The sequence below is a fragment of the Algibacter pacificus genome (genome assembly GCF_008033385.1).
In the GTDB taxonomy this organism is placed as follows: domain Bacteria; phylum Bacteroidota; class Bacteroidia; order Flavobacteriales; family Flavobacteriaceae; genus Algibacter; species Algibacter pacificus.
In genome coordinates this window covers 1-57,671 of record NZ_VOGY01000012.1, presented here as the reverse complement: position 1 = coordinate 57,671, position 57,671 = coordinate 1, and the positions used below count along the sequence as shown (strand labels likewise).

Genomic DNA, 57,671 nt, shown 5'->3' with positions numbered 1-57,671 from the left:
AAATAGAATAATTCCGTAGGTAAAATCGATAAGTGTTGCCGATCTAAGGTCTACCGTATTGGTTTTAGACTTAACAATACCTTGAATGGCTCCACCTTTTTTTGCAATAATAAAAGCGAGCATCCCTAAAATAATTATTAATGAAAAGCCTAATTGCCATAATTCAAGTTGTCTTGGTAAATAAACATAGATGTTGGCAAAATCTTGGATGAGCCATTGCGACCAAAGAAAACCGGTTGAGCACCATTGCAAAGCCGTCCAAATTTTATTTTCTCTATCTGTTATTGGGTTTTCTATAAATTTTTTCTCAAGTATTTTAGATATGGCTAAATATAAAATAATGGCCGCTACAAAGGAAACAGCGTATCCTGAAACGGATTTAAGTATCATATCGCTTAAATTCTTTTGGTTAAAAAATGTAAGAATTAAAAACGATGTACTTACCGGAATTCCGGTACGTGTAAGCAACATTAAAATAATAGGAGGTAAAATATAATACCATGAAAAAGGATCTGGCATGGGGTATTTTTCAAGACGTCCATAAGAAACGTCTCCATTGTGCGTAAAATAGCCATAAACAAGTGTTGTAGCAAGAATTCCTCCGGCAAAAAGCCATAATACCCACCACTTTTTTCGTTCATTCGAACTTAAAAATGTTCCTAAAGTTTGAATGGTATCGTTTCCTACTACAGAATAGGCTGCTAAAGTGAAGCCAAGATAAATAACTACTGTTGAAAAATCCATATAAAATATTGGTAGAGTTGTCTTTTTTATTGAAACAACAAATAAACTTTTAAAAAGTTTGATACATGTTATATTAAGTTTATGAATAAGTTATTTTTATGAGCTAAGTTTTTTTAAGGTCTAGACAATAATTGGGTTTACAAAGTTGATTCTATGGAGAGGAGTTTTTTATCTCGTATCATCAAGATTATTATAATTATTGTAATTAATGTGTTATAAAGTTCTTTATAAATCTATCTTAAAGTCTTTCCTTCTTCCTTTTAAAAGTATTATTTTGCCAATATTATTAGTACCATAGTTAAAGACTAATAATTTCCTAATTAATTCTTTTTATGCGTTATATTAAATATAGTATATTTTGCTTGTTTTCAGTGGTTTCAATTTATGGTCAAACGTCTAAAAACCCTTTAGAAACTGCGCAGCCAGAAGCGCAACGTAAATGGGTAGATAGTGTTTATGAGTCTTTATCCTTATCGGAAAAAATAGGGCAGTTGTACATGGTTCAAGTCATGTCTAACCAAAATGCGGCTGTAAAAGCAAAAGTTGAAAATTTAGTTAAAAACAACCATATTGGCGGTGTTATTTACTCTAATGGTGGGCCATACCGTCAGGCTAAACTTAATAATGAATTACAAGCGCTTTCAAAAATTCCACTTTTAGTTGGCATGGATGCCGAATGGGGCTTAAGCATGCGTTTAGATTCTACTTATGCTTTTCCTTGGAATATGACCCTTGGAGCTATTAAAAATGATAAATTAGTTGAAGAAGCCGGCAGGTATATTGGCGAACATTGTAAACGTTTGGGAGTGCATTTCAACTTTGCACCTGTGGTTGATATTAATACGAACCCTAAAAACCCCATTATTGGAAATCGTTCCTTTGGTGAAGATCGCGATAATGTCACCCGTAAAGCTGCTGCTTTTATGAAAGGGATGCAAAGTGCTGGTGTTTTAGCTAATGCCAAGCATTTTCCAGGGCATGGAGACACCGATCAAGATTCGCATTTAACCTTACCAACTATCAGTTTTAATGAAAAACGTATTGATTCTATCGAGTTATATCCGTATAAAAAATTAATTAATGAGGGGCTTTCCAGCGTTATGGTAGCGCACTTAAATGTGCCTAGTTTAGATAATTCTGGAGTACCATCGTCTTTATCAAAACATATTGTAACCGATATTTTAAAAGAAAAATTAGGATTTCAAGGTCTTATTTTTACCGATGCGTTAACTATGAAAGGGGCTGCAGATTTTGATGAAACAGGCGATATTGATTTGGCTGCGTTTAAGGCTGGAAACGACGTGATGCTTATGTCGGAAAATGTTGGAATTGGTATTTCTAAAATTAAAGCCGCTTATGAAAGTGGTGAAATTTCTGAAGCTCGATTAGCGCTTTCAGTTAAAAAAATATTAATGGCCAAATATAAAGTGGGGTTACAACACTATAAGCCTATTAGTTTAAAAAATTTAAGTAAAGATTTAAACAGACCGGAAGATGATATTTTATATGAAGAACTTCTTGAAAACGCCATTACTGTTGTAAAAAACGATAGCGATTTACTGCCGCTTACAAAATTGGAAATGAAAACCTTGGCTTATGTAAATATGGGTGACGATTCTGGAAATGAGTTTTTTAATGAATTGAAAAAATACGGAAAAGTCCATGCTGTTAAAGAAGATAATTTAGAAGCTTTAATGGGAAGACTAGAGCCGTATAATACCGTTATTATAGGGTTACATCGCTCTAATGCTAATCCTTGGAAAAGCTATAAGTTTACCAAAGAAGAAATTAATTGGTTACACGAAATTTCAAGAACCCACAATGTAATTCTCGATGTGTTTGTGAAACCTTATGCGCTTGCAGATTTAAGAACCATGGCAAATATTGAAAGCGTTATAGTTAGCTATCAAAATAGTGCTATTGCCCAACAAAAATCGGCACAGCTTATTTTTGGAGCTATTCCTGCACAAGGTGTTTTACCGGTTTCTATTGGAGCGTTTTACAATGCAGGCGAAGGAATAGATATAGAGGATATTAAACGTTTGGGGTATACAGTACCCGAGCGTGTTGGCATGAATTCAAAGAAATTAAATAAAATTGATTCGGTTGCCAAATATGCTATTAGTCATAAAATGACCCCTGGAATTCAACTTTTAGTGGCCAGAAAAGGGAAAGTGATATACAATAAAAACTTTGGAAAGCATACTTATTCTGGAAAAGAAAAAGTAAGCTTTGATGATATTTACGATGTGGCGTCATTAACAAAAATATTAGCAACTTTGCCGTTATTAATGGAGTTAGAAGAGCAGGGCGAAGTGACTTTAGATACCAAATTGGTTGAAATATTACCAGAATACAAAGGCTCAAATAAAGAAAATATTACTTTAAAACAGATGTTATCTCATTATGCGCGTTTACGTCCGTGGGAACCTTTTTATTATCATACTTTAGATTCGGTTACTAAACGTCCAAGCGATAAATATTACAGAAAAACACGAAGTCCGGAATTTAATATTGAAGTCTATAAAAGTTTGTATTTAAGGTCTGATTATCCGGACTCTATACAAGGTATTATAAAGGATTCTAAGCTGCTAGATCAGTTAAAATATCGTTATAGTGATTTTCCTTATTACATTTTAAAGAAATTTATTGAGAACTATTACGACAGAACATTAGAACAACTAACCCAAGCGCATTTTTATGAGTCTTTGGGAGCAAATAACACCATGTATAATCCGTATCATACTATTAGTAATAAAAAAATAGTACCTACAGAGGAAGATAATTATTACCGTTATCAAAAAGTGCAAGGCTATGTTCACGATATGGGAGCCGCCATGCAAAATGGTATTGGTGGGCATGCCGGTGTTTTTAGTAATGCGAATGATGTGGCTAAAATTATGCAAATGTACTTGCAAAAAGGATATTATGGTGGAAAGCGTTATTTAAAAGAGGAAACAGTAGAAAAATTTAATACCCGCTATTATGAAGATAAGGATAATAGGAGGGGGGTTGGTTTTGATAAACCGCAATTAGGAACAGCTGGCCCAACCTGTGGTTGTGTTTCTGCGAAAAGTTTTGGGCATTCTGGTTTTACAGGTGCTTATACTTGGGCAGATCCCGATGAAGAAATTGTGTATGTATTTATGGCAAATAGAACATACCCAAGTGCTAGTAAAAACTTGCTTTTAAAAGCAAATATAAGAACAGAAATACAACGCTTAATTTATGAAGCGATTGAAGATTAAAACATGGCGTTTTTAAGTTTATAAAATTAGAAAAATGAAAATAGGTATAGTTTGTTATCCAACATTTGGGGGGAGTGGCGTTGTTGCAACAGAATTAGGTTTAGAGCTTTCTAAGCGTGGACACGAAATTCATTTTATTACATATAATCAACCTGTTAGACTGGAATTAATTGGAAACAACGTACATTATCATGAAGTGAATGTTCCAGAGTATCCGTTGTTTCATTATCAACCTTACGAGTTAGCCTTGTCGAGTAAATTAGTTGATATGGTAAAGCTTCATAAAATAGAAATTCTGCATGTGCATTATGCTATTCCACATGCCTATGCGGCGTATATGGCAAAAAAAATGCTTATTGAGGAAGATATTTATGTACCTATTGTAACCACACTACACGGCACTGATATTACGCTGGTGGGTAGCCATCCATTTTATAAGCCCGCAGTAACCTTTAGCATTAATAAATCTGATGCAGTAACAGCGGTTTCGGCGAGTTTAAGAAAAGACACGCTACGTCTATTTGATATTAAAAACAAGATTAGTGTGGTTCCTAATTTTATAGATTTGGAAAAACATAATAATGAAGGTATTACCGATTGTCAACGTGGGTTAATGGCTAATGATGACGAAAAAATTATTACCCATATTAGTAATTTACGCCCTGTAAAACGGGTGCAAGATGTGGTTAGTATATTTTACAATATTCAAAAAGAAATGCCGGCTAAACTTATGTTTATTGGAGAAGGACCTGAAAAAGAAAGTGTAGAACAGCAGTGTGCGAAATTAGGTATTTCTAGCAAGGTTATTTTCTTTGGTAGAAGTAACGAAATAGATAAAATATTATGTTTTAGCGATTTGTTTTTACTGCCTTCGGAAACAGAAAGTTTTGGTTTAGCAGCTTTAGAAGCTATGGCATCTGGGGTACCTGTAATTTCTAGTAATGCAGGTGGGATTCCAGAGGTTAATATTCATGGGGTTTCTGGATACTTAAGCAATGTTGGCGATGTGGAAGATATGAGCAAAAATGCCATACATATTTTAAACAATGAAACACGTTTGGAAACCTTTAAAGCAAACGCAAGAAAAGAAGCTTTAAAATTCGATTTACATGAAATTGTACCGCAATACGAGAAAATATATGAAGAAACATTAGCTAAATGTTTGGTGTTATAGTTGAAAAAAATAAGGTGTTTAAACACTCTTATTTATAGATTTAAAAAAAACGCTCTTATCAAATTGTTGAAGAAGGGCGTTTTTTTTTAGTGTTCATTTTTTAGCTTATCATATTGATATTATGCAGTAGCCAATAAATCTGGTTTTTCAAAAAGTTGAATATTACTTAGCAATCTGTCTTTCACAATATTCATCATGCGTTTATTTAAAGCAGAAGAATTTTTAGTATAAACAACATAATCTTCAACAGTAAAAACACCTATAATCATACCTTTTAGGGAGTTTCGGAATTTCATATCTTTTTGAATGGCGTTTTCAATATAATCCATACGTTTGTCCAAGTTTAATCCATAAAAAACCGATTTATGCTTCACGATATAATTTCTAAAAGCAGCAATCAATAAATCATTTTGCATTTTAATACAAGGACGCAGTACGAGGTTTTGAAAACGTTCGTCTGCAGACATGGCATCATTAATTGTAGTAGTTAAAATCTCTGGGCGAATACTTTTTAATTTTAAATCTCTAGAATTCATGGTTTTGATTTTTAATAAATGTAAAAATTATTAAGGCTGTTTTCGTAGTGATGCTTTTTAATTATTCACTAGGTTATTAACATTTTACATTTAACTTGTTTTTACCATATTTTTTAAGCGAATTACTAAACCAAGAATACGGCTATAACATAAGAAAAATAAATACGAAAATAAGAAGGAGCAATCAAATATCATGTTTATTATACTCAAGATGGGTTACCTTTGAAACGTAATTTTAAAATATAAGGTCAATGGAAAACCGTAAACAAAACATGAAATTTCACAGTAGAAAATGGGTTAAACCCGAAGATTTAAATGCAAATGGTACCTTGTTTGGTGGTCGATTATTAGAGTGGATTGATGAGGAGGCCGCTATTTATGCCATCATACAGTTAGAAAACCAAAAGGTGGTTACTAAATTTATGAGTGAAATCGATTTTAAATCCTCTGCTAAGCAAGGGGATATTGTTGAAATTGGTATTAATGTGGTAAAGTTTGGACGAGCGTCTTTGGTATTAAGTTCTGAAGTTAGAAATAAAATGACTCATGAAACTATTATCACAATTTCTAATATTGTTATGGTAAATATTGGTCCAGACGGAAAACCTCTAGCACATGGTAAAACAGAAATTGAATATGTAGTTGATAGGTTGTAAAAAACAACCCAAATTTCTTTTAAAAATTATAATCAATTTTAAGTATTTGTTGCATTAAATTCAAATAATAACACATACGTTGGTAATTTTATAAAAATTTACTAACAAAGTCGTTTAAAGTTTTGAAATACTGTAATAAACTCTAAATTTGTTCCTCTGTAGCTTTAAAGCTATTTTAATACAAAATTAAAAATTTTATGAGTAGTACATTATTTGACAAAGTGTGGGATTCGCATGTAGTGCGAGACATTGCTGATGGACCAGATGTGTTGTATATAGACCGTCACTTAATTCACGAAGTAACAAGCCCTGTGGCTTTTGTAGGTTTAAAAAGTAGAGGTTTAAGTGTGTTGTATCCAGAGCGTACATTTGCTGTTGCAGATCATAACACACCAACTATTAACCAACATTTACCTGTAGAAGATCCATTATCGGCTAATCAATTAAAAACCTTGAAAGACAATGCTAATCAGTATGGTATTAGTCACTGGGGATTAGGGCATCAAAATAATGGAATTGTTCATGTTGTAGGACCAGAAAATGGAATAACACTTCCTGGTGCTACTATTGTTTGTGGCGATTCGCATACTTCAACTCACGGTGCTTTTGGAGCTATTGCCTTTGGTATTGGAACTTCGGAAGTAGAAATGGTGCTTACTACACAATGTATTATGCAACCTAAACCAAAAAAAATGCGTATTAGCGTTAATGGGCCGTTAAGTAAAGGGGTAACGCCTAAAGATGTTGGGTTATACATTATTTCTCAATTAACAACGTCTGGTGCTACCGGGTATTTTGTAGAATATGCTGGCGATGTTTTTGAAAACATGTCTATGGAAGGTCGTATGACTGTTTGTAACCTTTCTATTGAAATGGGTGCACGTGGTGGAATGATTGCTCCAGATGAAAAAACATTTGAGTATATTAAAGGTCGTTCTATGACGCCTAAAGGAGCAGATTGGGATAAAGCCATGACCTATTGGGAAACACTTAAAACTGATAAGGATGCTACTTTTGATAAAGAAGTGGTGTTTAATGCAGCAGATATAGAACCTATGATTACTTACGGAACAAATCCGGGTATGGGTATGGGGATTTCTAAACATATTCCATCGGCAGAATCTGTTGAAGGAGGAAAAGCTACTTATGATAAGTCTTTAGCTTACATGGGTTATGCTGAAGATGACCAGATGATTGGTAAGAAAATTGATTACGTATTTATTGGAAGTTGTACAAACGGACGTATTGAAGATTTCCGTGCATTTGCTTCTATTGTTAAAGGACGTAAAAAAGCTGATAATGTTACGGCTTGGTTAGTACCAGGATCTCACATTGTTGAAGCTAAAATTAAAGAAGAAGGTTTATTAGATATTTTTGAAGACGCTGGATTTGTTTTAAGAGAGCCAGGTTGTTCTGCTTGTTTAGCCATGAATGATGATAAAGTACCTGCTGGAAAATACGCGGTAAGTACTTCTAATAGAAACTTTGAAGGTCGTCAAGGACCAGGATCGAGAACCTTATTGGCTAGTCCGTTAGTTGCTGCAGCAGCGGCAGTTACAGGAGTGGTAACAGACCCTAGAGATTTACTATAAAAGCAATTAGCTTTAAGCGTTGTGCTTAGAGCTAAAAACAAAACATTATAATTATTGGCTTATAGCGTCAGGCTTAAAGCCTAAAGCATTAAAAATATGGCATACGATAAATTTACAACATTAACGAGTAGCGTAGTACCGTTACCAATAGAGAATGTAGATACCGATCAAATTATACCAGCTCGTTTTTTAAAAGCGACAACTCGTGAAGGTTTTGGAGATAATTTATTCCGCGACTGGAGATATAATGGAGATAATACTCCAAAAGAAGATTTTATTTTAAACAACCCAATATATACAGGGAAAATTTTATTAGGAGGAAAGAACTTTGGTTCTGGTTCTTCTCGTGAGCACGCTGCTTGGGCGGTTTACGATTATGGTTTCCGTTGTGTAGTATCAAGCTTTTTTGCAGATATCTTTAAAAACAACTGTTTAAATATTGGTGTTTTACCAGTACAAATTAGCCCAGAATTTTCTAATGAAATTTTTGAAGCAGTTTACGCCGATCCAAAAACAGAGGTAGAAGTCGATTTAAAAGCGCAAACCATTACACTATTATCTTCTGGAACACAAGAGTCTTTTGATATTAATGGCTATAAGAAAGAAAATATGTTAAATGGTTTTGATGATATCGACTATTTACAAAACATGAAAAGCGAGATAGAAACATTTACAGAATCTCGTCCTTTCTAAAAAAATGGCAAAACATATAGAAATAATGGATACGACATTGCGCGATGGTGAACAAACCTCGAGCGTGTCGTTTTCTGCTTCTGAGAAACTCACCATAGCAAAACTTTTATTAGAAGAATTAAAAGTTGATCGTATTGAAATTGCTTCGGCACGTGTGTCGGAAGGCGAGCTTCAAGCGGTTAAAGATGTGACAGCATGGGCTAAAGAAAGCAACTATTTAAAGGCTGTTGAAGTTTTAACTTTCGTAGATAAAGGGGTTTCTTTAGATTGGATGATTGAAGCAGGAGCCAAGGTGCAAAATTTGCTCACTAAAGGTTCGTTAAATCATTTAACGCATCAACTCAAAAAAACACCAAATCAGCACTTTACAGAGATTAAAGAAAATATTAGTTTAGCCACAGAAAAGGGGATTGAAACTAATATTTATTTAGAGGACTGGAGTAATGGTATGCGAAATTCTAAAGCTTATGTTTTTGAATTTTTAGAGTTTTTAGCAACCCAACCGGTAAAGCGCATTATGCTTCCAGATACTTTAGGGGTGTTAACGCCAGAGGAATCATATATTTTTATAAAGGAAATTAAAGATAAGTACCCTAATTTACATTTCGATTTTCATGCACATAACGATTACGATTTAGGTGTTGCCAATGTAATGGCTGGTTTAAAAGCGGGTGCCGATGGTTTACATTTAACAGTAAATGGTATGGGGGAACGCGCAGGAAATGCGCCTATGGCAAGTACTATTGCGGTGATAAACGATTTTATGCCCGAGGTTGAAATTGGTGTAAATGAAAACTTTTTATACACGATTAGCAAACTTATTGAAACCTTTTCGGGTTTTATGATTCCTGCTAATAAACCCGTTGTTGGTGCTAATGTTTTTACGCAAACGGCTGGAATACATGCCGATGGCGATAATAAAAACAACCTGTATTTTAGTGATTTAATGCCGGAGCGTTTTGGAAGAACCAGAAAATACGCTTTAGGAAAATCGTCTGGAAAAGCTAATATTCAAAAGAATTTACAAGAATTAGGGCTTCAGCTAGACGATGATGATTTAAGGAAAGTTACCCATCGTATTATTGAGTTGGGCGATAAAAAACAGGTCGTTACTAAGGAGGATTTACCTTATATAATTTCGGATGTTTTAGATAGAACCTACGAAGAAAAGGTAAAAGTGAATGCTTACGTGCTTACGCATGCTATGGGATTAAAACCTACAACCACGGTTTCTATTACTATTAACGGGGATACTTTTGAAGAAAGTGCGCATGGTGATGGACAATTTGATGCTTTTATGTATGCTATTAAAACAGTGTTTAAAAAGAAAGCATTAAAATTACCTAAATTGGTAGATTATGCGGTTCGTATTCCTCCGGGATCGAATTCTGATGCGCTTTGTGAAACCATTATTACTTGGAAAAATAGCGATAGAGAATTTAAAACGCGTGGATTAGATTCCGATCAAACGGTTTCGGCTATTAAAGCTACCGAAAAAATGATGAATATTGTTGTGAGTTGAAATGATTGACAGATGACGGAAGACTGACGACTGAAGATCGAAGACAGGAGATTGATGACAGAAGATGGACGAGAGCGTTGGGAAGTTAGTTTGTTTTCGGATGTGTTGTTGACTGAAGATTTAGAACAGACAATGGCGGGTTAAGACCGCGTTAGGGATTGCAGAGGAAAGCCCACAGCCCGACGAAAGGAGGTGCGAGGACTTGTAACGGAAAGCCCGACCCTTGGGGAACGCCCAAATAAATATAATAAAATTAAGGATTAAAAATAAATAAGATGAAATTTAATATTGCCCTTTTAGCCGGAGACGGCATTGGACCAGAAGTTATAGATCAAGCTGTAAAAGTTAGTGATGCTGTAGCTGCAAAATTTGGACATGAAATAACATGGAAACCAGCGTTAACTGGTGCTGCTGCTATTGATGAGGTTGGAGAACCTTATCCAGATGCCACTCATGAGGTGTGTGTTGCTGCTGACGCGGTGCTTTTTGGTGCTATTGGTCACCCAAGATTTGATAATGATCCATCGGCAAAGGTTCGTCCTGAGCAAGGGTTATTAAAAATGCGTAAAAAATTGGGTTTATTTGCTAATGTACGTCCAACGTTTACTTTTCCATCTTTATTAGATAAATCGCCTTTAAAGCAAGAGCGTATTGAAGGTACAGATTTAGTCTTTTTAAGAGAGTTAACTGGAGGGATTTACTTTGGTGAAAAAGGAAGAAGAGACGGTGGAGAAACCGCTTTTGATAATTGTGTTTATACACGCGAAGAAGTGCAACGTTTAGCTAAAAAAGGTTTTGAATTAGCGATGACGCGTTCTAAAAAATTATGTTGTGTGGATAAAGCCAATGTTTTAGAAACGTCTCGTTTATGGAGAGAAACTGTTCAGGCTATGGAAAAAGATTATCCAGAGGTTGAAGTGAGTTACGAGTTTGTTGATGCGGTAGCCATGCGTTTGGTACAATGGCCAAATAGTTACGATGTATTAATAACAGAAAACTTATTTGGAGATATTTTAACAGATGAAGCTTCGGTTATTTCTGGATCTATGGGATTAATGCCATCGGCATCTATGGGAACAGATATTGCTTTATTTGAACCAATACACGGGTCTTACCCACAGGCTACAGGATTGAATATTGCTAACCCAATGGCCACTGTATTGTCTGCAGCAATGATGTTTGAAACGGCTTTTAACTTACCAGAAGAAGGTAAAGCTATTAGAGATGCTGTAAATAAAGCCTTAGCTGAAGGTGTGGTTACAGAAGATTTAGCCGATGGTGGAAAAGCTTACGGTACAACGGAAGTTGGAGATTATTTAGCGGCTAATATTTAGATTAGAAATTTAATTTATAAAAAAGTCCCATTAGGTTTTAAAACTTAATGGGACTTTTTGCGTTAGGCTTTTAGTTTGATATTAAAAAAGTAAATTTGTTTTAGCTAATTGATTTGTAATGAACGATACTATTGAATCTATAAAAAAGGAAAACATCATCCTTAAAGCGCAACTTGAAAAATTGAATGCTAAAAAGTCGCGTCCTAAAAACACAAAAGGTATTTTAAAATTTATTGGAACTCTAATTGCTGGCAAAAGTTTAAAACAGAGTATCTATAATACTATCGAAGAGTTTAACGAACAGCGCAAAATAACTATAGATACCACATCGAATCTTATAGCGAGTTTAATTAGGCGTTTAACAAGAATAGGCGTGATGGGATTGTTAATAGCGATATTGCCGACGACTTTAATGTTTTATCAAAACCGATTAATAAAAAAGCAAAATGAGAAAATTGAAATACAATCGCATTTAGCGGAAGCATCCCGAAGATCGTCACAAATGTTTATTATGGGTGAAGTTTTGAGTGATGTTAATAGTGAAATGAAAACCAGCGGATCGTATAAAATATCGAATACCTTAGCAGGACGTGTGGTGAGTTTAAGTCGGGCCATGAAGCCATATCGTTATTTGGTTGGGAATACGCTTATAGAAAAACCAATTAGCCCAGAGCGTGGCCAATTACTTATTACATTATGCAAAAGTAAAATGCAACCGTCTTTTTTTGTAGATGAAATTTTACAGGAAAGCGATTTTACAAAATCGGAGTTAATTAACGCAAAATTGAGACATGCCACTTTAAGAGATATTAATTTACAAGAATCTAATTTAGAAGGATCGGATTTAATGAATGTTGATTTACAAAATGCAAATTTGGTTAACAGTAATTTAAAACATCTTGATTTGGACGATGCCAATTTAACGAATGCTAATTTGGAAGACGCTAATTTAACAGGCTCGTTTTTAATTAGAACCAAATTGAAAGGCGCAAACTTAACCAATGTGGTTTTAGATAGTGTAAAAGTAGCGCGAGCCGATTGGTTGCATTATATTAAAGATGAATTAAAAATTAAAGGTGCCGATGCCTTAATTGAAAACTATAAGATAGATAGCGTATATTATTATAAATCTTCGAAATTTAAAAAACCAATGCTTTTGAAGAAATAAAAATGATTTAGTAAATTTTCTGAATTAAGAAAAGCCTAAATTCTGTTAAGAATTCAGGCTTTTTTTTGTGGGAACAACTTGTTTTTATACGACCCTGCTTCAAATATTCACAACTAATTTTTGTCCAATTTTTAAAACGCTTGTCTTTCTAATAGCATTATTTTTACAAAGTTTAGAAAGAGAGACGTGGTATTTACTAGAAATTCCTGAAAGTGTATCGCCACTTCTAACCACATGTATTTTTTTTCGATTTTCTTTTTCTTGGCTAGCAATGGCCATAGATTTAGTAGTGAGAAGTTCTAAGTTTGTTTGCTTTTTAGAGGAGTGAAATTCCGCAGTTACCCATTTTTTAGTCACCCAAATATTTTGGTTTCTAATTTTGTTGTTTTCAGAGAAATCAAATAAATATTCTGGGTTTATGTAGTGGCCTTTGTAAAGTACAGTTAAATGTAAATGACTGCCTCTAGCATTTCCAGAAGTACCGCCAATACCAATGGTTTGTCCTGCTTTGACAGTGTCGTTTGCTTTAACAACATAACTTGATAAATGAGAATAGGCTGTTTCTAATCCGTTATAGTGTCTAACCACTATTACTCTTCCGTGACCAGAACTGTATCTGGCAAATCTAACAACCCCATCAAACACAGCCCGTACAGGATCTCCTGTAACCAAATCAATATCTATACCTTCATGTCGTCTGCCTCGGCGCCAACCATAACGAGAAGTGATAACTTTTTTTCCTTCAATTGGAGAGCAGTAAGTACTGTCTGAAAAATGAATTTGAAATGGTTTTTTTAGAGGTTCATTTTTATATGGATTGAAATTAATAGGATCCCATTTTTCAGAAGTAATACGAGCTATAGCCTTTGCTGTATTTTGTTCTTTAGCGATATTATATTCTGTTAACACTAGAGCTAGGGAATCCAGTTTATGTGCTATTTCTTTTTTGTTTTGAGCGTTAATAAATTGACAAATACAAAATAAGCAAATAAAGGGCATTAGGTTTTTCATAAAATACTATTAACTATACCATGTTATAATTTCTATAAAAATTAACATGGTTTTTAAGAGGAATTACTCTTTAAAAAGGTAAAAGGTTATTAAATAATTAACGAAACTAAATATTATACTTTAAAACTACTATTACTAGGGAGTTCAAAAATTTCCAAATCGAAATAGGTTGTAGCGGCAATAATATGATCGAAAATATCGGCCATAATATACTCATAGTTCACCCAACGTTTATCGCTACTAAAGGCATAAATTTCTATAGGCATACCTTGGCTGGTGGGCGCTAATTGGCGTACCATAATAGTCATGTCTTTATTTATTGCCGAATGATTTTCTATATAGGTTTGGATATATTTTCTAAAAACGCCAATATTCGTTAAATTTCTACCATTTAGTAATAAGGATTTATCGATGTTTTTTTGATCGTTATACGTATTGATATCTTGTTGACGCGTATTTAAATATTCTGAAATTATTTCAATTTTTTTAAGTTTATCTATTTGTTCTTCAGATAAATAAGACACGCTATTTAATTTAATGTTTAAAGCCCGTTTAATACGTCGTCCAGGAGAATTCACCATGCCTCTCCAGTTTTTAAACGAGTCGGAAATTAAAGCGTAAGTAGGAATAGTTGTAATGGTTTTATCAAAATTCTGAACTTTAACGGTTGCTAAATTAATTTCAATAACATCACCATCGGCACCGTATTTTTCAAAAGTAATCCAGTCGCCAATGCGAACCATATCGTTTATTGATACTTGAATACTGGCAACAAAGCCCATAATAGTATCTTTAAAAACAAGAATAATAACAGCTGAGATAGCACCAAGACCCGTTACAAACTTTATAAATTCAATACCTGTAATAATGGCTATAGCCGACATAAAACCGGTTAGCCAGGCAAAAATCATAAATACCTGAATGTAACTATCAATAGGTTTGTCTTTAAAGCGGGCTAAAGTTTTTAAATAATCTTTAACCGTATTTAGTAAGCTTCTTACAATCCAAAGCGTAAGAATTATAGCGAATACTTGGAGTCCTTTTTCAACAATATTTTTGATATACGGAAAATCAATAAATACATCTGAAATAAACTCTAAAGTTATTAATAATGGGATGATATGCGAAATATTTCGAGGAACCTTATTGTTTACTAATAAATCGTCGAAATTGGTTTTTGATGCCGAAGCAAATTCAGAAAACACCCGAATTAATAGTTTTCGAGTAATATAAAATAGAACACCTACAAGAAGTGCTAAAACAAGTAATAGAGCGATCATATTAAGATATTTCGCTGAAGACTCGGATAAATTAGCCGTTTCTACTAAATATCTATATATAATATGCTGATAATTTGTTGTTTCTATTATAGTTTCCTCTTGCATTAATTAGCAGGTTTTAAAAATTTTCTTTCAATATAAAATGTTCCAAATGGAATAACAGAAGCTAAAAGCACAAAAAGAAAGGTCTTTCCCGCCCATTTCATCTCGCTTTTAATTAAAAATGCTAAAACGACATATAGTATAAAAAGCATACCATGAGGCATGCCTAAAAGTTTTACGTATTCAGGATTTCCTGCAATATATTTAATAGGCGTAGCAATAAATAACAGTAAAAGATAGGATACACCTTCTAAAAAGGCTACAATTCGAAAAATATTTAAAAATGAAAACATACAGTAATTTTAGTTGCAAAAATACGGTACAAAAGTTACATTTCCTTCTTAATAAATAGTTAAAAACGGGCAATGTTTTTTAGTTTAGTTTCTTAATAAAACTTAGAGCGCACTAAAAATAATGATACCATAAATAGCAAAACGTATAAACCTTAAGGAACCAAAAAGCATCACATTTTTAAAAGGAAATTCTATAATTCCAGCCGCCAAACAAGCAATGGAAAAGGGTAGCGGTAATACCGCGCCAACCATAATTAAAAACCCGCCCCATTTTTTTGAGTTTTTTAATTGTTTTTCCATTTTTACAACCATATAATTATGTACCGATGGTATTTTAGTTATTGTAAGTCCCATCCAATAAGACACTAAACCACCTCCATATGATAGAACTGCTAAAACACCTAAATAAAACCACGGACTATACATTTTACCAGCCCATGCAATAAAAATTTCAGGAGGTACAAGCCCTAAAAGGGTTTCTGAAACAAAAAAGAAACTCAGCACACCATAAGCAGGAAGCACTTCGGTTAAATGTGTTAAGGTTTGGTTGATATCAAAAAAATGATTCACCGCATAAACTAAAATAACAATACCAACAATATAAGGCAGCGCTTTTTTTACGGCCTGCCAAACAAAGCTATAAAAGCCTGTATAAGCATAATATTGATGTAAAAGCTGAAATTTAGATTTTTTAGCTTTAGATTTTGTGTCTTCGGGTTTCATTATTATAGAAATTTTTGGAGTGCAAATATAATATATAAGTTTTTAAGCCAAGGGTTTCCTATCGAAGTTATATTTTTTTTAATACCACCTTAACAGTGTTTTAGCATTTTAGCTTATTTATAATGGTTTCCAATGTATTTAATATAATCTAGGTCAGAAAAAGATACATTATTAAACATCATTCTATTAAGATTATAGATAAAGGCTGTTTTTAGGCTAGATGTCATTAGTATTTTAAAACTGTCAATCAAAAACAACTGCCACTGTGTCAGTTATTTTTGGTTGGCATAATGATTGACTTATACAATTCGAAATAAAAAATGAATACATGTTTCCGTTAAGTCGGAAATCTATAAACAATAAAAAAATAAATTATGAGTAAAATTATTGGAATCGATTTAGGAACAACCAACTCTTGCGTTTCTGTAATGGAAGGTAACGAGCCAGTAGTTATTCCTAATGCAGAAGGAAAAAGAACAACACCATCGGTAATCGCTTTTGTAGAAGGTGGTGAAATTAAAGTTGGTGATCCAGCAAAAAGACAAGCGGTTACAAATCCACAAAAAACGGTTTATTCAATAAAGCGTTTTATGGGGAATAAATATTCTGAGTCTAAAAACGAAGCAGAACGTGTACCATATAAAGTAGTAAAAGGAGATAACGATACGCCTAGAGTAGATATTGACGGTCGTTTATATACGCCACAAGAATTAAGTGCTATGATTCTTCAAAAAATGAAGAAAACAGCTGAAGATTATTTAGGACAAGATGTTAGCGAAGCGGTAATTACAGTACCTGCTTACTTTAACGATAGCCAACGTCAAGCCACTAAAGAAGCTGGTGAAATTGCAGGTTTAAAAGTGAGACGTATTATTAACGAACCAACCGCAGCGGCTTTAGCTTACGGTATGGACAAAAAAGGAACAGACCAAAAAATAGTTGTATTTGATTTTGGTGGAGGAACACATGATGTATCGATTCTTGAATTAGGTGATGGTGTATTTGAAGTACTTTCTACCGATGGTGATACACACTTAGGTGGTGATGATGTTGATGAAAAAATTATTGGTTGGTTAGCTGATGAATTTTTAGCGGATGAAAACATGGACTTAAGAAAAGATCCAATGTCTTTACAACGTTTGAAAGAAGCTGCTGAAAAAGCTAAAATTGAGTTATCATCTTCTGCTCAAACGGAAATTAACTTACCATACATAACAGCAACTGCAAGTGGACCAAAACACTTAGTGCGTACCTTAACACGTTCTAAATTCGAACAATTAATTGACGATTTAGTAAAACGTACTATCGCACCATGTGAGTCAGCTTTAAAAGCAGCAGGTTTATCTAAATCTGATATTGATGAAGTTATTTTAGTAGGTGGTTCTACACGTATTCCTGCAGTACAAGCTGCCGTAGAGAAATTCTTTGGTAAAGCGCCAAGCAAAGGGGTTAACCCAGATGAAGTTGTTTCTTTAGGAGCTGGTATCCAAGGTGGTGTATTAACTGGAGATGTTAAAGATGTATTACTTTTAGATGTAACACCTTTATCTTTAGGTATCGAAACTATGGGTAACGTATTTACTAAATTAATTGAAGCAAATACAACCATACCAACCAAAAAATCGCAAATATTCTCGACAGCTGCCGATAATCAACCATCTGTAGAAATTCACGTTTTACAAGGTGAACGCGCGATGGCTGCCGATAATAAAACGATTGGACGTTTTCACTTAAGTGATATTCCACCAGCAAGAAGAGGTACGCCACAAATTGAAGTAACTTTTGATATTGATGCGAATGGTATCATTAAAGTATCTGCTGAAGATAAAGCGACAGGTAAAAAACAAGATATTAGAATTGAAGCATCTTCAGGATTAAGTGAAGAAGAAATTGCGAAAATGAAAGCTGATGCTGAAGCTAATGCTGAAGCAGATAAAGCTGCCGCTGAAAATGCTCAGAAATTAAATGAAGCAGATTCTATGATTTTCCAAACGGAAAAACAATTAGAAGAGTTTGGTGATAAAATTTCTGAAGCTAATAAGAAACCTGTTGAAGAAGCTTTAGCCGAATTAAAAACAGCTTACGAATCTAAAGATATAGCGGTAATAACGCCTGCTTTAGATAAAATAAACGAAGCTTGGAAAGCGGCTTCGGAAGAAATGTACAAAGCGCAAGCTGAAGCTCAAGGCGGTGCACAACCTGGTCCAGATGCTGGTGCAGGCGAGCAACCACAAGGAGAAGGAAATGACGTTGAAGACGTAGACTTCGAAGAGGTTAAGTAAATGAAATAGTATGTTGTCTTTTCAAAATACGTAATTGAATTTATCCCGATGAAAAGCGGGATCTATGGAAAAATTCTAAATTCAATTTAGCATCTTTAAAGGCATCCCTTCTGAATTAAAATAATTCAGAGTCTATATATATACAAAACGCAACCATGAATTTGGTTGCGTTTTTTTATTTTCAATTTATTTGAATAACAGATACGACCTTTTAGTAAATTAGGGTTTTAGAGTGTTAAGTTCAAAAGAAAAATTAATACTTTTTCCATAAGGTTTTAGCTGTAGCACAAACCAAATTGCTACCTGCTATTTTGATGGTATGTGCAAAAGTGTTTTTGGTTTCAAGAGCTCGTGTTAAAGATAAAACAGTATCACCATATTGAGCTTCAGCTATAAAACGCCCATCGATTTTATGTAAAAAATAATGTTCCGAAATATCTTCGGGAATAGATTCAATCACCCATTGTAAATATCTAATGTTATTCACATGTTTATTCATGTCTGTATCATACCGGTTGACCCTAAATTCTTTGATATGATCTGCAAAATCTACAGCACTTATTTTTTTCTTAATATCACCGCTAATAGATTCTTCATTGTAATAAGACCATTTTTCTTTAATCTCATTAAAAATGGGTATTGGTCTTCTTTTTTCAATATCAAAAAACACCCATAAGCCTTTAGCTTTGCCTATAATGTTTTGGTTTTCATCATAAATAATATTTTCTCGATATCCTTTAATAGAGGAGTAGCTAGACAACCAGGTTCTAATCGTAATTTTTTCTTTATAGTTAGGGTAGCGATCCATTTGTAAAACTCCTGAAACTAATACCCAACCTATATTTTTCGTTACTAAATCGAATAAACTATGGTCTATGGCGTAGGAATGGTCTGCCGCAGTTTCTTCTAGCAAACCTAAAATTATGGTAGGCGTTGCCAAGCCTAATTTGTTCATTTCAAAATAGCGTAATTCAAATTGCTTATCGAAATAATTATCAAACATTAATTCAGATCGGTTTCAAGAATTAATCATTAGGTTTTAAAACGATTTTTTAAATTGTTCTATAATTTCCTGGGCCGCTTTAACAGGCGAAATTTTATTGGTAACAATATCGTTTTCTAACGAAGACAGTTCGTTTTTAATATTTTTAGAACCGTAAAATAGCTGTTTTAGTTCTTCATTAATATTATTATACATCCATTTTATTTGTTGGTGATTTCTATTTTTTAAGAAATAACCATTGTCGTCCACCAATGTTTTAAATTTTAAAATTTCGTCCCAAACTTTCGAAATTCCAATGTTTTTTATAGCCGAAGCTGTGCTCACAACAGGACGCCATCCAGATTCCGAAGCCGGAAAAATATGAAGCGCATTTTGGTATTGTCTTTTCGCCATATTACTCATGGTAATATTTTCGCCATCGGCTTTGTTAATAACGACCATATCAGCCATTTCCATAATCCCTTTCTTTATGCCTTGTAGTTCATCTCCAGCACCAGCGAGCATTAAAAGTAAAAAGAAATCCGTCATGCCATGTACCGCTGTTTCAGACTGCCCAACACCAACGGTTTCAATTAAAATGACATCGTAGCCAGCAGCCTCACAAAGGAGCATTGTTTCGCCTGTTTTGTTAGAAACACCACCCAAAGTATCGCCAGAAGCAGAAGGTCTAATATAAGCCTCTTCTAAATTTGCTAAATCTTCCATTCTAGTTTTGTCTCCTAAAATACTTCCTTTAGATCGTTGACTACTTGGGTCTATAGATAATATGGCAACCCGATGGCCTTGTTTCACTAAATACAATCCAAAAACTTCTATAAATGTACTTTTTCCAACGCCAGGAACACCTGTAATACCAATACGGATGGATTTACCTGAACTTGGTAATATTTTTTGAACAATTTCTTTAGCTAATTTTTTATCGCTTTCTAAATTACTTTCAATAATAGTAATGGCACGTGATAATGTAACGCGATCTCCTTTTAAAATACCATCGATGTAAGCCTCTGGTGTTAATCTGTTTTTTGGTTTGTAATTTTTCATTTATTGGGTATAAAACTAGGTTTATTTCAGAGGGAAAAGTACTATAACAAATATACTCATATTGCAAAAAAGAACATAAAATACCGTGTGTTTTTAATCCTTTTTAAAGCATGAATTTGTTGCTAAAAATTAGGATATAAATGGTATAAATCGTTTTTGTTTGTATTTTGAATTTGAAATATAAAGGCGTTGTATTTCTAGAATACTGAAAATCAAAAAAATAATTTCGATTTATTATTAATAAAACAAGTTTCTCATGTATTTAAGGCTACCTTTTTAGGGCTGAATAAATATATAATATTGTAATAAAGTAACAGTAAAATTCTTCAATGATGCTAAAGGTTTTGTATTCATCTCTTAAGAAGGTTCAAACAAAGAACATTTTGTTTACATTTCTGGATTAGTAGATGAAATTTGTTAGAATGACGAAGTTGAATTTGATTTAGAAGAAGGTAAAAAAGTTTTATAACATATACGCTATTAATTATAAAAGCCTATCCATTATTGTATAGGCTTTTTTTTAGGCCATAATACTTCAATTATAAATCTAAAATACCAGCAAAACTCTACTATCTTTGCACAAAATATAATTTATGTCACAATCATTTTCTAGTTTAGGTATTCACGCTGCATTACAACGTAGTTTAGCAACGTTAAACATAACGGTACCAACAGATATTCAAGAAAAAACCATACCCGTAATTTTAACCAAAACGGACGATGTTGTTGCTATAGCAAAAACAGGAACAGGAAAAACAGCCGCTTTTGGATTACCATTACTTCAGTTAGTAGATAGCAGCAAAAGTAATATACAAGCCGTAATTTTAGCACCCACACGCGAGTTAGGCCAACAAATTTATAACAATTTAGAGTCTTTTAACCCTGAAGATTTACAGGTTTCTATAGCTGGTTTATTTGGAGGAATTCCTATTAAACCACAAATAGATGCATTAAAAAACACCACACATATTGTGGTAGCAACTCCTGGACGTTTAGCCGATTTAATTGAGAGAAACGCTATAAATATTAAAGAGATTACGTATTTTATTTTAGATGAAGCCGATGAAATGATTAGCGCACACAAAGAAGGTGTGGATGCTATTATTAAAGCTTTACCAAAAACAAGACGTACATTATTGTTTACGGCAACCATGCCTGGAACTATAAAACAGTTGGTTCAAAATAGTTTATCTAAACACGTGGTAACTATTGAGGCCAACATGGAAACTAAGGGGCATCAAGGCATCGATCATCAATATGTAGTGGTAGAACCTATAGAAAAACTTAATGTGTTGATGCACTTTCTAAATACTAACGAAGGGCAACGCGGTATTATATTCTGTAAAACTAAAGCCGCAGTAAATAAATTGGCAAAAAACTTAGCCATCAATAAATTCTCATCTGGAGCTATACATGGGAGCTTATCTCAAGGCATTCGCGATCGTATTATGGGGCAATTTAGAGAAGGGCATATCAATATTTTAGTGGCCACAGATTTAGCGGCTCGTGGTATCGATGTTAAAGATTTAGCCTTTGTGGTAAATTACCATTTACCGGATACTTATGATGCTTATGTACACCGAAGTGGAAGAACAGCTAGGGCAGGAACAACCGGTTTATCTTTAAGTGTTATTCAAGAAGATGAAGTACAAGATATTCCAGAATTTGAAGCAGAATTAGGCATTAAATTCACCCAATTTCAAAAAGCAGATGCTAAGAGTATCGAAGAAAATAACGGTTTACTTTGGGCTAGAAAAATATTTAAAACAAAACCAAATCGTGATATTCCGGAGGATTTTAAAGCAAAAGTAAAAACCATTTTTCATCATTTAACAAAAGAAGAATTGGTGGATAAAATCCTAGCGAATTATATAGCAGAAAACAATACGATTGTTGACAAACAAGAGGTGGTAAAGAAGAAAAAGAAAAATAGGTAATGAGTCAGTTCAGAAAAACACAACAACGTATTTTAGATAAATTGAATATTAAAGCGCTTAATGCTATGCAGGAAGAAGCGTTGTTATCTATTACTAATGTTGAAAACACCGTGCTTTTATCTCCTACGGGAACCGGTAAAACGCTGGCTTTTTTATTACCAACCATTACGGCTTTAGACAAAAATTGCGAAAACGTACAATTACTTATTTTGGTACCTTCTCGTGAGTTGGCTATTCAAATAGAACAAGTTATTCGTACTATAGGCTCTGGTTTTAAAGCCAACGCCGTTTATGGCGGACGTCATTTTTCTAAAGATAAAATAGAATTAGCGCACACGCCAGCTATTTTGGTGGGAACACCGGGTCGTATAGCGGATCATTTGCGTCGGGAAACTTTTATAGTTGAAGATATTAAAACGCTGGTTTTAGATGAATTTGATAAATCTTTAGAGGTTGGTTTCGAAAAAGAAATGAGCGAGATTATCAGTAGTTTGCCTTATATTGAAAAACGGATTTTAACGTCGGCAACTCAGGATATGGAAATCCCCAAATTTGTCGGTTTAGAAAACGAATTGGTGATTGATTATTTAGATACCAAAGTGTCTAAATTAGAAATAAAAAAAGTGGTATCGCCAGATAAAAATAAGTTGCAAACTTTAGTTGATTTATTACAGGATATCGGAAATAAACCGGGTATTATTTTCTGTAATTTTAAAGACACCATCCAATATCTTAGCGATTTTTTAAACGATAACAAAATTGCACATGGTTGTTTTCAAGGAGGAATGGAGCAACAAGATCGCGAACGCGCTTTAATAAAATTCCGTAATGGAACCCATCAAATTATCATAGCGACCGATTTGGCTGCACGTGGTTTAGATATTCCAGAATTGAACTATATTATCCATTATCAACTGCCATTAAAAGCTGAAGAATTTACCCATAGAAATGGTAGAACGGCCCGTATGAATACTGAAGGAACGGCCTATGTGTTACAATGGGAAAAAGAAACAACTCCCGATTTTATAGAAACTACAGAAACGATAGTGCCTAGTGGAAAAACGACTAGAATGGCTACCCAATGGAGCACATTATTTATTTCAGGCGGAAGAAAAGATAAAATATCCAAAGGTGATATTGCAGGCGTACTTTTTAAACAGTGCCATTTGGATAAAACTGAAATTGGCGTTATTGAATTAAAACAAGATTGTGCTTTTGTGGCTGTTCCTAAAGCGAGAGCAGAGCATATTATTTCTAAAATAAACAATACTCGGTTAAAAAAGAAAAAAGTACGAGTTACTTTAATTTAATATCTAATCCAATAGATTTAAATTAAGATTATACGTTATGGATTTTTATTTAGGTTAGTATTAAATGAAAAAAAAGACTATAATTTTAAAAATACAGTCTTTTTTTCAAAATAAAGTTTGTGCTCAAATAATTTTAGCACCTTAAATTATGGTAAAATTTATAGTTTTACATCGCGGCTTTATAAATAGCAATAGTGTCTTCTAAAGTAACTTCTCTTGGGTTTCCACCTGTACAAACATCGGCTAAAGCATTTTTAGCCATTTCTTCAAAGTCTTCTTCTTTAACATTAAACTCTTTTAAACCAGAAGGAATTCCTACTGATTTTGATAACGCTTTAATAGCTTCAATAGCGGCATTAGCACCTTGAGTATCGCTCATTTCTAAAACGCCAACTCCCATGGCTCTTGCTACTTTTTTTAATTTATGAGCACATGCAGGAAGATTAAATTTTTCTACGTGCGGTAACAAAATAGCATTTGCAACGCCATGTGGCATATCATACATGCCTCCTAATTGATGTGCCATAGAATGTACAAAACCTAAACCTGCATTAGAAAATGCCTGACCTGCAATAAACTGCCCCCAAGCCATTTTACTTCTAGCTTCGAGATTTTGTCCGTCGACAACCGCAATTTCTAAACTTTGAGAAATTAGTTTTATAGCTTCTAGTGCTAAGGCGTCAGACCAACCAAAAGCCCCTTTGGTTACATAGGTTTCTATGGCATGTGTTAAAGCATCCATGCCTGTAGCTGCGGTAAGCCCTGCAGGTTTCCCTAACATTAATACAGGATCATTTACGGCAATAGAAACTAAGCAGTTTTTATCGACCATGACCATTTTTATATGGCGTTTTTCGTCTGTAATCACATAATTAATAGTAACTTCACTGGCTGTACCTGCGGTCGTATTAATGGCTATTAATGGTAACGATTTTTGTTTAGATAAGTTAATGCCTTCATAATCTCCAATTTTCCCACCATTTGTAGCTAATATTCCAATGGCTTTCCCACAATCTTGAGGCGAGCCTCCTCCAAGTGTGATTATAAAATCGCAATTGTTTTCTTTTAATAAAGCCAAACCGTGATCAACATTTTTTACTGTTGGGTTGGGGTGCACATCATCAAAAACAACAACCTCTATTTTGGCTGATTTTACAACATCAAGTACTTTTTGAGCCACACCTAATTTTACTAAAATTTTATCAGTAACAAATAGCGCCTTTTTATAATTTAAGCTTTTTAATTCTTCTCCTAAATCATTTAATGCTCCTGGTCCGATAAGACTTAAAGGTGGTAAATATATTCTTCTGTTTTGTAACATGTTATCTTTTTATTTCCTGATTTATAATACTTCAAAGATCTTATATAAGTTGAATGAATTATATGATATTTATCATTTGAAATCTCCATCAGCTTTATGAGTGTCTAAAATTTCAAATTCATAAAATCAAAAAGCTCTGAATTGCATGCTATTCAGAGCTTTTTGATTTTAATAAAGTTTCTTAAAAATAATAAAATTTGATTTAAATCTATTACTTATTCAGGTTGACAACATCTTCCGTATTTATTTTAGAAAGTTCTGTAAGTTGGTTAGCTTCAAAAAGGGTCGGTAAATCTTTTAAAGGCGTACCCACTGGTGCTTTATAATTCACATAATCTTGAAAGGTAATACCGTTTACAACACGCTTGTTATAAGCTCTTCTAAAACGAACACCACCTTTATTTACGCTGTAATTATAGGCTAAGTAATCTATTTTTTTAGTGTTTGTATTTATCCAATAGTAGTATTCATCGTCGTGATCTTCACCACCACCATCTTGGTTAAAGGTAATTTCAATAACATCATAAGTTTTCCCTTTGATGGTGGTGTTTTCAATGTATTTAGAATTCACGGCGTCATCATTCAGCTTATAGGGTAGTGTAGCAAAATAAATTACAGAATTTATGGTTCCGCTACCGCTGGCAATGTCTTTTTCTGAAAGTGTGATGGCTGTGTTATCAACCGTTCTTGTAAAGACCCCGTTTTTTAAAACATCTTTAATTAATGAATCTCCTTTTTTATAGGTTTTGGTGTATTCGTAATTAGAACCATCATTTATAAATTGAAACGTATTGCCTCTAAAAACAAATGAATACTTAGCGGTTTTGTATAAATTACCACCATGAGCCCTAATGGTTTCATTTAATATTTTTTCAGATTTTGTTAAAGAAATAGGCGAGGGGGTTTTAGTTGTTGTTTCTATTATTTTAGGTGAGTTTTTTTTCTCTTTATAATTGCATGATAACAACCACATTATGGAGAAAAACATTAAAACGTATTTTGTAGGCATAATTGTTTTTTTTTTAGATTAAAAACTTTGTCGTTTATATGTAAATACCTGTCAAAAAATACTAGATATTTAAAATAAATTATTGGTATAACAATATTAGGTGGCCTTTGTTTTTGGAATAGTAAAATAGAAAGAAGTTCCTATGTTTATTTCGCTTTCTACCCAAATGTGGCCGCCATTATTTTTTACCATTTCCTTGCATACTCGAAGACCTAAACCTGTTCCTTTTTCATTCATTGTACCGTAGGACGTTGATGTGTCTTTTTCTTTAAAAATAGTAGTTAAGGCGGTTTTACTAATGCCAATGCCATTATCTTTAACTTCTATTTTCCATAAGTTAGATTGTTCTGATGCATGTATATGAATTGCTCCTTGTTTATGTGTAAATTTCAAAGCATTACTAATTAGGTTACGAATAACAATATCAATTTGGTTTTTATCGCACCAACTGACAACATCAAGATTTAAAGTATTTGTAATTTGTATTGATTTACTCTCTCTTTGTTTGGAGAGTAATGCAATATTTTCATCTACCAAAGTTTTTATGTTTGTTAAACTGGGTTCGGTTACTAGACCATTCATTTGTGTTTGTCCCCACGTTAATAGGTTGTTTAGCGTAAAAGCAATACTGTCTATATTTTCGCCAATTTGTGGCATAAACTCTATAAATTCTTCTGTTGTTAGCTCACTTTTATTAAATAAATCGAAGAGTTCTTTGAATGAATTTATAGGGCCTTTCAAGTCGTGAGCAATAATTGAAAACAGCTTGTTTTTAGTGGTATTAACATCATTTAAATGGGCTTCGTTTTGTTGTAATTCTCTCGTGTTTTCTGTTAATTTTTGGTTTAAAATATTTTGTTCTTTATTGTTTCTTTTTAGAATAATGATAATAACCAAAAACGCGAGAATTATTAATAAAGCAATATAAATATAGCTAAGTTGTTTAATTTGTTGTTGTTCATTCTCTAAGATATATTGTTCTTTTTCTTGTTCAAAGTCGAGATTAGATTTTAGTCTTCTTAATTCTTTTCTGTTGTTTTTTTTATTTATCGTGTCTAAAATAGTTTTTAGCTCTTCTAAGTATGTTATAGCTTTTTCTGGTTGTCTTCTTTCTTTTTCTAATTTGTATAGTAGTTCTAAAATAGCATCACGGCCATCTATTATTTTTAACGTTTTAGATAGTTGAAGTGCTTTTTTTGCATAATTTTCAGCAAAATCTATTTCTTTTAAGCCAAAATACGTTTTAGATAGGCGTGTAAATAAAGGAATTTTGTATCGATTTTTATCAATTTGTTTATGAATGTTCTCGCTTTTTTTTAACCAAATTAAAGCCAGATTAAAATTCTCTTGTTTTAAATAAATAGTCCCTTTTAATTCAAAAGCATAGGCCAACCAAGAATCTAATTTAGCTGGTTTAAAAATAGCTATAGCACGGTTTACCATACTAGATGCATTTTTTAAATCTCCTATTTTAATATAGCAATCGGTTATATTAGTCATGGTTTTTGCTGCCATGATATCATTTTCATCTTTTTTATTGAGTTCCATAGCCTTCATTAAATAGAAAATAGCTTGATGGTACTCCTTTTGTATGCTATAAATTACAGAAATGTTTACATAACATCTAGATAAAAAATTATATTTATTAAAGGTTTTGGCTATTTGAATGGCATCTAAATATTGTTTTAGTGCTTTAGCGTAATCATCTTTAAATTTATATTCTACGGCTAATTTAATTTTAGATTCTAGAAATAAATTTATTTCATTTGTGGCTGCTGCATCGGATATTGCTTTAGAAAAATATAAAATGGCCTGATCTTGTTCACCCTTATTAGAAAAATACAAGCCTTTGAGCAAATTACCCTGTATTTGCCCTTTTATATAATTTGCTTTATCACTTAGATTTAAAGACTCGTTAGAAACAATACGTAAGCTGTCTAGGTTGTATTGGCTATATTGCATCCCTAAATCATACAATAAATTAATATAGACGGTGTCTTTCTTAAAATTATGAGTTTTTTGAAGCGTTTTTATTTTAAGTTGTAAGTCTTTTTTTATTGATTTTTGTGCCTGTAAAGAGAAACTGTTTAAACAAGAAATAATAATAACCCATAAAGCGAGATTTGATATCTTTACGGGATCTAATTTATTTATTATTCTTCTACAGCTCATTATCCTCTATTTAACAAACTTACACGCATGATTCTATTAGTTGTAAATTACATTATAATACCACAATTACCAATATGAAAGTGGACTTAAATCCAATATATAAAGATAAAAAGCAAATTTAATAGATTAAAAGCGTTTTTTAGCTAATAAAATGGAAATTGTTACGTGTAACATAAAAAAAATCAATTATCACTTTTTGGTGGCTTTGGTATGGTAAAGAAAAAAGAAGTTCCTTGATTTAAAACACTTTCTACCCAAATTTGTCCACCATTATTTTTCACCATTTCTTTACATACTTTAAGTCCTAAACCTGTTCCTTTTTCATTCATGGTACCATAAGATGATGACGTAAATTTATCTTTAAAAATATTCGATAAAGTTTTAGAATCCATACCCACCCCAGTATCCTTAACTTGTAATTCCCAGGCTTCCTTTTTATCTATAGCACTAATAGTTATTGTGCCTTGGATAGGGGTAAATTTAACCGCGTTACTAATTAAATTACGAATAACAATATCGATCTGGTTTCTATCACACCACACGATAACCTTCGAGCTTATGGCACCTATAATTTGTATATGTTTTTCCTCGGCTTGCTTGGAAAGCAGCCTAATATTTTCGTCAACAAGTGTTTTTACAGCTGTAACACTTGGTTTTGTTACCAAACCATTCATTTGCGTTTGTCCCCAGGTTAACAAGTTATTCAAGGTAAAAGCGATACTGTCTATATTTTTGCCAATTTGCGGCATAAATGTTATAAATTCTTTAGCCGTAAGATCACTACTAAAAAACAAATCGAAGAGAGATTTAAACGTATTTATGGGACCTCTCAAATCGTGAGCAATAATAGAAAATAATTTGTTTTTAGTAGCATTGACTTCATTTAAATGTTTTTGATTTTTCTCTAATGCTTTTGTGTTTTCTAAAAGTTTTTGATTTAGTCTGCTTTGCGTTTTATTATTTTTTTTCAGAATAATAATAACAGTTAGAAAGGAGAGAATTATGAGTACTGCAATAAAGATATAACTTCGATGTTTTATACGCCGTTCTTTATTGATTAAAATATATTGTTCTTTTTCTTGTTTGAATGCTTGGTTAGTTTTTAATATTCGTAATTCTTTTTTATTATTGTTTATATTGATGGTATCGGCAATGGCTTTCAATTCCTCTAAATAGCTAAGTGCAGCAAAAAGGTCGCCAGTTATTTTTTTTATTTTAAAGAGAATATCTAAGATATCATTACGGTTTACTAATGAATTGAATTCTTTTGAAAGCTTTAAAGCTTTCATAGCATAGCTTTCGGAAAGTTCATAATTGTTAAGTCCAAAATAAGCTTGAGCCATAAGTGTATATAACTCAATTTTATAGCGTTTTTGATCGATTTTTTCATTAATGCCTTCACTTTTTTTCAACCACATTAATGCATTACTAAATTGATTTTGTTCAATGTAAATATTTGCTTTAATTTCATAAGCATAAGTGAGCCAATGATGTAGTTTTAAGTTTTCGAAAATAGAAATACACTCATCTACATGTATGGAGGCATTTGCTATATCTCCAATTTCCACATAAGTATATGCTAAATTAGAAAGGGTTATTCCGGTTAACCTTTTATCCCCCTTTATTTTATTAAGCTTCATGGCTTTATTTAAAAAATAGATGGTTTGGTTATATTCTTTTTGGCTACTATAAAGCACGGAAAGGTTAATATAATATACAGACAAATAGGATGTACTATTATTTTCTTTTGCTATTTCAATACCACTTAAATATTCCTGTAAGGCTTTAGCATACTCATCTTGAAAAGCATACTCGTTACCTAATTCGCTCTTAGATTCTAATATAATTTCTAAAGCATTAGTTTTTTTTGCTTTTGAAATTGCTTTAGTAAAGCATTTAATAGCTAGCTCTTGTTGACCCGTACCAGAATAATACCCGCCTTTATTTAAATATCCTAAAGCTTCACCCTTTGTGTATTTAATGGCTTGACTTAATTTAATAATTTCATTAGCACCAATAAGTAAACTGTCTAAATTATAACTCAAATATTCTCTGCCTAATCGGTATACTAAATTAATATATGTGGTGTCTTTTTGAAAATTTGGAGTTTCTCGAAGTGTACTAATTTTAGCCTGTATGTCTTCTTTTGTTCTGTTTTGACACCAGACAGAAAAGCTATTTAAAAAAAAAGCTAGTATAAAATAAATCCCGATATAGGATAAACTGCGGCGATATATTTTAAAAATAGCTTGCATAAGTTTTGGGCTATATAATGGGAAGTTATATATAGCCCAATATAAGTAGTAAAATTATTTAAAGCAAAGATTTTACCGCAATAAACCATGATATTTATTAGATATAATAGATAAAAAACATGTTTAATCGATTAAAAAGTGGTTTTAGTAGAGGTTTAGTTAGAATTCATAATAACTACTGGAATATTTAAATGCAAACGGGATTGATATCTACATTAACAAGCTTTAATTGTAAAAACCAAATAATTACACGCACAGGTTTCTGCTTTAAAAATTATATTAAAAACAAGGAATAATTTACAAATAAAAAAGGTTGCTTAATTAATTAGGCAACCTTTTTAAACTGTTTTTAGGCTTTTATTATAAATTTAATAAGCCATTTTTACAATTTTTTCTACTTTTTCAGGTGTTATGTCTTGATGTTCACCTAAAGCTAACCAGCCTCGATCTGTAAATCTTTTTGCAATTTCTTCGGCAGTACCTTGGTAATCGATTGTGTAATCTGATAATTTGGTATCGATGCCCAATTCATGGAAAAAATTTACTGTTTTTTCAATAGCCGCATAAGCTTTATCATCTATACTCCCTTCTGTAATCTGCCAAACACGTTCGGCATATTGTGCTAATTTTTCTTTTTTAGCTTCAAAATTATATTTATAATGACTAGGAACAATAATAGCTAATGTACGAGCGTGATCTATACCAAATAAAGCGGTTAACTCATGTCCCATGGCATGAACAGCCCAATCGTTAGGGACGCCTTTTTGAATAAGTCCGTTTAATGCCATGGTACAACTCCACATAAAGTTTGCTGCTGCTTGATAATTGGATGGGTTTTTTAATACTTTAGGAGCAACCTCTAAAAGGGTATGTAAAATACTTTCGGCAAAACGATCTTGTAAAAGCGCTCCTACTGGATAGGTCATATATTGTTCTAAAACATGTGTAAATGCATCGGTTAAACCATTTGCCAATTGACGACGTGGAATAGAAGCAATAACCTGTGGATCTAATATAGAAAACTCTGGGAATAAACCAGGACCACCCATGGCTAGTTTTTCTTTTGTTTCTGCTCGGGTAATCACGGCTCCAGAATTCATTTCAGATCCTGTTGCGGGTAGGGTTAAAACCGTTCCAAAAGGCATTCCTTTTTCTGTTCTAATCTTTTGAGTTAAAATATCCCACGGCGTAGCACCATTAAATAAAGCTGCTGCCGATAAAAATTTAGTACCATCTATAACAGAACCACCACCTACAGCCAATAAATATGTAATTTTTTCATCTTTTATAAGGGTTAGCGCTTTTATTAAGGTATCATATTCGGGATTGGCAGGAATACCTCCAAACTCTACAACATTAAAATTAGATAAGGCTGTTTTTACCTGTTCGTAAACCCCATTTTTTTTTATACTTCCACCGCCATAAAGCAATAATACTTTGGCATCGTTTGGAATTTCATTTTCTAATTTTTTAATAGCCTCTTTTCCAAAAATTATTTTGGTAGGATTTTTAAATTCAAAATTATTCATCTGTTTCTTTCTTTATATTTTAACAATCATTTTTTTCTACCTTACAAAAGCCTAAAAGTTTTAGTAATTTTAAGTACCCCATTCAAATAGGTTTCATTGTTTTTATTCTATAACAGTAACTAACTCTTCCATTGGTTTTCTCACTTTTTTAAGGTTTACTAACCAATCTGCTTCATCTTTTCTATAGCCTAATGGTAATAAAACGGCACTACGCAATCCTTTTTCACGCAATCCTAAAATTTCATCTACAGCAGCTGGATCAAAACCTTCTATAGGGGTGGCATCCACACCTTCAAAAGCAGCAGCAACAATAGCTTGCGAGAAAGCTATATAAGCTTGTTTGGCTGCATGATTAAAGTTTTCCTCTGTATCTTTCTGTGGATAAGAATTTAAAAGCATTTGGCGGTAATTTTCCCAACCTTCGTTCTTAAAACCACGAATGTCGTTAGTTAAATCGAACATGTGGTTAATTCTATCGGCAGTATAGGTATCCCATGCAGCAAAAACCAGTAGGTGGGAGCAGTCTGTAATTACAGATTGATTCCAAGCAACAGGTTTAATTTGTGCTTTAATATCTTGATTTTTAATAACAAATATTTCGAAAGGTTGCAGTCCGCTTGATGTTGGAGCTAAACGCGCCGCTTCTAAAATGCGCTCAATTTTGTCTTCAGGAACTTGTGTTCCATTCATTGCTTTTGCAGCGTATCTCCAGTTTAATTTGTCTAATAATTCCATGTAATTCTATTTTTTTTAGTTTGATTTTGAAATTTGTTTTATCTCGTTTGATGTGATAATCGTTTCGGCATGATTGTTACTATTTGCTAAATTAATCATAGCCTGCGCGATGGTTTCAGCATTAATAATTTTGTATTGTTTTAGCTTCCCTATAAAAAAGGGTTCAATGACTTGGAAAACTGCCAGTCCTATTTTTTCTAATAATCTCAGTTCTTGCCTTTCTCCACCAATTAAAGAAGGCCTTAAAATGAAGGTGTTTTTTATGTTTTGGCCTAACACATCTTGCTCCATTTCTCCTTTGGTTTTATTGTAAAACATCGAACTATTTTTATTAGCGCCCATAGCTGAAATGACTATAAACGTTGGTATATTATTTTCTTTTGAAAGGGTTGCAGCTGTTACCGGAATACCATAATCTATTTTTTTATATAGTCTTTTATCTGGTGTTTTTTTTGCCGTTGTACCAATACAACAATACACGTCATCGGCTTTAAAATTGGGTTTAAAAACTTCCAAATTCAATAGATCTCCAATATATTGTGTTACCTTATTAGGTAAGCCTTCAATTTTAGAACGCGAAAACAATTTAATGCTTTCATAACGCTCATCTTCAATTAATTTCTGAAGTAAATGTTTTCCCGTTAACCCTGTTGCCCCTAATATAATAGCTGTTTTCTTCATGTTATTTACAAACTTTTATACTACTCCAAGCCGATTGATAAGCTTCCTCCAAATGTGTTTTATTTAATTGAAAAGCCCCACGTTTTTGAGCCATCATTAAAAATGATAGGGGATTAATAGCATAAGCATATAACAGATAATCTGATACGGGTTTTATAATTCCCTCCTGTCTACCGCGCTCCCAAAGATCGAGTAGGGGTTGTAGGTGTTTAATCCCTTCTTGACGGCTTATTTCATCAATAATAGGGGTGTTGTCACATTGCGCTAAAAACATGGCGTGTTCGCATTCTTTGAGTTTAAAATCTGCTATGCGTTTCCAAATTAGTTCAAAACCCGATTCCACAGACATATTTTCGTCATATGTATCAAAAGCATATTTGGTATATTCTGCTTTAACATCTATGTATGTTTGGTTTACTAAATCTTGTTTGTTTTCAAAATATAAATATATGGTGGCAGGTGATACATTGGCCATTTTGGCTATTTTGCTCATTGGTGTAGCATGAAACCCCGCATTATTTACTAGTTCTATAGTCGCTTTTACAAGCGCATTTCTTTTATCTATACTTTTTTGAAGTTTTGCCATAATTCTAAATTATAAACAAAGATATATAAAAAAATGAATGTTCATTCTTTTTTAACATACATTTATATATCTCTAGAAACATTAGTATAAACAATTCTAATTTTCTCTTGGTTTAAAAAAGTAAATATGGGTTATATTAAGGTCGTCAGTTATACAATTAAGTCGACCATTACAAGACTTCATTGTTACGCATATAAAATAAGGAACACACCTAATAGAATTCCGGTGAGTGGCACTAGTTTTTTTCGTTTGTTTTGCTCTTTAAAGAGAAATCCTCCAACAACTACAGCGATAATAATCTGGCTACGCTTAATAGCTGAAAGTAGCATAATTAAAGCTTCAGGATCTTGAAGCGCCTTAAAATAGAAATAATCGGCCGATGTTAATAAAACCCCAACCGCTGGAATAGTCCATCGGAATGTAAAGGCTTTTCGCTTTTCAGCATATGGAAACCAGGTGATTGTTAATATAACCAGTAAAATGAGAATGACGTAAAAACTAAACCAAAACAATAAGGTTTGTGGGGCTAAAGCTAGGCTCTGTATTAAAAACTTATCATATAGTCCACTAGAAGCTCCTAAAAAAGTGGCTGCTATAATGGCGAAAATCCATTGGTTACGTTTAAAATTAATGCCTTCTTTTTTACCAATTTTAGAATATAGCATCACTGAAAAAATAATAAGAAAAAAGCCAAGCCATTGCAAGCCATTAGGTTTTTCATCATAAATAAGGATAGCGCCAATAAAGGTAAAAAACGGACCGGCAGAGCGAATAGGCGTGACAATAGTTATGGGTAAATGCTTAAGTGCTTGGTAAGCCAAAACCCAGGAACTTGCCATAATAGCCGATTTTATAAAAATAAAGCCATGCGTTTCCCATGGGATAGGGTCGATATAAAAGCCGAGATTCTTAGTGAACCCAGGAAAATAAATGGAACCTATAAAAAAAGGTAAAAGAAAAATAAAACTAGAGGTTACTGTACCCAAAAGTACCGGAAACACCTCGTTTCCCTGCACAGCATGTTTTTTACATAAATTATGTAACCCTAAAAATAACGCGGCTAAAAGCCCTAAATACATCCACATTGCGCGAAAATAAGATAATGGATGTATTTAGAGTACTAATGTTAAAAAAAATGATAGAGATTTAATATTAGGGTTAATGATGTGGTTGTTTACGCCAAAGTCATTAATGTTCACCGTAACCCACATCATCCATTTTTCCACTAAACACTTTATATTGAATAAACATATAAACAGCCACCAAAATAACAGCAATAACAAACCAATATATACCAATTGATAAGCCGTATTCATGAGCAGCCACGTTGTATAAAGTTAAATCTGGATTAATACTGTTTGTAGAGGGTAACACTTTTGGAAAAATAGATGCTACTGTTGTGGTTAAACCTCCAAATAAAAATAAGGAGGAAAACAAAAATCCGATGCCATGTTTTTTAAATGATTTTACCTTAAATAAACCAAACAAACCAACTATTGTAATACTTGGAAAAATCCATAACCAAGGATGAACCATAAAATTATGAAATGGGTTTGGATCAATAATATGCCATATTGAAATAGAAACAATTACCAATATAAGTAGAACTATATTTAAACTGAAAACCACTTTTTTTAGCTTCTCATTAAGATCTGAATTGGTTTTAAAAATAATCCAATTGGCACCATGAATGGCAAGTGAAACCACACCAATAATACCCAATAATAAGGTAAACCAATCGATGATTCCTAATTCTTCGGCATGCGGGCTAAAGGTTGGATTCCAAAGCGGTAAAAAGAAAAAGTGCGCTTCGTGAGTAGACACGCCATTAACTACATTTCCTAAATTAACACCACGAACTACATTTCCTAAAGCCACGCCAAAAAACAAGGCTAACAGTAAACTTGAAATACCAAAAGCTTTATCCCATATAGCTTCCCACATGCGGTTATGTACTTGCCCACGCAATTCGAGACCTATGGCTCTAAAAATAAGCAACCATAATATCATGATTAAGGGGAGGTAAAATCCACTAAAAGATGAGGCATATAAAGTTGGAAACGCAAAGAATAACACACCGCCAGCAGCAATAAGCCAAACTTCGTTAGCATCCCAAAAGGGGCCAATAGCATTGGTAATAGCTTTTTTATCTTTTTCTGTTTTAGCAAAGAATAGGTGAATAATGCCTGCTCCAAAATCGTAACCATCTAGAATGACATAAATTGCCAACATGGTCATTAAAACAATATACCAAAATAATTCCATAATTAGTGTGTGTTAAGTTGTTGTGGACCTTTATTAATTATTTTGCCTGCAAGCATTAAAAATAAAAGACCTAATAGTAAGTATAAACCAATAAAACCAAGTAGTGTAAATAACGTATTTCCAGCCGAAACCGTTGGAGAAGCTCCTTCTGTTGTACGCAGTAAATTATAAACTAACCAAGGTTGTCTGCCTAATTCGGCGGTGTACCAACCTGTGGTATTTGCAATATATGGAAACGGAATCATAAATAACAGAGACCATAAAATCCATTTGGTTTTATAAAGTTTTTTTCTATAAAGTTGCACCGCTGCCAAAAGCATAAGCCCTATAAAAATTGTGCCTAAACCAACCATAATATGGTAGGCATAATATAAGCCAGGTACATTGGTAGGGTGGGTGCTTTTATCAAATTCATTTAAACCTTTAATTTCTGCATTCCAGTCTTGATAAGTTAAGAAACTTAAAATATTAGGAACGGCAATTTTGTTGTCTAATTTTTGCTCAAGCATATTTGGTTGACCGATAAGTACAATTTCCGATCCGCCATCTTCAGTTTCAAAAATCCCTTCCATAGCAGCAAAGGTTACTGGTTGATGTTTTACCACGTTTTTAGCTACTAAATCGCCAGTTGGAAACGCTACTAAAATACTGGATACCAAACCAAAAACAACACCTGTTTTTAAAAAGAGCTTTCCAAATTCGCTGTGTTTATTGTTTAGAATATAGAAAGCACCAATACCAGCAACCACAAAGGATGCCGTAATAATTGAGGCTAATTGATTGTGTAAATAAGAGGGTAGTAGCCATGGGTTAGAAAATAAAGCCCCAAAATTATTAAGTACAAATTTGCCATTTTCTAGAACTTCGTAGCCTACAGGATATTGCATCCAGGAGTGTGTAGCAATAATTAAATAACCACTGGCCCAAGAGCCTAAAAAGACTAAAAATCCTGTGACGAAATGTAGTTTATGGCCTAAGAGTTTTTCTCCAAAAATGAAAAGTCCTAAAAAGGAGGATTCTAAAAAGAAGGAGAACATACCTTCCATAGCGAGGGTTTGGCCAATTATGCCTCCGGTTAATTCTGAAAATTTAGCCCAATTGGTGCCAAACTGAAATTCCATGGGGATTCCCGTAACCACACCCATAGCAAAATTTAAGGCGAAAATTTTCATCCAAAATTTAGCAGCATCGTTATATTTTTCAAGATTAGAGTAAAGATATCTCCCTTTAAAATAAACGACCAAAAGGGACAAGCCCATGGTTAATTGCGGAAATAAATAGTGAAAGGTAATGGTAAACGCAAATTGCATTCTATCATAAAATAGCATGTCTTCCATAAAAGTAGTAATTTATGTTTGTTGCGGACAAAGGTATCTGGTTTTACCAAGTAAAAGAGTGACTTGTGTTACACAAATGACTTTTATTTATAGAAATTTAACAGATATAAATTGTCCAAATTATTTACTAATTACAAAGTTACTCAATGCTTTTGGTTTGGGATATGTATTACGCAAGAATATTGTAACAAAAACAATACATATTTTAATGAAGTAGAACAGGTTTTAAAATATTCTATTTTACATAATATTAATTATAGTACAAATATAATATATGAGTAAAACGGCGAATAGAACTTTTTCTGTTCTATTTTATATAATTGAAACTCTTAAGAAAATGTATTGCTAAACCCCTAAAATATGCACGCTCTTTTCTCCTATTGTTTTAGCCAAAATTTTATGAGGCCGACTTAACCTGATATGAAGTAGATAAATTACGAGTTTTTTATTATTTGATTTTCAATTAAACTAAAATCATTTTGATTAGGTACATGTTTCGAATCTTTTAGCAAAAAAACTTCTTTTAATGATGGAAATAGTTTTTCAGTTCTCCTTATCATTTTTTTACCAGGAAACATGATGTCTTTTTCAGCTGCGAAAATGCTGATTGGTGTTTTTATATTATTTGCTGAACCTATAGAAATTATAGGAAGTGGTGAGAAATCCATATTACAGTTTTGAAATGTAGTTGACATATAGGTTAACGCAAAATCATCGTATTCAGAAAAAAGCACGTTCATTACCTTTTTAATGTGCTTTTGATTGTTAGTTTTTATAAACTTTTTTAATGGTAGGAACATTTTAAACAAACCTACAAGAGGATTGCCATTTACGATATAGACTGGAGCGATTAAGAAAACCCGTCTAATTGGTGTCTCGTTAAACTCCAGTGCTTTTAAGCTAATGAAACCACCAAAAGAAAAACCTACTAGGGTCACGTCTTTCAGTCTTAGCTTTATAACTACTTCTATAAGCCATTTTCCATAATCCAAAGATTTCATGTCTAACCTATTCTCTGCACTTTTATTGGGCTGCGCTAAGACATCAATTGCATAGACAGAATATTTTGAAGCTAGATTGGGAAAAGAATCTAAAATTTGTGGTGCACAACCTCCTGTACCATGAATAAGTACTAATGGAGGTAAATTGGTGTTCCCAACTTTAATTATATTGGTTTTACCAAATTTTGTTTCTACTAATTGTTCTGAGTAATCAATATTTAACTCTTTTAACTTTTGATTATAAAGGCTGATGATTTTTTCTTTACCTTCTTTTGATTTGAAAAACATATATTTTTTGTCTTTTGATTGATGAGTATATAGATTAGTTAATTTTAATTACAACATTACCTCTCTTATGACCTAGCTCCACATATTTATGTGCTTCAGCCATTTTTTCTAAAGGATAGATGCTATCAATAACAGGTCTAATCTTATCTTGTTCTGCTAACCTTTTTAAATTTAAAAAAGCTTCTTTTGGAGTTAATGGTGTGTTATGATCTATGGATATGTATTTGCCATTCGGAGTCAATGCTTTTTTGCTCTTTTCTTTGAGTTTTGATGATTTCGAATAGCCAACGGCATCAATTACATATTTATACCTTTCTAATTTTGTTTCAGCATTCTCTATGGTGTAATCAATCACCTTATCACTACCCAAAGTCTTTACTAACTCGAAGTTTCTGCCACTACAGACACTAGTAATATGAGCGCCTAAATTCTTAGCCAATTGTATCACCATAGTGCCTATACTTCCTGACGCTCCATAAATTAAAACATTGTCGCCTTTGTTTATGCTCGTCTTTTTTAATAAATGAGTAGCAAGCAAGCCACCATAAGGTATCGCTGCAGCTTCCTCAAAACTAAGATTTACAGGTTTGAGTGCCAGATTCCAATTTTCTGGTAAGCAAATATACTCTGCATAAGAACCGAAACGGCGTTTGGTAGGTGAGATTGAACCATATGCAAAAACCTCATCCCCAACTTCAAACAATGTAACATCTTTACCTTTACGCTCTACAATTCCAGAGGTCACCATTCCTAAAATAGGATTTCTAGGACGCCCAAAACCAAATATGAGTTGAAGTATAAATTTTTGGATCAGAGGTTCATTCATTCTACGAATAAGCACATCGCTTGTTGTTACAGAAGTAGCCCGTATCTTTATTAGGACTTCATTATTTTTTGGTGATGGTTTTTTAATATGAGTAAGTATGAGGTTTTCTGCATAACCATTTAAATAGAAAATTAATGTGATCTATAAGTTCTGTTTTACAGCTTTTCTCCAAAAATATAATCCAAAAACAAGTGTTACTATAGCAAACATAATTCCGTTTTCACCAAGCCAATGTTCACTTCCTTCAACTTTTATGGTTAGAGGAGGCATAATTTTTTGAATATACACGTTGCTTACTGCATGAAAAATAACTGCTGGCCATAGACTTTTAGATTTAAAGGTGTAATACGTCATAATAAATGACATAGAAACAATTACGATAGTGAACGTTGTAAATTCTAATAGTACATTGTTACTATAGTAAACTAGTAATGGCCAATGCCAAAAAGACCAAATTAGTCCACTAAAAATTGATACGCCCGAAAAAGACAGCACTTTTCTCAATTCATAGATGAAAAATCCTCGCCATCCAATTTCTTCACCTAGGGTTGTTGCAGCCGCTCTTATTACTTCAACAGTGCCTAATAAAATAATGGCAATTATAGCTATTGACGTTGGATTTAAAGTTCCAATACCAAACAGACCTAGTTCTTTTCCCCATTCCGTTATCGCTTCTTCATTTGCTAGGTTTCCGAATCCAAAAATCCAGATGAATACATAAGTGATTACACCATAAAAGGCAGGAATAACATAAGACCATCGAATATATCTCCAATTTCCCCAATTCCAGTTAAGTGATGAAATTTTACGTCCACGTATTTTTAAGGTAATACATGCAGCTATTGCGGGACACCACATGATAGCGCCAACATAAATTCTTGATGGATAAAAATTCACTATTGCATAATGAAATGGTGAAGTAAGAGCAATTACAAGGCCCAGAAATATTAATATTGTTATCCATGTTTGTTTTTTATTTTCTATAGATTTTACCATGATGAGTAGTTTTTTTATGGTGCTATTATATTTTCATATTCATTGCTTCTGTGACTTCGCTAAGCGTTGTAATTGCTGTCTGTCTTGCCTTACTTATACCTTTATGCAAAATATCTCTAACATAGTCCTTATTTTTTTCTAACTCTTTTCTTTTTTTTCTAATCGGTTCAAAATATGTGTTTATAGCTTCAGCTGTTATCTGCTTAAGCTTACCTGATCCTTGGTCGCCAATTTCGTTTGCTAGTTCGTTAGGGTTTTGGTTTAAACATAGGGAAGCCAATGTTATTAAATTTGAAACTTCCGGTCTGTTTTTAGGGTCATAAGATATGTGGCGGTTTGAATCCGTCTTGGCAGATTTTATTAGTTTAACAGTTTCGTCATTTGTTGCCTTAATCATAATTGAATTATTTCGGCTTTTACTCATTTTTTGAACACCATCTAATCCAAGAATAACTGGTGTATTGGTAAAAAGAGCAACAGGCTCTGGAAAAATATTACGATTGAATTTCGTATTAAATCGTTTTGCAATTTTTCGAGTTAATTCTATATGTGGTAATTGGTCTTTTCCCACAGGAACAACATTACTTTTGCAAAACAAAATGTCAGCTGCCTGGTGGACTGGATAGATATACATACCTGCATTAATAGTATTCATGCCTGAAGCAGTAATTTCTTCTTTAACCGTAGGATTTTTGTTTAATTCTGAACTAGATACCAGTGTTAGAAAAGGAATAGTGAGTTGATTTAGTTCAGGAATATGACTATGTGCAAAAATGTGTGTTTTATAATTTTCAGGGTTTAACCCACAAGCTAAATAGTCTAAGGTCAATTCATAGACATAATTAGAAATATCATTAAAAATAGCTCTATCGGTTAAAACCTGATAATCAGCAATTAAAATATAAGTTTCTATTCCTAAACGTTGTAACTTTAATCGGTTTACAATTGAACCAAAATAGTGACCAAGATGTAGATTACCTGTAGGTCTATCTCCCGTTAATACTCGGTATTTATTAGGGTTCTGGGACAAATCATATTCCAACAGTTTACTTTGCTTTTTTGCAATTTCAAAAGTTTTGTTTTTCATTTTTTGTTTAATTTTATTCAAGTAAGTTCAATTTTTCTCATTACCCACAAAGATCTCGGCTATGAGTAGTTTCGTGAATAAGCACTTAACGTTGTAAGTATAAACCAAACTGAAAATCCTCACAGATTTTCAGAAGTAGGAGAGAATGGTGCCATTACTTTTAGCCACTGTTGTGTTTCGTTTGAATTTAATTTTACTTATAGCTAGGTCTTATGCCAAAAATTAGTAAATACCCTATCATCCAAAATTCACCAATTGTTGCAGGTAATGTAAGATATGTATTGAAGCTAAAATCAATTCCTGCGTGGTGTATAACTGTAGACATTAGATAGCCTATACCACCTAAAATAATTATTCTTCCTAACCAGACAGGCAACCTATTAGATTTGATAACTATGTATCCCATTGGAAATAGCCATAGCCCGAAAAATAGTCCACCAATACCCCAAGCATTTGAAATAATACTTTGAAAAACTTGAATTAGTAAAACTTTGTCTTTCATAGTACCTATGTCAGAATTTGCTAAACCTATTACTGAGGCAATTGAAATTGCACTTATCAAAATAACTAACGCATTTACCATACCCCATATACCTAAAGTCCAAGCTTCCCATTCATAATTATCTTTAAATAATTTGAAAAACCAAACTGCGGTAAGAGCCTGAGAAATTACTATACCAAATTCTAATAACAATCTAATTCTTGCTGTAGATTCCAATTCTACAAGATTTGTTAGCGTTTGTTCTGGATTACCAGACACAAATATTTGAGAATGAAAGACCATAAACCCTAAAATTCCTGTAATAGCCATCATTAAATACCATAAGCCAGTAATTCTAGCTGTCTTAATTAAATTTTTCTGTTCCATATTTTCAATCATAAATTATTTTTTATTAAAATCTATACCCTATTCGCAAGTGCATATTTAATTCCAGTTCACTTTTGTTCTTTAAATAACCAGCACGTTTAGCAAATGTGTAGCTAAATCCGGCACCAAGACCTGCTTCATAATTAAAGTGCTTGCCTAAATTTCTTCTAATTCCCCAAGTAGGTATAATAGAAAAATCACTCACCTCAGGAGCATCGTCAGTATTGAACAGAGCCAATTCTGGATGATAGCCCATTTTTAAAGCAATAAAATTGCCACTATTTCCTTCAATTGGTTTTGAGATCTCTGAGCGTTTTTTGAGATTGTAATAGAATCTTGGCTACAAAACTATTACTGGTGTTAGCAAAAATGGAGAATCATAATCATCATAATAAGTAGTTTCCCAAATACCAAAATCAAAACCAAGTTCAGTTCTCAGTGCTATGGTATTTGATAATTTTGTTTCATTATATGCCCAGATTCCTAAAACTCCAGTTTGTAATCCGAATGTTGATTTTTCTACACTTGTTGTTTGAGCAACACCAATCGTCGTGGAAAAGATAATTAGTGCTAATATTATTATTATTGTACGTTTCATAATGTTTTAATTAAAAATTAGTTTTCTATACGTGTTTAAGTCAAATTAAACATTAAAACCAGCTGAACCCTAATCCTACATTAAAGATTATGGCATCTCTATCCGCACCTCCATCTAAAGACACACTACCAAGCACCAATTTAGACTGAATATTGAGCGCGAAATTTTTCTTTTTGTAAATCTCATAACCTGTGCTTGCCATAACAGCGGCACCAAAATTCCAATCGTCATTTACATTGTCTTTAATATCATATAGTGCAGGTGAGTCTATGGCTAAACCAATTCCAGCATGAATCCACCAACGATCTTTTACCCAATACTGTACAGATGGGATAAATGCTCCAAAATGCCTGTCATTATCTTGAAATTCGTAAATGTTTCCAGGTAATGAGGCAGTAATAGCAAGTCTTTCGTTTAACATATAACCCAACTTTAAATCTGGAAAAACAAATGTACCCTGAGATTTGTCGAAGGTTTGAAGACCTGTACTATCTTCTAGACCGATAATGCCTCCACCTACTACAAATTCGAAGATAAAGCCATCTCTTTGTGTGGTGGTTTTAGAGTTTGTGTTTTGTGCATGTATTGTACTTGATACTAATGCGAAGGCTACACAAGCCATTTTTAATAAGATTTGTTTTTTGATTGTTTTCATTTTAATTGATGTCATAAGTGTTCGTTTTTTGATTAATGATTAATGATTGGTAATTACAATGTTTCCTATTTTATGTCCGCTGTCGAGGTGCTTATGCGCTTCTATAATGTTATCTAAACTATAGGTTCTTTTGATAACAGTATTTAATTTCCCTTCTTTAAAAAACGCAACTAATTCGCTTAATAACTTTTTTAAATCTTTAGATTTTCTCATTCCCGTTGCAGAAAATTTTACTTTTTTGGTAGATATAATGGAACGCCATAATATGTTGACGGTTAACACTGGCGACATAAAAATGCCATTATAATAAAGTACTTTTTTGCAATTTTTATAAGACGTTTTACCAACGGCATCATAAATAACATCATAATAATCCCCTGCTTTTGAAAAATCACTCTTTTTGTAGTCTACTACAATATCAGCACCTAATGATTTTACTAAATTTAAATTTGACGCACTACAAACTCCTGTTACTTTAGCGCCCATTAATTTTGATAATTGAACGGCTGCTAACCCCAGACTACCTGATGCACCATTTATAAGGATGTGCTGTCCTTCTTTTAAATGGCCAACATCTCTTAAAAAACTGTATGATGTTAAAAACCCATCACAGATTGGGGCAGCTTCTTGATGTGAAATAGTTTTTGGCTTAATTGCAATAACTCCGTCTTCAGGAACACATACATATTCTGAATTAGTTCCATCAGTAAACAAAACCTCGCCAAAAATTTCATCACTAATTTTAAATTTAGTGACCTCTTCCCCTACTGATTCTACAATTCCCGAAAACCCAGTACCTAAAGATGTATTCTTGGGCTTAAATATGCCTAAAAACAATCTACCAAACTTTGGCTTTCCTTGTCTCATCATTGTATCTGCACGTGTAACAGATGACGCTTTAATTCTCACTAAAAGTTCATTAGGCTTTGGTGTAGGCTTCTCCTTTTCTATAATTTGAATGACTTCTGGAGTCCCATATTTTTTATAAATAGCTGATTTCATAACTTAATTATTTGCAACAAAGTTGTTGATTACATAGGAATTAAAAGTTCGTGTTTAGAAATTAGAACTTATTTATGTATGAATACACTTGTTGAATACAAAAACGACTCAAGTTTCTACCTGAACCGTTATTAATTTCACACATTATTCTATGCCTTTTATGCTATTTGAATTGTTTTCCGCTTCCTTTTTAGCCATTTTTACGCTCTAACCATTTCAAAATCATTTGGTTTGTTTCTTCTGGCAGCTCTTGCTGAATACAATGGCCGCAATCCAAACTGGCCACTTCCACATTAGGCACAAATTCACTCAATCTTTCAAACTTTGGAATTATATCTCGCTCACCATAAATCATTAATGTGTCTTGTTGAATTATTGGGTTTACACCTGCTAATAAATGCCAGTTTCGATCAAGGTTTCTGTACCAGTTTATACTTCCTGTAAAACCTGATTTATTGAAAGCGGAGATGAAAATAGCAAGTTCGCTTTCGCTCATTATGGGGTCGCCCTTTGATTTTTCTGCTCTTGCAAGATTTATCATTAACATTCCTGGTTCAGGTACTGTGGGCGTTATGTTTTTACGGAATATATTACGAAGAAACTGAGCTGTATTTTCTTCCAATATAGTGTCTGCAACTCCTGGCTTTCGATTGAAGTGTACAAAATAGAAATCTCCACCAAATATTTCTTCCATGAATTCAATCCAAGGTTTTTCACCACGTTCTTGATAAGGCAAAGCCAAGTTTATTATTTTATTTACTCGTTTAGGATACAATTGAGCCAATCTCCATACCACATTTGCTCCCCAGTCATGACCCATAAAGGTAGCGTTTTCGTATCCGTAATAATCTAGAAGTGCTATAAGATCTCCTGTTAAATGTTGAATGTCATAGTCGGTTACTTCAGTCGGACAAGATGAGTTACCATAACCTCTTTGATTTGGCACAATGACATGGTAGCCAGCTTCCACTAGAGCAGGTATCTGATAACGCCATGAAAACGCATGTTCAGGAAAACCATGACAGAGTACAATAGGTTTTTTCGCATTTTGTTTACCTGCTTCAAAAACTTCTAGCTCTATACTATTAACTGAAATCATTTTATGCTTTGGAAAATCGGATGGATTAAATCTAGTATTAGTTATGTTTGTCATTTTTAAAAATTTAATTTGATTAAAGATATTGCTTGCAACTGTTGAACTGGTTCGAACTTTTAAATCCGAACAAAAAGTTAAATAAATAAAAAGAGTGGTTTATAATTTCAAAAGGTTTTAATATGATACAACAACCACCACCTTTACAAATCACAACTTGCATTCAATTCTTGATAATCCGATAAAGACACTGTAGATATTTCTTGATTCTCCAGGATTTTAATACAGGTTAAGCTTGGATTTCTATCCACCCTCAAATCTATTAATTGTGAATTGTTGCTTATATCAAGGCTGGTAAGTGAATTACTTGAACTATAAAAATGTGTTAAACTAGTATTATTTTCAAGATTTATGTTTTGAAGCTTGTTACCAGAAATCACCAAAGTCTCTAACAATGCATTAGAGCTGAAGTCTACTGATGTAAGTTGATTAAGTATTAATAGTAAGTTTTTTAGGTTTAAAGCATCATTAGTGTCAATCGTTTTTAATAAATTATGACTAATCAGTAATACTTCAAGAGATTCATTTTCAATACTAATATCTTCAAAGTTATTAAAAGATAAATTTAGTTTTTTCAAATTTGTCAATCTTGATAGCCCACTAATTGCACTAAGTTCATTTGACTGAATATCCAATAAAATTAGATTTGAGTTGTTGCTAATGTCAATATTGGTAAGATGATTTCCATTGAGAAATAAAGTATCTAACTTAGTATTAAAGCTTAAATTTACATCATTAATTTCCTGCCTAGCCGCAGACAGTAATGTTAAGTTTACAAACCCCTCAATTCCTGTCAAATCATTGATTTCTCCAAAGTTTGAAGTAAGATTCAAGTCTAAGCGTGTTATAGCTTCAGCATCCGTTTTTAATAGTTTTTGATTTATAATACCATCTGAATCTATACCTTGTTCAATTAATTTGGTTTCAAAATGACTATCTGGGATATTTAAAAAATCATCTTGGATAAGGCTAGAATTTTCGTCTGTACTTGAACAGGCTGCTACAAAAAAAGCTGTGACTATCAATACGCTGCTTACAGTTTTAAAGTTTTTCAAAGTTGTTATTTTTATTTTTTTTAAATTTTAGTTTTTTATTCAATAATCTCAAGATTATTAACTACATCAAGCTCATCATTAAGGATAGTATCCATGAAACTATAATTTTAATTAATTGACACATTTATATTTATTTAAAATTTTATGAGCCAAAAGTACTTTAAAAGAGAAGTGTAGAAGTCCTATTTTATAAATCAGAACTAATTTCTGCTGGTATTTTTAAGAAAAGTATTGGGCGTAATGCCCTCAGTTTTTTTAAAAAACGTATTGAAGACTGTTTTAGAATTAAAACCACTATCATAAGCTACAGCCATAATGGTTAAACCTTTATTTTCTTCTAAAACAACACGTTCTTTAAACTCTTTAATTCTGAAGGTGTTTACATACTCCGAGAAATTTTTATCAAACCCTTGATTTAATAATTGAGATACATAATTAGCAGGAAGCTCTAAATAAGAAGCTAAATCCTTTAATGCCAGATCTGGATTTAGATACAGTTTGTAATCTACCATAATCTGTTCTAATTCTTTACTATACTTTTCAATTTCGTGGGTATCCAGTAATGCCTGTTTGTACTTTTTATTTTGTTTGTAGTTGACATTATCTGGAATGGCTTTAAGCATGATGGCTTTAAACCTTTTGTGATGTTTTACAGGCTTCAGAATTGGTGATGGATTCAATAACAAAACTAATGGTAAACGGTTATTAAATGCTTGCTCTACTAAATCAATTACATTTTCATTATTACCTAATAAGGCATTAACTAATATCATAAATGTAAATGCCTTATCTACAAGTTCTGTTGATAAATAGGATTCTAATTCCTTTAATCCTTCATTGCACTTTTCTGTTTCATTTAGGTAAGCATAACACATAGTTTTACCACCCAATTTGCTAAGGTCTTTTACAGAAATACCCTTTAGTGAATTGAAATATGTTAAAGCGTCATTTGGCTTGCCAGACATTAATAAACTTATTCCAATGTAAATTGGTGGAAAGGGCAACCTTGGGTCTAGATCCAACGCCTTCTTTAAATACGGTATGGCAATAGTATACTCTTCTTTTAGGTAATATAAAAATCCTTTATAATGATGGTTGATAGCGGCATAAGGGTCTAACTGCAACGCTTTATCTAGATAATTATGTGCTGCATCTAATTTTCCTTCCACTGTTAAAAAATTAGAAATGGTCAAATAAATATCATCTGCTTGTTGCATCTCCAAAGCCTTATGGGCATGTTCGTAAGCTTTCTCAAGGTTCCAGTTTTGCCAGCATTCTATCCAAGCTAAATTCAATTGAGATCTTGATGATTTTGGGTCTAACTCTATCGCCTTTGATAAATATGGTTGTGCTTTCTGGTAAGCCTCAAATGCGGGTAAAAGCCCCATAGTTCCCATATTCATATAGGCAAGGTTAATATCTAGATAGGGACTTGCAAAGTTGGGTGATTTATGTATGACTTCTTTTAAGATGTCGATACCCTTTGTAGAGTTTTTATAATCTAACTTCATGATGTAATACCTACCTTTCAGGTATTCTCTGTAAATAGCTACTGGAACATCAATAGGTGCTACTAATTTATCTTCTATTTCAAGATGACCAATGTGTTCACGTAGTTTTTCAGCAATAAACAGACTAATTTCATCTTGAATTTCAAAAATGTTTTCTGGGATCCTATCAAATGTTTCGGACCAGAAATGAAAATCATCTACAGTATCAATCATTTGCACTGTAATACGCATTTTCTTCTTGGAAGTTCTTACGCTACCTTCTATAAAGGTAGCCACATTCAATTTTTCTCTTATTTCTTGAGCAGTTACTGTTTTGTTTTTAAAGTAAAATGAAGATGTACGAGAAGTAACAGAAAGTTGTTTGATTTTTGCTAATGCATTTATTATTTCTTCTGTTAATCCATCACAGAAGTATTCGTTTTCAATATTACTACTCATATTGACGAATGGCAGTACAGCTATGGATTTTTGGTTAATAATTTTATTATTTTTTTAAACAAATATATAAAGTTAAAATAAATCCTTAAAATTATCCTATGGATGTCATTCCACACACATTATGCTTTCCTCCTACGTCGTCGCATAAAAAGTGTTCCATTAACATTGCAGAAGAAACTTTTGAGAATAAATTTTTTCAAGAAACTATAGTAACAACTTTCGCTTTTGCCAAAGCAAAGTTACTTCTATTTGATTTTTTAATTGGAGGCATACTCAGTCCAGTTTAAATCTTCAAAATTTGCAAGCATTGGAATACCTCCAAACCTCCTATTAAGGTAACCTTTTCTAATATCTAAATCAGTTCGGATTTTCTTAAATTCAGCTAAAGTTTTAAATTCTGTATTACCTGTTTTCTTATTTTTTTCTGCAAACCAAATTTCATCTGGTCTCAGCATATTTAAATCTAATAAATTTGATTCGTGAGTTGTAAAAATTAATTGGCCTTTAATATCCTTTTCACTTGATAATTTAGTTAAAAAGCCTTTTAATAGACTTGGGTGTATGCTACGCCCTATTTCATCTATTACAAAAACGCTTGGGGATTCATCAGAAACAATAAGACTATAGAGCATTGACATAAACTCTATTAGCCTTTTAGTACCATCGGATTCTTCACTTAAAGAAAATAAATTATCAACCCCGAAACCAGTATGTTCAATATATAGTTTTTTTAATATTGCCTTTTTGTTTTCTAAAGTAGCAATCATATCCACTCCTAAATGAACATTAGAATCTAGGTTTTTTTCTAATTCACTAATTATTTCATCTGTAAAATCCTTATCATCTTCTCCAAAATACTTCTTCAAATCAAAGGATTTAATATGTAAATCTTTTATTCCAGTATCAAAATTACACAACATATCTTTAGTGAAATCCATAAAAAAATTCTTATCCATAAGTTCCGTTAATAGGTATTTTGGTTTAGAATCTGGGAAAATTATTTGCATGCTTAAAATCCAATCTGTTACGATTTCTGCTTCAACAGATAATTTACCTAATTCAATTTCGCTAATTTCTGATAAAAAAAGTTCTTCAGATTTCACTTTCTTTTCATAATGTTCTTTTAAAATTTTACTTTTTTGAGTTTTTACAAGGCTTTCATTAATATCAATTTTACTTACACCTTTCTTCGATACAGTTCTATCAAATATTAATTTATCTTCTTTACCAATGTTTGAATTGAATAAATATTCATTGATAATTTCTCCTTTATATACCTTTATTCCATAGATGTATATTTTCTCATTAGTTAAAAACTCAATTTCAAAGCTTGAAGGCTTACCTTTGTTACTTTTAAAAATAGAACTTTCAAACTTTATAGCTTTTCCTTCCATTACACAACTTCTTAGATAGTCTAAGGAATCTACCAAATTTGATTTTCCAGAAGCATTTGCTCCATAAATTGCGGACAATTTCAGAATATCGATGTTCTTATATTTGTGTACGTGGTTATCAAATCTTCTAAAATCTCCAGTAAAAAGATTAAATTCTGTAGAATTATTAAAAGAAAGAAAATTAGATATATTATATCTTAATAACATTTTATTACGATTTTTTCGTTGTAAATATAGATAAATATAACAATAATTACTTTATTTAACTCAATAAAAACGATATTTACGTTAATATTAACATTCCACACACATTACGCTTCCCTCCTACACCGTCGCATAAAAAGTATTCCATTAACATTGCAGAAGAAACTTTTGAGTATAAATTTTTTCAATAAAAAGCTCAAGTTAGCTATAATATATCATATAAAAATTATGATATAAAATGAGTTTCATAAAAAAAAATACGTTTAATTTGTTTTGCTCATATTAGTAGGAGTTATTTAAATGAAAACAAAAAGAATTGTACTAGTATGCCTAGTTATGGCAGCAAGTTTTTCGTGGTATTTTTTATTTTATGATCAAGATTATCAACCTGCTACAGATTTTGATGAAACAGAATCGCACTTAGTAGTTTGGTCCAATCACTACGCAAAAACTTATGTTAATTTTATTAAAAATTTAGCTGAAGATGATCATGTAACCGTTTATGTTCCTAAAACGATACCCAAAGATAGTATTTTTAATGTGCTTAAATCTGTTGGTGTCCAGATGGGTAATATTCAACTAGAAGCTGTAACGAATGAGAATATATGGATTAGGGATTTTGGCCCCGTGTTTTTAATGAATGCCAGCGGCAAAACCAAAACTTTAAGTTTTAAATATTACGAAGAAAATTTTTTTCCTTACGAATATCAATCTATATATAAAGAGCGGTTAAGAGCTTCTCGAATTATTAGTATTGGTGGTGCTAGAGAATTAAATGGCAAGGGGTTGGCCATACTGGTTGAAAAACATGAAGCCGATGTAAACCCAAAGCTTAGTAAAGCTGAAATAGCTAAAGAACTGAAAAGAAAATTAAATGTAAAAAAAATTATTTGGCTAAAAAGCGGACTTCCCCAAGACGATGTTATGTCCAATACACCTATATATGGTAATATATACAGCGCTGGATCTGGACATCATATCGATAGTTTTTGTAGATTTATTTCACCAAACACGGTGTTGTTGGCGCAGGTAAATAAAAATGAAATAAATAACCATCCTATTATAAAAATGGCCAATGAGCGACTAGAAGAAAATTATAATATTCTTAAAAAAGCTTTAGATCAAGATGGAAAACCGCTAAATATTATAAGAGTTCCTATGGCACCGTTACTTTTTGAAAATCAAAGAATTTTTGATACAAACCGAATCTTTGTTTGGTCTAACAGTTATTTAAACTTTATTATTACCAAACATAAGGTTATTGTACCGGGATATGGACATTCGATTAAAAGCGAAGATGCTATTTCTAAAGATTTAGAAATAGAAAATAGGTTTAAAAGTATTTTTCCTGGAAAAAAAATAGTCTTGTTAGATTGTGTTGACTTAAATAGAAAAGGCGGTGGTTTTCACTGTATTTCAATCAATAAGCCAAAGAAAAAGAAAAGAAACAAAGCGGCATAATTATTATAAAAACCTAGATATATTTTCTATGCTATACTTGTTTACTACACAGGTTACGCTTTAAAGGATTGATGTAAATGTACGAAAACCCCAAATTATAAGGCGTCTTATCCATTTAGGTAAGTGCTTAATTTTTATAGGTTTGTTAGTTTTTTTTAAAGGTTTTAGGGCGTTGGCATTGGCGTATTAATTTACAGGTACATACGGATGCGTTTATTGAATATCAAGTATTTAATTTTTAAACGGCAAAAAAAAGCGATTCAAAAATGAATCGCTCTTAAATTTGCTTGCTATTAATTATCGGTATTCCTTTATTTTATATTTTTGGTTTACGCGGGTCATTATTCTTTTCTATTGAGAAGATTTAACTTTAAAGTTTCCATTACTTCTGATCTACAACAAAGTTTCTTTTGTTGTTGAAATTATTGATGTTCCGTTTTTTATAGCTCCAAAATAAGAACCTGGTGTTAGTTTATTTTTATCTTCTTTTTTAGAAAACTGATGGGTTAAACCTCCAGAAATAATAACGGCTCTAAAGTTTGGACTTAAATTTTTGATATAACCGTTAAAACCTGCGGGTAATTTTAAAAGGGTGGCTCTAAGTTGATTTTTTTCATGATTTCCCCACAAAAATGCCGTTTGAATATGACTCTTTTTATCGACCCATTTAATATCGGCCGCATTTAACCAAACCAAATTGGTTTTATTTATATTTACGGGTTGTTCGCCATTATCAAACGCATTAGAAGTTGGTTTTACCAAATAAGGTCCCTCTTGAATATCTAAAAAAGCTAAATTATCTTCTGCATTTGCAGCAGTAACATGGGCTTCGCCTGCCGGTTGTTGCCAATAAGATCCTGGCGTTAGCCATTGTTTTTCGGCTTTTTCATCATCGTTATGTAATAAGCCTTTAATTACCACACCACGATACGTAATGTTATGAATGTGAGGTGGTGAAGAGAACCCTTTTTTAAATTTTACTAAAAAACCTGCTGGTTCGTTTTTTGTACGATCGCCCCAAAGCTGTCCTGCTGCTGGACTTTTATCGCCTCGCAATGGGTTTAACCAACCCCAGTCTATGTCTTGTGAGGTAACCACCTCATTTATAGTAGTTCTATAATCTGTTGTTGGCGCTTGTCCAACACTATTAATACTTATTAAAGCAGCGAGTGCAACTAAAATAATCGTTTTCATTTTTAGGGGTTTTAGATATTAAGTGCTATAATCATGTTATTTCCAGGTCACGATTTCTTCAAAAGCTCTTCTAGATTTAGGATGCTCTGGGTCTGCTTTTCGGTATCCAAATGCAGCCATGAATGCAATACCATATTTATCAGTATCAACATTAAACTTATCCCTTAATAAAGCTTCGGTTTCTTCAATATGAAAGCCTTCAATTGGACAAGAATCTATTCCTGTTAATGCAGCGGCCGTCATCATATTACCTAAAGCGATATAGATTTGTTTTGATGACCAATCGAATAATTTTTTATCTGAATCTAGTTTAAAATCGCGCTCTTGAAATTCTCTGTAAAATTTAGAATACATGCTTACCACCTCTTCTGGCATTTGTTTTACTTCTTTCATCATGTGTTCGATATATTCTGCATCATGTTTTACCATAGGTGCTTTCATTGCTAATCCTAAAATAAAATGACTCGCAGTATCTAATTTTAGAGGAGCGCCCCAAGCTACAGGTTTTAAAAGTTCGCGCAGTGCTTTGTCTTGTACAACTACAAAATGCCAAGGTTCAAAACCAAAAGAGCTTGGTGATAAATGAGCTGTTTTAAGAATAAAATTGATTTGTTCGTTTGTTAAGGTTTTTGAAGCATCAAATTCCTTAGTAGCATGCCTGTAATTAAATGCATTTAAAATATCTTCTTTTGCAATGTTTGGTGTATTCATTAGTTAAAATTTGATAATTAATTTATTATACTATATTTTTTATAGTAACAAAAATATGTATCGTGTTTTATACTCACAATAACGGTCAAAAAGGATAGTATCATTTTTAATAAAAAAAAGACTGGTAACCGTACTAAATTTAATGTGTTTGGCTAAATGTTAAATTTACTATAAAAAGTATAGTTGCAAAATTTAGTATAGTGTATTACTTTTGTATAATTACGAAATTAAAAATAGTACTATGTATAAATTTAAGGGTAAAGAATATCCATGTTGCGCGAGTTTAACGATGGGCGTAATTGGTGGGAAATGGAAAACAGTAATTTTATATCATTTAATAACAGGACCACTACGGTATAACCAATTAAGAAAGGAAATGCCGATGGTTACCGAACGTACGTTAAGTTTACAATTAAAAACTTTGGAAGCGGATGGCATTATTAAAAGAACTGTATACACAAGTAAACCGCCTTTAAAAGTGGAATATTCGTTAACTAATTTAGGCAAAACATTAATACCTGTAGTAAAGTCTATTGCAGATTGGGGTGTTTTTGTAGTTGAAGGAACAGAGAAATTTTAGTTTACTAATAAAGCATCATGCTATCTATCGCTTTTTATAAATAGATTATTTTTGCTTTGGCCTGAACGGTTTTATAACCTCGGTATTACAATCTAAAAAAGGGTCCTCCATAAGATCGACGCAATAAGGAATTGTTTGCGATATTATTTTATTTATTGGGTGTCTTCACTTCTAGAGGAATTCTCATTAAACATTTTAGTTTAACCTGTTGTAAACTTATTTGAATGGTTTCATCATCTAGATTCAATAATATTTAACATATTCATTTTCTCTATGATATCTCCTGTAATTGCTACTACGGCAGATTTAGGGATTCTGTCTGTATCAAAAGGCCAAGTACTGGTAGGATTATTTAAATCTTTGGTTTGTTCACCGGGGTGTTGTACACTTAAAAACAAGGTTTTGCCATCGGGAGAAAACCAAGGTCCGGTAAGCTCTGCATCTTTAGGAGCCGAGGCTACTCGAATAACTTTTCCGGCATTTTCACCTAATCTTGGAATTACAAATAAGCTATTATTTTTAAAAGACATATAAGGTTTGTCGGCTTTATTCATGGACGTACCAGACATATCGGTAGTTATCCAAAGGTTTCCAGACATATCAAAAGCTAAATTATCTGGGCAAGAAAATCCGTTTTCATCACCTCCTGCCAAATAGGTTTCGGCTTTAAAAGTTAGTGCATCAAAGGCGCCGTTTTGCTCTTCAATCTTTAAAATAGAACCGTGAAAATCTCCTTTAGGTTTATTATTGGTGAGTGTTACAAAAATATTTCCAGTTATTGGGTCTATTTCTATGTCTTCGGGTCTATTTAACTGTGTAGCACCTATTAATTTTGCAGCTTCGCGTGCTCTAATTAAAACTTCTGTTTGATCTTTAAAGTTTTGCTGTAAAATAGGTTGATTTTGCCAATCTAAAGGAAGCCATTTTCCATTAACCGTATCGGCAACATAAAGGGTACCTTCTTTTAAAGAACCAGGTTGAGATGAAACAAACTTGTATAAGTGTTCGTCATTTTTATCGTCTCCTGTATACGCAACTACGCGTTTGTCTTCTAACTCGTACAGTGTGCAACATTCATGAGCAAACCTACCTAATGCAATATGTTTTTGAGCCATGCCGTTTTTGGGGTTTACCTCTACCACCCACCCATAGTGCTCTGGGGGATAATTGTAAAATTGTTCCCAACCGTAAGCGTAGCTTGGCACATGTTTAGCATTGTTTTCTTTAGTATATACTGTTTCTCCAAAAAAGCTATCGTAGTTTTCTTCGCAAGTAAGAAACGTTTTCCATGGTGTAATACCTCCAGAACAATTAGCAAGCGTTCCAATTACTGTGCTTTGTCCTTTTATTGGATAATCCCAATTTAATTTTATTGGGGTCTTAGCGGTAATACGTCTATTATGAGAATCATTTTTAACCATTTTCCAAACGCCATTTTCTTCTCTAATTCGGACTATACTTCCACCTACATTGTACATTTCTTTATCTACTTGTTCAATGGTTCTATGAGCAGTTGAGTTTTCATGCTTATTAGCATCAAAACCAGAAACAAATAGAGGATCTATATATTCGTGATTAACCCATAATAAACCATCTTTTGGGTTATCATCATTAAAAGGAATAAAACAGGTAAAGTCATTATTAAAACCAAAGCTTTCAGTATCACTTATTTTATCCCCCCATTTAATAATGGTATGATAATTTAACCCGTTAGTTAATAATAAATCATCTTTATTAGAAGCGGCTAAGGCTTGTAAATTTAGATTTTTTAATAAACTAAGCCTTTCTTTAGATATTGAACCAAAGGCTTTTGTTGGCGTTGTTGTATTGCCACAACTTATTAAAAATTGAGGCATCATAACAGTTCCTAAACTCGCTTTTCCTAAAAAGTTAATAAATTGTCTACGGTTATATATCATGGTGTTTTTTAATTAAAATGATTTTTTTTTATGCAAGTTTTCTAAACCTATTATGGTTTTATAAAACTGGCCCACTAAGGCGCCTAAAATAATTATATTTTTGCTATCGGATATAAAAACTATGTTAACTATATTTTTTGTTTTTATTAAATTTTTATGACGTACAATGTCCTTAAAATGGATTACCTAAAATGCTGTAAAAAATATTTCTGATAATTATGAGAATTTATTGTAACTAAAAGAAATTTATATCGTTCGGTTTGTATTTTTATTATTCTACAATTTTTATATCTACAGATGTTCTACTTTGCCATCCTGTTTCATCGGTTACCGAATAGGAACAGTGATAATCGCCGGCATCTATATTATTAGGAATGGTTATAGGTATATTAATTTCATAACGGGTTAAGCCTGCTTCTATAGTATAATTTTCTATAAAAATAAATGGTTTAACTGGTGTTTTTGTAGCACTTAATTGGCATTCTGTTATTTGATCGTCATGGGTATGATGATCAAAATTATGATGAATATCGATACTATAAGCAGCCAATGCACTATTATCGGTTACCATAGCTCTAAAATTGTAGGTTTCTCCTTTAGCTAGAGAAGCGCAACCTTGCGGAAAACCAGACACATAATTAACGTTAATGGTTGGTTTTTCTTTATCTTTTTCAACACTATCATCACTGGAACAGGCTGTAGTTAAAAGTATAATGGATACAATAAATATATATTTTAATATGTACTTCATAGTCTAGGGTTTTAAAACCGCATGGTAGATTTTGTACCATGCGGAATTATTATTCATGTTTAGGCTGTAACATCTATATGAGTTTCGTATGCTTTGGTGTTTCCATCTTCATCTTCTACGGTAAAAGTAACATGGTATTCACCAGCAGGAGCTGTAGCCGGAATATCAATATGTTGATGAAATTCTACTGAAGTTTTCTCGTGGTACCCCTCTAAAAATTCAAGTTCTAAATCTAATTCTTCCTCGCCTTGGCCTACAGTAATATCATGTGCATGCATATCTACCGTAATGTTATGAATTCCTTTAACGGCATCTATCATAAACTCGGCATGAAAATCCTTACCTCGTGCAACGGTTGAATCTATAGATATATCGCTTAAACTGATATAATCTAAAATTTCTATATGGCCTTCAATTTCGGTACTATTTCCTAATTCATC

50 protein-coding genes and 1 pseudogene (1 of these 51 running past the window's edge) are annotated in these 57,671 nt (G+C 32.7%); 14 read left to right on the top strand and 37 right to left on the bottom strand.

Annotated features, from left to right (window positions below):
* Nucleotides 1-744 carry the 5' portion of a hypothetical protein gene (locus FQU21_RS14510; protein WP_147678728.1) on the bottom strand. 216 nt of this gene lie to the left of the window's left edge, so only the first 744 of its 960 coding nucleotides appear in the window; the start codon lies at nt 742-744; its stop codon lies beyond the left edge, outside the window.
* Nucleotides 745-1,076: 332 nt separating this feature from the next.
* On the opposite strand from FQU21_RS14510, the gene FQU21_RS14505 reads away from it, so the two are divergent.
* A complete protein-coding gene (locus FQU21_RS14505) occupies nt 1,077-3,992 on the top strand; it encodes a serine hydrolase domain-containing protein (RefSeq protein WP_147678727.1) in 2,916 nt (971 codons plus the stop codon).
* 34 nt (nt 3,993-4,026) lie between these two features.
* Nucleotides 4,027-5,166: an N-acetyl-alpha-D-glucosaminyl L-malate synthase BshA gene (bshA, locus tag FQU21_RS14500; RefSeq protein WP_147678726.1), complete on the top strand. Its 1,140-nt coding sequence runs from the start codon at nt 4,027-4,029 to the stop codon at nt 5,164-5,166.
* Nucleotides 5,167-5,285: 119 nt separating this feature from the next.
* Here bshA and FQU21_RS14495 read toward each other — a convergent pair whose 3' ends face one another.
* The gene (locus tag FQU21_RS14495; protein ID WP_147678725.1) at nt 5,286-5,702 is read right to left on the bottom strand and encodes a glyoxalase; all 417 of its coding nucleotides are present in this window, start codon (nt 5,700-5,702) and stop codon (nt 5,286-5,288) included.
* A gap of 272 nt (nt 5,703-5,974) precedes the next feature.
* Here FQU21_RS14495 and FQU21_RS14490 point away from each other — a divergent pair, with 272 nt between their 5' ends.
* From FQU21_RS14490 to FQU21_RS14465, 6 genes are all read left to right on the top strand, one after another.
* Complete coding sequence (locus FQU21_RS14490; RefSeq protein ID WP_147678816.1) at nt 5,975-6,358, top strand: acyl-CoA thioesterase; 384 nt, start codon at nt 5,975-5,977, stop codon at nt 6,356-6,358.
* 197 nt (nt 6,359-6,555) lie between these two features.
* Nucleotides 6,556-7,950 carry a 3-isopropylmalate dehydratase large subunit gene (gene leuC / locus FQU21_RS14485; protein ID WP_147678724.1) on the top strand — a complete coding sequence of 465 codons (1,395 nt, stop codon included), beginning with the start codon at nt 6,556-6,558 and terminating at the stop codon, nt 7,948-7,950.
* Nucleotides 7,951-8,046: 96 nt separating this feature from the next.
* The gene (gene leuD / locus FQU21_RS14480; protein ID WP_147678723.1) at nt 8,047-8,643 is read left to right on the top strand and encodes a 3-isopropylmalate dehydratase small subunit; all 597 of its coding nucleotides are present in this window, start codon (nt 8,047-8,049) and stop codon (nt 8,641-8,643) included.
* A 4-nt stretch (nt 8,644-8,647) separates the two neighbouring features.
* Nucleotides 8,648-10,165 carry an alpha-isopropylmalate synthase regulatory domain-containing protein gene (locus FQU21_RS14475; protein ID WP_147678722.1) on the top strand — a complete coding sequence of 506 codons (1,518 nt, stop codon included), beginning with the start codon at nt 8,648-8,650 and terminating at the stop codon, nt 10,163-10,165.
* Between the two features lie 275 nt (nt 10,166-10,440).
* On the top strand, nt 10,441-11,499 hold the full coding sequence (gene leuB, locus FQU21_RS14470; protein ID WP_147678721.1) for a 3-isopropylmalate dehydrogenase: 1,059 nt from the start codon (nt 10,441-10,443) through the stop codon (nt 11,497-11,499).
* 118 nt (nt 11,500-11,617) lie between these two features.
* Complete coding sequence (locus FQU21_RS14465; RefSeq protein ID WP_147678720.1) at nt 11,618-12,667, top strand: pentapeptide repeat-containing protein; 1,050 nt, start codon at nt 11,618-11,620, stop codon at nt 12,665-12,667.
* A 99-nt stretch (nt 12,668-12,766) separates the two neighbouring features.
* Here FQU21_RS14465 and FQU21_RS14460 read toward each other — a convergent pair whose 3' ends face one another.
* The 4 genes from FQU21_RS14460 to FQU21_RS14445 all read right to left on the bottom strand — a co-directional run bounded on the left by FQU21_RS14460 (nt 12,767) and on the right by FQU21_RS14445 (nt 16,076).
* Nucleotides 12,767-13,678 carry a M23 family metallopeptidase gene (locus FQU21_RS14460; RefSeq protein WP_147678719.1) on the bottom strand — a complete coding sequence of 304 codons (912 nt, stop codon included), beginning with the start codon at nt 13,676-13,678 and terminating at the stop codon, nt 12,767-12,769.
* Between the two features lie 113 nt (nt 13,679-13,791).
* The gene (locus FQU21_RS14455) at nt 13,792-15,063 is read right to left on the bottom strand and encodes a mechanosensitive ion channel family protein (protein WP_147678718.1); all 1,272 of its coding nucleotides are present in this window, start codon (nt 15,061-15,063) and stop codon (nt 13,792-13,794) included.
* Entirely contained in the window at nt 15,063-15,353 is a 291-nt protein-coding gene (locus FQU21_RS14450) for a DUF3817 domain-containing protein (RefSeq protein ID WP_147678717.1), read from the bottom strand. Before FQU21_RS14450 ends, FQU21_RS14455 begins: the two co-directional genes overlap by 1 nt.
* A gap of 102 nt (nt 15,354-15,455) precedes the next feature.
* The gene (locus FQU21_RS14445) at nt 15,456-16,076 is read right to left on the bottom strand and encodes a YqaA family protein (protein WP_147678716.1); all 621 of its coding nucleotides are present in this window, start codon (nt 16,074-16,076) and stop codon (nt 15,456-15,458) included.
* Nucleotides 16,077-16,450: 374 nt separating this feature from the next.
* Here FQU21_RS14445 and dnaK point away from each other — a divergent pair, with 374 nt between their 5' ends.
* Complete coding sequence (gene dnaK, locus FQU21_RS14440) at nt 16,451-18,358, top strand: molecular chaperone DnaK (protein WP_147678715.1); 1,908 nt, start codon at nt 16,451-16,453, stop codon at nt 18,356-18,358.
* Nucleotides 18,359-18,611: 253 nt separating this feature from the next.
* Here the strand turns inward: dnaK and FQU21_RS14435 are convergent, their stop codons facing one another.
* Together FQU21_RS14435 and meaB are read right to left on the bottom strand one after the other, a co-directional pair.
* Nucleotides 18,612-19,361, bottom strand: a complete 750-nt coding sequence (locus tag FQU21_RS14435) for an acyl-[acyl-carrier-protein] thioesterase (RefSeq protein WP_147678714.1) — start codon at nt 19,359-19,361, stop codon at nt 18,612-18,614.
* 36 nt (nt 19,362-19,397) lie between these two features.
* Entirely contained in the window at nt 19,398-20,402 is a 1,005-nt protein-coding gene (gene meaB / locus FQU21_RS14430) for a methylmalonyl Co-A mutase-associated GTPase MeaB (RefSeq protein ID WP_147678713.1), read from the bottom strand.
* 304 nt (nt 20,403-20,706) lie between these two features.
* Between meaB and FQU21_RS17750 the strand changes: the two are divergent.
* From FQU21_RS17750 to FQU21_RS14415, 3 genes and pseudogenes are all read left to right on the top strand, one after another.
* Nucleotides 20,707-20,820 (top strand): annotated as a pseudogene (locus FQU21_RS17750) (cold-shock protein); the annotation flags it as partial.
* Nucleotides 20,821-20,995: 175 nt separating this feature from the next.
* Nucleotides 20,996-22,339, top strand: a complete 1,344-nt coding sequence (locus FQU21_RS14420) for a DEAD/DEAH box helicase (protein WP_147678712.1) — start codon at nt 20,996-20,998, stop codon at nt 22,337-22,339.
* A complete protein-coding gene (locus tag FQU21_RS14415; RefSeq protein ID WP_147678711.1) occupies nt 22,339-23,649 on the top strand; it encodes a DEAD/DEAH box helicase in 1,311 nt (436 codons plus the stop codon). Before FQU21_RS14420 ends, FQU21_RS14415 begins: the two co-directional genes overlap by 1 nt.
* Before the next feature lie 166 nt (nt 23,650-23,815).
* Here the strand turns inward: FQU21_RS14415 and FQU21_RS14410 are convergent, their stop codons facing one another.
* The 24 genes from FQU21_RS14410 to FQU21_RS14300 form a co-directional block, all read right to left on the bottom strand.
* Nucleotides 23,816-24,970, bottom strand: coding sequence for an iron-containing alcohol dehydrogenase (locus FQU21_RS14410; RefSeq protein WP_147678710.1), 1,155 nt, complete (start codon nt 24,968-24,970; stop codon nt 23,816-23,818).
* 211 nt (nt 24,971-25,181) lie between these two features.
* Entirely contained in the window at nt 25,182-25,979 is a 798-nt protein-coding gene (locus tag FQU21_RS14405; protein WP_187269391.1) for a DUF6503 family protein, read from the bottom strand.
* Nucleotides 25,980-26,075: 96 nt separating this feature from the next.
* The gene (locus tag FQU21_RS14400) at nt 26,076-28,151 is read right to left on the bottom strand and encodes a tetratricopeptide repeat-containing sensor histidine kinase (protein WP_147678709.1); all 2,076 of its coding nucleotides are present in this window, start codon (nt 28,149-28,151) and stop codon (nt 26,076-26,078) included.
* A 182-nt stretch (nt 28,152-28,333) separates the two neighbouring features.
* Complete coding sequence (locus tag FQU21_RS14395) at nt 28,334-30,406, bottom strand: tetratricopeptide repeat-containing sensor histidine kinase (RefSeq protein WP_147678708.1); 2,073 nt, start codon at nt 30,404-30,406, stop codon at nt 28,334-28,336.
* A gap of 368 nt (nt 30,407-30,774) precedes the next feature.
* A complete protein-coding gene (locus FQU21_RS14390; protein WP_147678707.1) occupies nt 30,775-31,935 on the bottom strand; it encodes an iron-containing alcohol dehydrogenase in 1,161 nt (386 codons plus the stop codon).
* Between the two features lie 102 nt (nt 31,936-32,037).
* Nucleotides 32,038-32,670: an NAD(P)H-dependent oxidoreductase gene (locus FQU21_RS14385; protein ID WP_147678706.1), complete on the bottom strand. Its 633-nt coding sequence runs from the start codon at nt 32,668-32,670 to the stop codon at nt 32,038-32,040.
* Nucleotides 32,671-32,685: 15 nt separating this feature from the next.
* Nucleotides 32,686-33,351, bottom strand: coding sequence for an NAD(P)H-binding protein (locus tag FQU21_RS14380; RefSeq protein WP_147678705.1), 666 nt, complete (start codon nt 33,349-33,351; stop codon nt 32,686-32,688).
* Nucleotide 33,352: 1 nt separating this feature from the next.
* Complete coding sequence (locus FQU21_RS14375) at nt 33,353-33,937, bottom strand: TetR/AcrR family transcriptional regulator (protein ID WP_147678704.1); 585 nt, start codon at nt 33,935-33,937, stop codon at nt 33,353-33,355.
* Nucleotides 33,938-34,122: 185 nt separating this feature from the next.
* Entirely contained in the window at nt 34,123-35,022 is a 900-nt protein-coding gene (locus FQU21_RS14370) for an EamA family transporter (RefSeq protein WP_147678703.1), read from the bottom strand.
* Nucleotides 35,023-35,125: 103 nt separating this feature from the next.
* Nucleotides 35,126-36,202: a cytochrome d ubiquinol oxidase subunit II gene (gene cydB, locus FQU21_RS14365; protein ID WP_147678702.1), complete on the bottom strand. Its 1,077-nt coding sequence runs from the start codon at nt 36,200-36,202 to the stop codon at nt 35,126-35,128.
* Nucleotides 36,203-36,204: 2 nt separating this feature from the next.
* Nucleotides 36,205-37,539 carry a cytochrome ubiquinol oxidase subunit I gene (locus FQU21_RS14360; RefSeq protein WP_147678701.1) on the bottom strand — a complete coding sequence of 445 codons (1,335 nt, stop codon included), beginning with the start codon at nt 37,537-37,539 and terminating at the stop codon, nt 36,205-36,207.
* Nucleotides 37,540-37,973: 434 nt separating this feature from the next.
* Nucleotides 37,974-38,828: an alpha/beta fold hydrolase gene (locus FQU21_RS14355; RefSeq protein WP_147678700.1), complete on the bottom strand. Its 855-nt coding sequence runs from the start codon at nt 38,826-38,828 to the stop codon at nt 37,974-37,976.
* A 34-nt stretch (nt 38,829-38,862) separates the two neighbouring features.
* A complete protein-coding gene (locus tag FQU21_RS14350) occupies nt 38,863-39,741 on the bottom strand; it encodes an NAD(P)-dependent alcohol dehydrogenase (protein WP_394348408.1) in 879 nt (292 codons plus the stop codon).
* A 54-nt stretch (nt 39,742-39,795) separates the two neighbouring features.
* Nucleotides 39,796-40,650 carry a CPBP family intramembrane glutamic endopeptidase gene (locus FQU21_RS14345; RefSeq protein ID WP_187269390.1) on the bottom strand — a complete coding sequence of 285 codons (855 nt, stop codon included), beginning with the start codon at nt 40,648-40,650 and terminating at the stop codon, nt 39,796-39,798.
* 25 nt (nt 40,651-40,675) lie between these two features.
* Entirely contained in the window at nt 40,676-41,737 is a 1,062-nt protein-coding gene (trpS, locus tag FQU21_RS14340) for a tryptophan--tRNA ligase (RefSeq protein WP_147678698.1), read from the bottom strand.
* 193 nt (nt 41,738-41,930) lie between these two features.
* Nucleotides 41,931-42,617, bottom strand: a complete 687-nt coding sequence (locus FQU21_RS14335; protein WP_147678697.1) for a DUF4386 domain-containing protein — start codon at nt 42,615-42,617, stop codon at nt 41,931-41,933.
* 13 nt (nt 42,618-42,630) lie between these two features.
* On the bottom strand, nt 42,631-42,861 hold the full coding sequence (locus FQU21_RS17745) for a hypothetical protein (RefSeq protein WP_246124844.1): 231 nt from the start codon (nt 42,859-42,861) through the stop codon (nt 42,631-42,633).
* An 84-nt stretch (nt 42,862-42,945) separates the two neighbouring features.
* A complete protein-coding gene (locus FQU21_RS17740; protein ID WP_246124843.1) occupies nt 42,946-43,203 on the bottom strand; it encodes a hypothetical protein in 258 nt (85 codons plus the stop codon).
* Nucleotides 43,204-43,255: 52 nt separating this feature from the next.
* Nucleotides 43,256-43,873 (bottom strand): hypothetical protein, encoded by a 618-nt coding sequence (locus FQU21_RS14325; protein ID WP_246124842.1) that lies wholly within the window; start codon nt 43,871-43,873, stop codon nt 43,256-43,258.
* 24 nt (nt 43,874-43,897) lie between these two features.
* Nucleotides 43,898-44,860, bottom strand: coding sequence for an NAD(P)-dependent alcohol dehydrogenase (locus FQU21_RS14320; protein WP_147678696.1), 963 nt, complete (start codon nt 44,858-44,860; stop codon nt 43,898-43,900).
* 190 nt (nt 44,861-45,050) lie between these two features.
* On the bottom strand, nt 45,051-45,959 hold the full coding sequence (locus FQU21_RS14315; protein ID WP_246124848.1) for an alpha/beta fold hydrolase: 909 nt from the start codon (nt 45,957-45,959) through the stop codon (nt 45,051-45,053).
* Nucleotides 45,960-46,156: 197 nt separating this feature from the next.
* Nucleotides 46,157-47,068 carry a leucine-rich repeat domain-containing protein gene (locus FQU21_RS14310; RefSeq protein ID WP_147678694.1) on the bottom strand — a complete coding sequence of 304 codons (912 nt, stop codon included), beginning with the start codon at nt 47,066-47,068 and terminating at the stop codon, nt 46,157-46,159.
* Nucleotides 47,069-47,268: 200 nt separating this feature from the next.
* Nucleotides 47,269-49,017 carry a helix-turn-helix domain-containing protein gene (locus tag FQU21_RS14305; RefSeq protein WP_147678693.1) on the bottom strand — a complete coding sequence of 583 codons (1,749 nt, stop codon included), beginning with the start codon at nt 49,015-49,017 and terminating at the stop codon, nt 47,269-47,271.
* Between the two features lie 257 nt (nt 49,018-49,274).
* The gene (locus tag FQU21_RS14300) at nt 49,275-50,618 is read right to left on the bottom strand and encodes an AAA family ATPase (protein WP_147678692.1); all 1,344 of its coding nucleotides are present in this window, start codon (nt 50,616-50,618) and stop codon (nt 49,275-49,277) included.
* Between the two features lie 297 nt (nt 50,619-50,915).
* On the opposite strand from FQU21_RS14300, the gene FQU21_RS14295 reads away from it, so the two are divergent.
* The gene (locus FQU21_RS14295) at nt 50,916-52,076 is read left to right on the top strand and encodes an agmatine deiminase family protein (protein ID WP_147678691.1); all 1,161 of its coding nucleotides are present in this window, start codon (nt 50,916-50,918) and stop codon (nt 52,074-52,076) included.
* A gap of 393 nt (nt 52,077-52,469) precedes the next feature.
* Here FQU21_RS14295 and FQU21_RS14290 read toward each other — a convergent pair whose 3' ends face one another.
* Nucleotides 52,470-53,270: a DUF4437 domain-containing protein gene (locus FQU21_RS14290; protein WP_147678690.1), complete on the bottom strand. Its 801-nt coding sequence runs from the start codon at nt 53,268-53,270 to the stop codon at nt 52,470-52,472.
* A 36-nt stretch (nt 53,271-53,306) separates the two neighbouring features.
* Entirely contained in the window at nt 53,307-53,981 is a 675-nt protein-coding gene (locus tag FQU21_RS14285) for an NAD(P)H-dependent oxidoreductase (RefSeq protein ID WP_147678689.1), read from the bottom strand.
* Between the two features lie 241 nt (nt 53,982-54,222).
* Between FQU21_RS14285 and FQU21_RS14280 the strand changes: the two genes are divergently transcribed.
* Nucleotides 54,223-54,561, top strand: a complete 339-nt coding sequence (locus tag FQU21_RS14280; protein ID WP_147678688.1) for a winged helix-turn-helix transcriptional regulator — start codon at nt 54,223-54,225, stop codon at nt 54,559-54,561.
* Between the two features lie 233 nt (nt 54,562-54,794).
* Here the strand turns inward: FQU21_RS14280 and FQU21_RS14270 are convergent, their stop codons facing one another.
* From FQU21_RS14270 to FQU21_RS14260, 3 genes are all read right to left on the bottom strand, one after another.
* Nucleotides 54,795-56,480 carry a PhoX family protein gene (locus FQU21_RS14270; RefSeq protein ID WP_147678687.1) on the bottom strand — a complete coding sequence of 562 codons (1,686 nt, stop codon included), beginning with the start codon at nt 56,478-56,480 and terminating at the stop codon, nt 54,795-54,797.
* A 271-nt stretch (nt 56,481-56,751) separates the two neighbouring features.
* Entirely contained in the window at nt 56,752-57,231 is a 480-nt protein-coding gene (locus FQU21_RS14265; protein WP_147678686.1) for a DUF4625 domain-containing protein, read from the bottom strand.
* Between the two features lie 59 nt (nt 57,232-57,290).
* On the bottom strand, nt 57,291-57,671 hold a 381-nt coding region (locus tag FQU21_RS14260), incomplete at its 5' end, for a DUF4625 domain-containing protein (protein ID WP_147678685.1).

Coding starts and splice junctions, on each gene's coding strand:
- FQU21_RS14505 (WP_147678727.1), top strand. CDS start 1,077: ATGCGTTATATTAAATATAGTATATTTTGCTTGTTTTCAGTGGTTTCA.
- bshA (WP_147678726.1), top strand. CDS start 4,027: ATGAAAATAGGTATAGTTTGTTATCCAACATTTGGGGGGAGTGGCGTT.
- FQU21_RS14495 (WP_147678725.1), bottom strand. CDS start 5,702: ATGAATTCTAGAGATTTAAAATTAAAAAGTATTCGCCCAGAGATTTTA.
- FQU21_RS14490 (WP_147678816.1), top strand. CDS start 5,975: ATGAAATTTCACAGTAGAAAATGGGTTAAACCCGAAGATTTAAATGCA.
- leuC (WP_147678724.1), top strand. CDS start 6,556: ATGAGTAGTACATTATTTGACAAAGTGTGGGATTCGCATGTAGTGCGA.
- leuD (WP_147678723.1), top strand. CDS start 8,047: ATGGCATACGATAAATTTACAACATTAACGAGTAGCGTAGTACCGTTA.
- FQU21_RS14475 (WP_147678722.1), top strand. CDS start 8,648: ATGGCAAAACATATAGAAATAATGGATACGACATTGCGCGATGGTGAA.
- leuB (WP_147678721.1), top strand. CDS start 10,441: ATGAAATTTAATATTGCCCTTTTAGCCGGAGACGGCATTGGACCAGAA.
- FQU21_RS14465 (WP_147678720.1), top strand. CDS start 11,618: ATGAACGATACTATTGAATCTATAAAAAAGGAAAACATCATCCTTAAA.
- FQU21_RS14460 (WP_147678719.1), bottom strand. CDS start 13,678: ATGAAAAACCTAATGCCCTTTATTTGCTTATTTTGTATTTGTCAATTT.
- FQU21_RS14455 (WP_147678718.1), bottom strand. CDS start 15,063: ATGCAAGAGGAAACTATAATAGAAACAACAAATTATCAGCATATTATA.
- FQU21_RS14450 (WP_147678717.1), bottom strand. CDS start 15,353: ATGTTTTCATTTTTAAATATTTTTCGAATTGTAGCCTTTTTAGAAGGT.
- FQU21_RS14445 (WP_147678716.1), bottom strand. CDS start 16,076: ATGAAACCCGAAGACACAAAATCTAAAGCTAAAAAATCTAAATTTCAG.
- dnaK (WP_147678715.1), top strand. CDS start 16,451: ATGAGTAAAATTATTGGAATCGATTTAGGAACAACCAACTCTTGCGTT.
- FQU21_RS14435 (WP_147678714.1), bottom strand. CDS start 19,361: ATGTTTGATAATTATTTCGATAAGCAATTTGAATTACGCTATTTTGAA.
- meaB (WP_147678713.1), bottom strand. CDS start 20,402: ATGAAAAATTACAAACCAAAAAACAGATTAACACCAGAGGCTTACATC.
- FQU21_RS14420 (WP_147678712.1), top strand. CDS start 20,996: ATGTCACAATCATTTTCTAGTTTAGGTATTCACGCTGCATTACAACGT.
- FQU21_RS14415 (WP_147678711.1), top strand. CDS start 22,339: ATGAGTCAGTTCAGAAAAACACAACAACGTATTTTAGATAAATTGAAT.
- FQU21_RS14410 (WP_147678710.1), bottom strand. CDS start 24,970: ATGTTACAAAACAGAAGAATATATTTACCACCTTTAAGTCTTATCGGA.
- FQU21_RS14405 (WP_187269391.1), bottom strand. CDS start 25,979: ATGCCTACAAAATACGTTTTAATGTTTTTCTCCATAATGTGGTTGTTA.
- FQU21_RS14400 (WP_147678709.1), bottom strand. CDS start 28,151: ATGAGCTGTAGAAGAATAATAAATAAATTAGATCCCGTAAAGATATCA.
- FQU21_RS14395 (WP_147678708.1), bottom strand. CDS start 30,406: ATGCAAGCTATTTTTAAAATATATCGCCGCAGTTTATCCTATATCGGG.
- FQU21_RS14390 (WP_147678707.1), bottom strand. CDS start 31,935: ATGAATAATTTTGAATTTAAAAATCCTACCAAAATAATTTTTGGAAAA.
- FQU21_RS14385 (WP_147678706.1), bottom strand. CDS start 32,670: ATGGAATTATTAGACAAATTAAACTGGAGATACGCTGCAAAAGCAATG.
- FQU21_RS14380 (WP_147678705.1), bottom strand. CDS start 33,351: ATGAAGAAAACAGCTATTATATTAGGGGCAACAGGGTTAACGGGAAAA.
- FQU21_RS14375 (WP_147678704.1), bottom strand. CDS start 33,937: ATGGCAAAACTTCAAAAAAGTATAGATAAAAGAAATGCGCTTGTAAAA.
- FQU21_RS14370 (WP_147678703.1), bottom strand. CDS start 35,022: ATGTGGATGTATTTAGGGCTTTTAGCCGCGTTATTTTTAGGGTTACAT.
- cydB (WP_147678702.1), bottom strand. CDS start 36,202: ATGGAATTATTTTGGTATATTGTTTTAATGACCATGTTGGCAATTTAT.
- FQU21_RS14360 (WP_147678701.1), bottom strand. CDS start 37,539: ATGGAAGACATGCTATTTTATGATAGAATGCAATTTGCGTTTACCATT.
- FQU21_RS14355 (WP_147678700.1), bottom strand. CDS start 38,828: ATGTTTTTCAAATCAAAAGAAGGTAAAGAAAAAATCATCAGCCTTTAT.
- FQU21_RS14345 (WP_187269390.1), bottom strand. CDS start 40,650: ATGGTAAAATCTATAGAAAATAAAAAACAAACATGGATAACAATATTA.
- trpS (WP_147678698.1), bottom strand. CDS start 41,737: ATGAAAAACAAAACTTTTGAAATTGCAAAAAAGCAAAGTAAACTGTTG.
- FQU21_RS14335 (WP_147678697.1), bottom strand. CDS start 42,617: ATGATTGAAAATATGGAACAGAAAAATTTAATTAAGACAGCTAGAATT.
- FQU21_RS17745 (WP_246124844.1), bottom strand. CDS start 42,861: ATGGGCTATCATCCAGAATTGGCTCTGTTCAATACTGACGATGCTCCT.
- FQU21_RS17740 (WP_246124843.1), bottom strand. CDS start 43,203: ATGAAACGTACAATAATAATAATATTAGCACTAATTATCTTTTCCACG.
- FQU21_RS14325 (WP_246124842.1), bottom strand. CDS start 43,873: ATGACATCAATTAAAATGAAAACAATCAAAAAACAAATCTTATTAAAA.
- FQU21_RS14320 (WP_147678696.1), bottom strand. CDS start 44,860: ATGAAATCAGCTATTTATAAAAAATATGGGACTCCAGAAGTCATTCAA.
- FQU21_RS14315 (WP_246124848.1), bottom strand. CDS start 45,959: ATGATTTCAGTTAATAGTATAGAGCTAGAAGTTTTTGAAGCAGGTAAA.
- FQU21_RS14305 (WP_147678693.1), bottom strand. CDS start 49,017: ATGAGTAGTAATATTGAAAACGAATACTTCTGTGATGGATTAACAGAA.
- FQU21_RS14300 (WP_147678692.1), bottom strand. CDS start 50,618: ATGTTATTAAGATATAATATATCTAATTTTCTTTCTTTTAATAATTCT.
- FQU21_RS14295 (WP_147678691.1), top strand. CDS start 50,916: ATGAAAACAAAAAGAATTGTACTAGTATGCCTAGTTATGGCAGCAAGT.
- FQU21_RS14290 (WP_147678690.1), bottom strand. CDS start 53,270: ATGAAAACGATTATTTTAGTTGCACTCGCTGCTTTAATAAGTATTAAT.
- FQU21_RS14285 (WP_147678689.1), bottom strand. CDS start 53,981: ATGAATACACCAAACATTGCAAAAGAAGATATTTTAAATGCATTTAAT.
- FQU21_RS14280 (WP_147678688.1), top strand. CDS start 54,223: ATGTATAAATTTAAGGGTAAAGAATATCCATGTTGCGCGAGTTTAACG.
- FQU21_RS14270 (WP_147678687.1), bottom strand. CDS start 56,480: ATGATATATAACCGTAGACAATTTATTAACTTTTTAGGAAAAGCGAGT.
- FQU21_RS14265 (WP_147678686.1), bottom strand. CDS start 57,231: ATGAAGTACATATTAAAATATATATTTATTGTATCCATTATACTTTTA.